At 59.5% G+C, this 57,671-nt stretch carries 54 protein-coding genes and 1 pseudogene (2 of these 55 running past the window's edge); 39 read left to right on the top strand and 16 right to left on the bottom strand.

What is annotated here, in order from left to right; genetic code table 11:
- The 5 genes from Q1A89_RS16215 to Q1A89_RS16195 form a co-directional block, all read left to right on the top strand.
- Positions 1-787, top strand: partial view of a hypothetical protein gene (locus Q1A89_RS16215; RefSeq protein ID WP_299730536.1) — the 3' portion only. 557 nt of this gene lie to the left of the window's left edge; only the last 787 of its 1,344 coding nucleotides appear in the window; its start codon lies off the left edge, out of view; the stop codon is at positions 785-787.
- A 335-nt stretch (positions 788-1,122) separates the two neighbouring features.
- On the top strand, positions 1,123-3,060 hold the full coding sequence (locus Q1A89_RS16210) for a RelA/SpoT domain-containing protein (RefSeq protein ID WP_299730532.1): 1,938 nt from the start codon (positions 1,123-1,125) through the stop codon (positions 3,058-3,060).
- A gap of 292 nt (positions 3,061-3,352) precedes the next feature.
- Positions 3,353-6,043, top strand: coding sequence for a type IV secretory system conjugative DNA transfer family protein (locus Q1A89_RS16205; protein ID WP_299730529.1), 2,691 nt, complete (start codon positions 3,353-3,355; stop codon positions 6,041-6,043).
- Between the two features lie 6 nt (positions 6,044-6,049).
- Positions 6,050-6,337, top strand: coding sequence for a hypothetical protein (locus Q1A89_RS16200; RefSeq protein ID WP_299730526.1), 288 nt, complete (start codon positions 6,050-6,052; stop codon positions 6,335-6,337).
- A 281-nt stretch (positions 6,338-6,618) separates the two neighbouring features.
- Positions 6,619-6,891, top strand: coding sequence for a hypothetical protein (locus tag Q1A89_RS16195; protein ID WP_299730523.1), 273 nt, complete (start codon positions 6,619-6,621; stop codon positions 6,889-6,891).
- 7 nt (positions 6,892-6,898) lie between these two features.
- On the opposite strand, the gene Q1A89_RS16190 is transcribed toward Q1A89_RS16195, so the two are convergent.
- The 3 genes from Q1A89_RS16190 to Q1A89_RS16180 all read right to left on the bottom strand — a co-directional run bounded on the left by Q1A89_RS16190 (position 6,899) and on the right by Q1A89_RS16180 (position 9,964).
- Entirely contained in the window at positions 6,899-8,218 is a 1,320-nt protein-coding gene (locus Q1A89_RS16190) for a relaxase (RefSeq protein WP_299730521.1), read from the bottom strand.
- Positions 8,218-8,652 carry a hypothetical protein gene (locus Q1A89_RS16185; protein ID WP_299730519.1) on the bottom strand — a complete coding sequence of 145 codons (435 nt, stop codon included), beginning with the start codon at positions 8,650-8,652 and terminating at the stop codon, positions 8,218-8,220. Before Q1A89_RS16185 ends, Q1A89_RS16190 begins: the two co-directional genes overlap by 1 nt.
- A 238-nt stretch (positions 8,653-8,890) precedes the next feature.
- Entirely contained in the window at positions 8,891-9,964 is a 1,074-nt protein-coding gene (locus Q1A89_RS16180) for a pyridoxal phosphate-dependent aminotransferase (protein ID WP_299730517.1), read from the bottom strand.
- A 101-nt stretch (positions 9,965-10,065) separates the two neighbouring features.
- On the opposite strand from Q1A89_RS16180, the gene Q1A89_RS16175 reads away from it, so the two are divergent.
- Positions 10,066-11,019, top strand: coding sequence for an ornithine cyclodeaminase family protein (locus tag Q1A89_RS16175; RefSeq protein ID WP_299730515.1), 954 nt, complete (start codon positions 10,066-10,068; stop codon positions 11,017-11,019).
- A 9-nt stretch (positions 11,020-11,028) separates the two neighbouring features.
- Here the strand turns inward: Q1A89_RS16175 and Q1A89_RS16170 are convergent, their stop codons facing one another.
- The 6 genes from Q1A89_RS16170 to Q1A89_RS16145 form a co-directional block, all read right to left on the bottom strand.
- Positions 11,029-11,796 carry a cytochrome b561 domain-containing protein gene (locus Q1A89_RS16170; protein WP_299730512.1) on the bottom strand — a complete coding sequence of 256 codons (768 nt, stop codon included), beginning with the start codon at positions 11,794-11,796 and terminating at the stop codon, positions 11,029-11,031.
- 1 nt (position 11,797) lies between these two features.
- Positions 11,798-12,625, bottom strand: a complete 828-nt coding sequence (locus Q1A89_RS16165; RefSeq protein ID WP_299730509.1) for a carbohydrate ABC transporter permease — start codon at positions 12,623-12,625, stop codon at positions 11,798-11,800.
- A gap of 1 nt (position 12,626) precedes the next feature.
- Positions 12,627-13,574 (bottom strand): sugar ABC transporter permease, encoded by a 948-nt coding sequence (locus tag Q1A89_RS16160; protein ID WP_299730506.1) that lies wholly within the window; start codon positions 13,572-13,574, stop codon positions 12,627-12,629.
- An 80-nt stretch (positions 13,575-13,654) separates the two neighbouring features.
- Positions 13,655-14,974, bottom strand: coding sequence for an extracellular solute-binding protein (locus Q1A89_RS16155; RefSeq protein ID WP_299730503.1), 1,320 nt, complete (start codon positions 14,972-14,974; stop codon positions 13,655-13,657).
- A gap of 63 nt (positions 14,975-15,037) precedes the next feature.
- Entirely contained in the window at positions 15,038-16,126 is a 1,089-nt protein-coding gene (gene ugpC / locus Q1A89_RS16150) for a sn-glycerol-3-phosphate ABC transporter ATP-binding protein UgpC (protein WP_299730500.1), read from the bottom strand.
- 15 nt (positions 16,127-16,141) lie between these two features.
- Entirely contained in the window at positions 16,142-17,368 is a 1,227-nt protein-coding gene (locus Q1A89_RS16145; protein WP_299730497.1) for an FAD-dependent monooxygenase, read from the bottom strand.
- Positions 17,369-17,455: 87 nt separating this feature from the next.
- Here Q1A89_RS16145 and Q1A89_RS23520 point away from each other — a divergent pair.
- Positions 17,456-17,602: pseudogene (locus Q1A89_RS23520) on the top strand (LacI family DNA-binding transcriptional regulator); the annotation flags it as partial.
- A gap of 27 nt (positions 17,603-17,629) precedes the next feature.
- On the top strand, positions 17,630-18,457 hold the full coding sequence (locus tag Q1A89_RS16140) for a substrate-binding domain-containing protein (protein ID WP_299730494.1): 828 nt from the start codon (positions 17,630-17,632) through the stop codon (positions 18,455-18,457).
- Positions 18,458-18,473: 16 nt separating this feature from the next.
- Here the strand turns inward: Q1A89_RS16140 and Q1A89_RS16135 are convergent, their stop codons facing one another.
- Complete coding sequence (locus Q1A89_RS16135; protein ID WP_299730491.1) at positions 18,474-20,009, bottom strand: hydantoinase/oxoprolinase family protein; 1,536 nt, start codon at positions 20,007-20,009, stop codon at positions 18,474-18,476.
- Positions 20,006-21,130 carry a DUF917 domain-containing protein gene (locus Q1A89_RS16130; protein WP_299730488.1) on the bottom strand — a complete coding sequence of 375 codons (1,125 nt, stop codon included), beginning with the start codon at positions 21,128-21,130 and terminating at the stop codon, positions 20,006-20,008. The genes Q1A89_RS16135 and Q1A89_RS16130 overlap by 4 nt, the downstream gene beginning before the upstream one ends.
- A 268-nt stretch (positions 21,131-21,398) precedes the next feature.
- Between Q1A89_RS16130 and Q1A89_RS16125 the strand changes: the two genes are divergently transcribed.
- From Q1A89_RS16125 to Q1A89_RS16095, 7 genes are all read left to right on the top strand, one after another.
- Positions 21,399-23,000, top strand: a complete 1,602-nt coding sequence (locus Q1A89_RS16125; RefSeq protein ID WP_299730485.1) for an ABC transporter substrate-binding protein — start codon at positions 21,399-21,401, stop codon at positions 22,998-23,000.
- Positions 23,001-23,073: 73 nt separating this feature from the next.
- A complete protein-coding gene (locus Q1A89_RS16120; protein WP_299730482.1) occupies positions 23,074-23,586 on the top strand; it encodes an ABC transporter permease in 513 nt (170 codons plus the stop codon).
- Positions 23,583-24,083: an ABC transporter permease gene (locus tag Q1A89_RS16115; protein WP_299730479.1), complete on the top strand. Its 501-nt coding sequence runs from the start codon at positions 23,583-23,585 to the stop codon at positions 24,081-24,083. The genes Q1A89_RS16120 and Q1A89_RS16115 overlap by 4 nt, the downstream gene beginning before the upstream one ends.
- Positions 24,080-24,970: an ABC transporter permease gene (locus tag Q1A89_RS16110; RefSeq protein ID WP_299730476.1), complete on the top strand. Its 891-nt coding sequence runs from the start codon at positions 24,080-24,082 to the stop codon at positions 24,968-24,970. The genes Q1A89_RS16115 and Q1A89_RS16110 overlap by 4 nt, the downstream gene beginning before the upstream one ends.
- Positions 24,970-25,950, top strand: a complete 981-nt coding sequence (locus Q1A89_RS16105; protein WP_299730473.1) for an ABC transporter ATP-binding protein — start codon at positions 24,970-24,972, stop codon at positions 25,948-25,950. The genes Q1A89_RS16110 and Q1A89_RS16105 overlap by 1 nt, the downstream gene beginning before the upstream one ends.
- Positions 25,943-26,902, top strand: coding sequence for an ABC transporter ATP-binding protein (locus tag Q1A89_RS16100; protein WP_299730470.1), 960 nt, complete (start codon positions 25,943-25,945; stop codon positions 26,900-26,902). Before Q1A89_RS16105 ends, Q1A89_RS16100 begins: the two co-directional genes overlap by 8 nt.
- Entirely contained in the window at positions 26,899-27,828 is a 930-nt protein-coding gene (locus Q1A89_RS16095; protein ID WP_299730467.1) for a LysR family transcriptional regulator, read from the top strand. The genes Q1A89_RS16100 and Q1A89_RS16095 overlap by 4 nt, the downstream gene beginning before the upstream one ends.
- 45 nt (positions 27,829-27,873) lie before the next feature.
- Here Q1A89_RS16095 and Q1A89_RS16090 read toward each other — a convergent pair whose 3' ends face one another.
- Together Q1A89_RS16090 and Q1A89_RS16085 are read right to left on the bottom strand one after the other, a co-directional pair.
- The gene (locus Q1A89_RS16090; RefSeq protein ID WP_299730465.1) at positions 27,874-29,250 is read right to left on the bottom strand and encodes a sensor histidine kinase; all 1,377 of its coding nucleotides are present in this window, start codon (positions 29,248-29,250) and stop codon (positions 27,874-27,876) included.
- The gene (locus tag Q1A89_RS16085) at positions 29,247-29,921 is read right to left on the bottom strand and encodes a response regulator transcription factor (protein ID WP_299730462.1); all 675 of its coding nucleotides are present in this window, start codon (positions 29,919-29,921) and stop codon (positions 29,247-29,249) included. The genes Q1A89_RS16090 and Q1A89_RS16085 overlap by 4 nt, the downstream gene beginning before the upstream one ends.
- A 131-nt stretch (positions 29,922-30,052) precedes the next feature.
- Here Q1A89_RS16085 and Q1A89_RS16080 point away from each other — a divergent pair, with 131 nt between their 5' ends.
- The 8 genes from Q1A89_RS16080 (at position 30,053) to Q1A89_RS16045 (ending at position 39,155) form a co-directional block, all read left to right on the top strand.
- Positions 30,053-31,165, top strand: a complete 1,113-nt coding sequence (locus Q1A89_RS16080) for a tricarboxylate transporter (protein WP_299730459.1) — start codon at positions 30,053-30,055, stop codon at positions 31,163-31,165.
- 76 nt (positions 31,166-31,241) lie between these two features.
- Positions 31,242-33,269, top strand: a complete 2,028-nt coding sequence (locus tag Q1A89_RS16075) for a tripartite tricarboxylate transporter permease (protein WP_299730457.1) — start codon at positions 31,242-31,244, stop codon at positions 33,267-33,269.
- Positions 33,266-34,351, top strand: a complete 1,086-nt coding sequence (locus Q1A89_RS16070) for a 4-oxalomesaconate tautomerase (protein ID WP_299730454.1) — start codon at positions 33,266-33,268, stop codon at positions 34,349-34,351. Before Q1A89_RS16075 ends, Q1A89_RS16070 begins: the two co-directional genes overlap by 4 nt.
- A 50-nt stretch (positions 34,352-34,401) precedes the next feature.
- Complete coding sequence (locus Q1A89_RS16065; protein ID WP_299730452.1) at positions 34,402-34,641, top strand: hypothetical protein; 240 nt, start codon at positions 34,402-34,404, stop codon at positions 34,639-34,641.
- Complete coding sequence (locus tag Q1A89_RS16060; RefSeq protein ID WP_299730449.1) at positions 34,638-35,612, top strand: D-2-hydroxyacid dehydrogenase family protein; 975 nt, start codon at positions 34,638-34,640, stop codon at positions 35,610-35,612. Before Q1A89_RS16065 ends, Q1A89_RS16060 begins: the two co-directional genes overlap by 4 nt.
- A complete protein-coding gene (tcuA, locus tag Q1A89_RS16055; RefSeq protein ID WP_299730446.1) occupies positions 35,609-37,084 on the top strand; it encodes an FAD-dependent tricarballylate dehydrogenase TcuA in 1,476 nt (491 codons plus the stop codon). Before Q1A89_RS16060 ends, tcuA begins: the two co-directional genes overlap by 4 nt.
- A 223-nt stretch (positions 37,085-37,307) precedes the next feature.
- Entirely contained in the window at positions 37,308-38,354 is a 1,047-nt protein-coding gene (locus Q1A89_RS16050; RefSeq protein ID WP_299730444.1) for a hypothetical protein, read from the top strand.
- Between the two features lie 3 nt (positions 38,355-38,357).
- Positions 38,358-39,155 (top strand): hypothetical protein, encoded by a 798-nt coding sequence (locus tag Q1A89_RS16045; RefSeq protein WP_299730442.1) that lies wholly within the window; start codon positions 38,358-38,360, stop codon positions 39,153-39,155.
- On the opposite strand, the gene Q1A89_RS16040 is transcribed toward Q1A89_RS16045, so the two are convergent.
- Positions 39,152-40,804, bottom strand: coding sequence for a sulfatase-like hydrolase/transferase (locus Q1A89_RS16040; protein WP_299730440.1), 1,653 nt, complete (start codon positions 40,802-40,804; stop codon positions 39,152-39,154). The two genes, Q1A89_RS16045 and Q1A89_RS16040, sit on opposite strands and share 4 nt — an antisense overlap.
- A gap of 235 nt (positions 40,805-41,039) precedes the next feature.
- On the opposite strand from Q1A89_RS16040, the gene Q1A89_RS16035 reads away from it, so the two are divergent.
- On the top strand, positions 41,040-42,281 hold the full coding sequence (locus tag Q1A89_RS16035) for a Tm-1-like ATP-binding domain-containing protein (RefSeq protein WP_299730437.1): 1,242 nt from the start codon (positions 41,040-41,042) through the stop codon (positions 42,279-42,281).
- A 31-nt stretch (positions 42,282-42,312) separates the two neighbouring features.
- Positions 42,313-42,516: a hypothetical protein gene (locus Q1A89_RS16030; protein WP_299730435.1), complete on the top strand. Its 204-nt coding sequence runs from the start codon at positions 42,313-42,315 to the stop codon at positions 42,514-42,516.
- A gap of 7 nt (positions 42,517-42,523) precedes the next feature.
- Here the strand turns inward: Q1A89_RS16030 and Q1A89_RS16025 are convergent, their stop codons facing one another.
- Positions 42,524-43,447, bottom strand: a complete 924-nt coding sequence (locus Q1A89_RS16025; protein WP_299730433.1) for a hypothetical protein — start codon at positions 43,445-43,447, stop codon at positions 42,524-42,526.
- Between the two features lie 216 nt (positions 43,448-43,663).
- On the opposite strand from Q1A89_RS16025, the gene Q1A89_RS16020 reads away from it, so the two are divergent.
- Complete coding sequence (locus Q1A89_RS16020; protein WP_299730430.1) at positions 43,664-44,509, top strand: phytanoyl-CoA dioxygenase family protein; 846 nt, start codon at positions 43,664-43,666, stop codon at positions 44,507-44,509.
- An 18-nt stretch (positions 44,510-44,527) separates the two neighbouring features.
- Here Q1A89_RS16020 and Q1A89_RS16015 read toward each other — a convergent pair whose 3' ends face one another.
- The gene (locus Q1A89_RS16015) at positions 44,528-45,880 is read right to left on the bottom strand and encodes a radical SAM protein (protein WP_299730427.1); all 1,353 of its coding nucleotides are present in this window, start codon (positions 45,878-45,880) and stop codon (positions 44,528-44,530) included.
- Positions 45,881-45,939: 59 nt separating this feature from the next.
- On the opposite strand from Q1A89_RS16015, the gene fnrL reads away from it, so the two are divergent.
- From fnrL to Q1A89_RS15950, 13 genes are all read left to right on the top strand, one after another.
- Entirely contained in the window at positions 45,940-46,680 is a 741-nt protein-coding gene (gene fnrL, locus Q1A89_RS16010) for a transcriptional regulator FnrL (RefSeq protein ID WP_299730425.1), read from the top strand.
- A gap of 88 nt (positions 46,681-46,768) precedes the next feature.
- A complete protein-coding gene (locus tag Q1A89_RS16005) occupies positions 46,769-47,176 on the top strand; it encodes a universal stress protein (protein ID WP_299730422.1) in 408 nt (135 codons plus the stop codon).
- Positions 47,177-47,392: 216 nt separating this feature from the next.
- Positions 47,393-48,991 (top strand): cytochrome-c oxidase, cbb3-type subunit I, encoded by a 1,599-nt coding sequence (gene ccoN, locus Q1A89_RS16000; RefSeq protein WP_299730419.1) that lies wholly within the window; start codon positions 47,393-47,395, stop codon positions 48,989-48,991.
- 99 nt (positions 48,992-49,090) lie between these two features.
- Positions 49,091-49,792 carry a cytochrome-c oxidase, cbb3-type subunit II gene (gene ccoO, locus Q1A89_RS15995; RefSeq protein WP_299730584.1) on the top strand — a complete coding sequence of 234 codons (702 nt, stop codon included), beginning with the start codon at positions 49,091-49,093 and terminating at the stop codon, positions 49,790-49,792.
- Positions 49,793-49,806: 14 nt separating this feature from the next.
- Positions 49,807-49,998: a cbb3-type cytochrome c oxidase subunit 3 gene (locus Q1A89_RS15990; protein ID WP_299730416.1), complete on the top strand. Its 192-nt coding sequence runs from the start codon at positions 49,807-49,809 to the stop codon at positions 49,996-49,998.
- Positions 49,998-50,864 (top strand): cytochrome-c oxidase, cbb3-type subunit III, encoded by an 867-nt coding sequence (gene ccoP, locus Q1A89_RS15985; protein WP_299730413.1) that lies wholly within the window; start codon positions 49,998-50,000, stop codon positions 50,862-50,864. Before Q1A89_RS15990 ends, ccoP begins: the two co-directional genes overlap by 1 nt.
- A 186-nt stretch (positions 50,865-51,050) precedes the next feature.
- Positions 51,051-52,484 (top strand): cytochrome c oxidase accessory protein CcoG, encoded by a 1,434-nt coding sequence (gene ccoG, locus Q1A89_RS15980; protein WP_299730410.1) that lies wholly within the window; start codon positions 51,051-51,053, stop codon positions 52,482-52,484.
- Positions 52,485-52,487: 3 nt separating this feature from the next.
- Positions 52,488-52,946, top strand: coding sequence for a FixH family protein (locus Q1A89_RS15975; RefSeq protein ID WP_299730407.1), 459 nt, complete (start codon positions 52,488-52,490; stop codon positions 52,944-52,946).
- Positions 52,947-52,984: 38 nt separating this feature from the next.
- Entirely contained in the window at positions 52,985-55,075 is a 2,091-nt protein-coding gene (locus tag Q1A89_RS15970; protein ID WP_299730404.1) for a heavy metal translocating P-type ATPase, read from the top strand.
- Complete coding sequence (gene ccoS / locus Q1A89_RS15965) at positions 55,072-55,224, top strand: cbb3-type cytochrome oxidase assembly protein CcoS (protein WP_299730401.1); 153 nt, start codon at positions 55,072-55,074, stop codon at positions 55,222-55,224. The genes Q1A89_RS15970 and ccoS overlap by 4 nt, the downstream gene beginning before the upstream one ends.
- A 75-nt stretch (positions 55,225-55,299) precedes the next feature.
- Entirely contained in the window at positions 55,300-56,640 is a 1,341-nt protein-coding gene (locus Q1A89_RS15960) for an MmgE/PrpD family protein (protein WP_299730398.1), read from the top strand.
- Positions 56,641-56,697: 57 nt separating this feature from the next.
- Positions 56,698-57,075: a VOC family protein gene (locus Q1A89_RS15955; RefSeq protein WP_299730395.1), complete on the top strand. Its 378-nt coding sequence runs from the start codon at positions 56,698-56,700 to the stop codon at positions 57,073-57,075.
- Between the two features lie 122 nt (positions 57,076-57,197).
- Positions 57,198-57,671: the 5' end (the start) of a Fe(3+) ABC transporter substrate-binding protein gene (locus Q1A89_RS15950; protein WP_299730392.1), read on the top strand. The gene runs 558 nt beyond the window's last position; only the first 474 of its 1,032 coding nucleotides appear in the window; its start codon is at positions 57,198-57,200; its stop codon lies beyond the right edge, outside the window.

Below are 57,671 nucleotides of genomic sequence, written 5' to 3'. Positions count from 1 at the left end.
AGGAAAGAAAAACTCTCCAGGCGCTTGGCTCGGCATTTACTCACCGAACCACCAACATGCGCTTAAGCTTCGCTCATCTATTTTGGGGGCTATGGCCTTATCCATTCTCCCTCAGTACCGCTACACGTTCTCGATGCGTAAGGTGTTCGGAGGTACTTTTACTATCAAGCATGATAGCGTCAGCTACAACTTTGATAAACGACATACCCCTCCCTGTGCATATGAAGTTCAAATCGAAGAAACGGACCAGGGCTGGGTTGATCTTGTGTCCGAAATGCTGGTGTCCAACGAGAAGTCCGCGAGTAGAGGACTCAAGGCGCTAGAGTATTTTTTTCGTGCGTGGCCGCAGCGACCTGAAGAGAGGTTTCCAATTCATTGTATGGCACTCGATGCTCTCTTCGGGCACGTGAGTAATGCTACTGGCAGCGTGATTGATGGAGTTCTCTCAGTTACGGGAGAGACTGTAGACTCCAAGAGACTACGTGAGATTTTGCAGCTACGGGCGGCTGTCATTCATGGTGGAGCGCCGGACGTGTATGATTCAAGCAAGTATCCAAAGTACTATCGAAAATACGGGGCCGATCCGATTTCCGACCTGGAAAGCGTTTTGAGCCTCTCGATCAAAGAGCTAGTGTTTAAAGGGCAAATCCCGCGCAAATCGGACCCAAACGCAAAAATCATTGAGCAAGCCAAATCCCGAGGACTAATCCCGCCGAGGATACCCGACCATTCGATACTGCGCGGCTACTACGAAGCAAAGTCTGAGGAAGTGAAATTTGATCAGTGACCCAATCGTACCGTTGCCAATTATCCCAGACCGAAATCTGTATGTGAGTTGCAGCAAGTCCCCAAACGCTATGCGCAAGGTGTGCGGGGTACGACCCCGCCTTTGTGCTGTGGGCGGCTAAGCCGTCCTCGGCAAGGGGGCAACGCCCCCGTTGCATCCCCCAAGCATTTGGCACGCAAATCGTCACCACCAATTCAGTCACATCTCAACCAATTTTTGTCGCGGAGTTCGCCCGCACAACGTAAAAAGACTTGCTTACTAGTCTACTCCTGATAACCATTCCATCCGGGGAATGTTTGTTTGAACATCATAGACTAGATTAACAGCGGGTTGGAATGGACGAATTTGAAAGTGAACGGCGTCGTTTGATGAGAGACGCGAACAAAATGCTTGTTGGCGCCGACAAGATGTTGCGATTGATAAACAACGCGTTGGAATTTGGCTCTAATAGCATTCTTGATCAATCTTACAGCGTCAAATCTCGTATCAAAACAGCCGGAAGTTTGGTCGAAAAAGTATTGACCAAGAGGGCAGAGGGAGACGTCGACTATACCTTAGAATGTGTAACTGACATCGTAGGCTTCCGCTTTCTAGTGTTGTTCAAGCAGGATCTCACATCTCTAGTTAGTAGCTTCGTAGATTTCCTTAATAAGTTCCATTCGGAGCCGACATCAATCTTGGCTGGAGAATCTTTGGTCGAAGGGGTCAAAGAGATCATAGTCTACAAAACCAACGTTTCGGAGGAAAGCTACCTCGCAATTTTTTCACAGCTAAAATCATTTTTTAAACATCACGGGTTTCCTGATGGTTTTGTAAAGCTGGATAGCAAAGATACTAAGTACTCCTCTGTTCACATTGTAGTAAACGGCCTAGTCTACGTTGGTGGGCAAGCCAAAACAATACCTGTTGAATTTCAACTTCGGACCGTTTTCGAGGATATTTGGGGCGAGGTTGAGCACAGATTGATATATAAGAACCGGCGATTGCAAGATATGGAAGATAGCTCAATTCGGCAACGGATGGGGCAAATCTTGTTGGGTAACCTCAAAGATCAACTGGATGTTGGTTCCGAAGCAGCGGATCGGGCTTATTTCGAGTTGTTGTTCGAACATTCGGTGGAAACGGCAAAAGGTTCAGCTTCCTCGCGAGCGCTCCTTGTTCTTGACAAGATACAGGATATTTTGCCTGAAAATGCGGCTAGCGCAATCTCTACTCTTCGGGAAGAGATTGTGTCGACATACAGCGTTCTCTCTAACTTGTCGGACGAGCAAAGTGTTGAAGCAGCGGCGAGCGGCTTTCGCCAAATGTGCACATCAATTGAGGACTTTGACAAAGCATGGAGCGATAGCTGTGTTCAAAACGAGGAAAGCGTTAGTAAATTTCGGTATATGGTTGATATGGAAATTGCCGCAGGTTATTATTGGCAAGGCCAACTGGCCAGTCAGCAAATTGGAGGCGCTTCTTATAGGTTTGAAGACAGCACAAGCAAAGAAGCAAGAAAGTACTTTGAGAAAGCGCGTAGGATTTATTTCGACATTGCGTCAATGTCTGCGTATGCAAATGACCCCATTCTGAATCTTAGGCTCGGAGAGATTTTTCGAAATACTCATCAACTACGCGCAGCTCAAGTCTATTTTGAGACAGCGCACACCGCCATGGATAGAAGTGATTGGGTCGGAAAAGGCTCAATTTTTGAGTCAATAATACCGCGCCAACTAGGTTATCTATACTGGTTGCAATCGATGGAACTTAGTCAAGCTTACTCTGATTTTTCCGAACAGGAAAGCGGGCCTGTCAACCACGCATCTCAAGCAGTCACGGATCAAATTTTGACTAAGCTAGCAAATGCGTTCTCGGCAACATACGGCCTTGACCAATTGACAATAACGACGGCTGACAAAGAGCGGGGCAACCCCGAACGAGAAAAGGCGGTGGCCTACAACAATGCAATGTCGTACGCGCTCGAGTTCATCGAAAGGGGTGGGAGTCGTCAAAGGTTGAATGAAATATCGGAAAATGGTTTCGATCTTGATTTCTACAAGCGCTTTTATACTTACTATGCCCCCGACGGACCAATGGAAATTGACATTAGAATGGTCGAAACCGGCCTGAATTCTGCCTTGTTGTTCGATGATATAGATCATGGGCTTGCATGGCTCAAGCGAGCGCACGCATGGTTGCAGAAGCGGCCTGATGATGTCCTGCAAGACGTGTTGCTCAGAAGAGTAAAAAGGGCAGTCGCCAAAGCTGAAAACGCTTGGAACACAGATTGATGGTCAATGTGCAAGCTGCTGGCGACACGCAGAGATTCGCTTGAGTTCCTCAGTAAGTTGGTATACTATATCCAGAATGAAAGGTTTTATATGTCCAGTTTTTTCAACGCGGCTTCACTTCTTTACGGTCAAAGCGGCCGTGGATTGATTGTTGGAAGCTATCCCGTTCCTTACCCCATTCCATAACGGCTTGATCGCAGTGCGAAAGTTGTCATTGGACTTCAAGCGAAGCCACACTTGTCGCGTATACTTTCACACGGGCCGATGGTTGGGTACGGTAGACGTCTAAAAGATGACATTCTCCACTGGTGGTATTTTTCGCGGAGCGCTTGCGCTTTTCCTTGCCAGCGGTTCTTTGACCATTCCAATTGTCGGTGATGCAGGTGCATTTTTCGGCGGTGGTGTTGTCGGTGCGGCGCTCAGCTTTCTTGTAACCTTTCTGTTCTACTGGGTCATTGTTAGCAAAATATGGGAGTTCCTTGTTTTCGCCTTTGGTGGGGGTGTCGGTCGCTACAACCCAACTAAGCTTTACAGGCGAGTTCAGTGGTTGACGTTTGCCATTGCTATGTCGCTCCCCGTCTTCGCGGGTGGGGTATCCTTTATGGCTGCATCGCCAGCAGGTGAGCGCTCTGAAACCTACCAAAACGCGGTTGATCGGGTTCAAGCGCAAAGGATGCGGGAAGCGCGAGTACGCCAGAGCAATCGGTTCGACGCAGAGGTCACCCGCCGTAGAGAGAGAATAGCGAATGCACAGTCTGACAGGCGCTATCGCATCGCGGCGGCAGAGCAAGAACGGCGTGTACGCATTGAGACTGAGCGGAAGCGACTGGAAAATGTACTCAATGAGGAACGTGATGAAGTTCTGATGGGCTTGGATGCTCGTGAACGTCAGAACGAAGCAATATTTCAAGCGTTCTTCACGGCGAACCCATTGGCGCATAATGGTAATGAAGTATTCCGGCGTGAAATTGGCCTTTTTGCGGACGCTTTGCAGCGGCAGTTTGGTGTTCAACTGAATGCAGTCAAACGTCGCCAACTTGCTTCGATCATTAGCGATGAACTAGATGCATTTGAGCGCGTTCACGTCAATTCTGATTGTGTTGACCTGGCGCGCGCAGGCAACATCGATGAACTTAAGCGCCTCAGGATTTTTGACCTATGCATCGCGTTTGTCGTTTGGTTGAACTTTGAAGCAAACGATCTTCGTGATGCGTCCGGGGGACTACTTGTTGTCCCTTCCATTGTGAGCTTATCGCGTCAACTGCGAACGCTTCCTCCTCTCTTTGATGAGAAGAACGAAATCAAGGCGCGGCGCGACGGTGTAACGCGTGCTTTTGCTGCGCAAGTGAACGCTATCGACTACACAGAACCGCCCGTTGATATGTCAGCGTTTCCACCGGTTGATCCAGCGTTCTATCCTGAAGTCACACTGGATAGGATCCCTTTGTTTGTGCCCGAAGAGCCCATCATTGTTGACTCGCCCGATCCCTACGGCGAACGAGTTACAGCAACATTTCTAGCGCATTGGTGGTGGCTGGCAATTCTATCCCTTGCCGCCTGGCTCGCCATCCAATTTTCAGGGCAAACACAAATTGCCTATGTCTATGGGCGCATCATTCGATTTCTGGATGAAGGGCGCTTCGGCTTTGGCGGTTCAGCACGCTTTACCAGCATGTTCGAGGAGTGGGGAAAACCCTACGGGAAGAGAAAGCTCTACATGGGCCGCTCTATGTACAACCCGTTTGACGAAGTCGGTTTGGGTGGCGAAGCCCATATGATCACCGTGGCCGGATCGCGCGGTGGTAAGGGGGCATCGGCAATTATTCCCAATTTGCTTCTCTGGGAAGGCTCGTGCGTTGTTGTTGACCCTAAAGGCACCAATGCTCGTGTGACAGCGGAAGCCCGTCGCAAGATGGGTCATAAAGTCTATCTCATCGACCCGTTTGGCTATGTGACCAAAGATGGTGACAGTTTCGATCCCTTCGCCGATCTTGATCCCAGCCGCGATACGATCCGTGAGCGCATAGGAAGCATCGCCGACGCACTTGTGATCCGTGATGAAAACACCAGAGAACCACATTGGGACGATGGCGCGCGCACGATCATTGCGGGCCTCATCTCTCATGTCGTGAGCGGCCATTCCGGAGGTGAGAAGAAGCTGCACGCGGTGCGCGATCTCATCAAACGCTTGCCAGAAGAACAGGATCGCATGTGGGCGGAGATGGCCTTCAATGAAGAGGCTGGCGGCTACGCAAAGGATGCGGCAATGCGCTATATTCGCGGCTCGGAAACAAATGAAATGCTGGGCATCATGTCCAACGCGGATAAGCACACAGAATGGCTCTCCAGTGACGTTATGCGCAAGGTTACGTCCAACGCTTCTTTCAAGCTCTCTGATTTGAAGAATGAGCCCACCACAGTTTATTTGATCATCCCACCGCGCCAACTCACGCGGCAAAACAGGATCATCCGCCTCTTTATCAATCTTATGCTGGATGCAATGGAAGATGGCGGCAGAGCCGATGTGCCTGTACTGATGATGATCGATGAGTTTTTGGCGCTGGACTACATGCCGGAAATCCCGACAGCCTTTGCGACCATGGCATCGTATAATTTGGTTCTGTGGCTCTTTATCCAGGACTTGAAAGGCTTGCAGGAGAAATACAAAAACGACTTCAATGCCTTCATTGCCAACTCGCGCGCGATGCAGGTTTTCTCGACAACTGATGACGTGACCAAAGACTATGTTTCCAAACGCCTCGGTAACCGACCTATGAGTGGCCTGGCCAGCATCACTCGATCCAGCGAAACCATACCTCTGCGTTCAGCGGATGATGTTGAAAAAGATCTCAAGGCGAGCGAGCTGCGCCAATATGTGATAGAGGCAGGCAACCCTGCAATGCTCCTTGAACGCGTTCCTTACTTCAAGCCAAACACGCGTTTCGCCGGAAAATACGATCCTGACCCTGATTTTGAGAGGTGACCCCCTTTGATCGACGATGATAAGGACGCCCGCTCGAGTGCAACGTCGCAGGCATTCGAAAAGGCCAGCATGCCTACGCCTGCATCTGAATTGGAACGCCAACAACTCTTAGATTCCATGGCGAAGCCCAAAAAAGCCATCGAGTTGACGCCAAATGGAACAACCGAGAAGGAGGTCAATCAACAAGTAGACGAAGCAAAACTGGCCCGCATAAAGGAAATCGAAACAAGACTGCGGAATGCGCGTGAGGTGAAGTCTATTCAGCGAAGCTTCGATCAGAAGCGCTCGCGATAGCAATTTAGAACCCAAAACGCCTAAAACCCTCCTTACTAGCTTACATCAAACCCAGGGACGCCTCTGGCCGTGGGTCAATGCTCTTGCCGCCGCTTCGCGGTCTCCCGAGAAGAGCATTGACCCATCCCTGGCCTTTGATCGAGCCGTCCCAGCCGCGCAACTTTGCGCGGCTTTTTTGTGGGACGCTCGCCGCTTGGCAAGGGTTCAAAGCGAAACGGGGTAGATGGCAGCTGTTGCCAAATTTGCTCTGAAGGCACGATTTATGAGAAAGTGGTAAACATATGTATTTTTTGACTGAAAAGGAAATTGAGGCCGAACTGACCATCGAAGTGAGGGACTTGCCCGATACAAAAGGCGCTATGCGTCACATACGTGGATATCGCTTCATGTGGCGCGAGTTCGACCGCATCGTCAACACGACGGAGGTCGATCCTTTTGACATCATCGAAATTGCGGAAGTCTATGTCGCCGAATATGGTGACCCATGGGGCGAAGCGTTCCAAGACGTCGTGCTGTACCACAGAGATAAATACGTTCTCGGGATTGACGTTTAGAGCGGTTTCAACGCTCTAAACTTGGCCCGTCTCGGTTACGCGTTCTTTCCCGTCTTCGGTTGCGATTTTGAGCCAATCTCTTCTGCGTAGCCCTAATCTGTGCCTCATTGTCCTTTGGTTCTAAGCGCTTCACATCATGCTGAAGCTCATTTTGCACAGACGCAAATTGCTCTTTGATGGATTGTGATTTTTGCTGAGCTTGCACCCGTGCAGAGGATTGCCGAGATTGAAGCCCTTGACGTTGTTTTTCATCGCGTTCTTGCGCCAGTTTAGCTGCAAGGTCGTTTTCTTGAAGCATACGTCTTCGTTGACCGGTGATACGATCCAGCAGCCCCCAAAAGCCTTTGCGCAAACGATCTTCTCGGGCCTGAGATTCCGCGACTTGCTTTTCATGTTGCTTCGCCAGTATTCGCGCTTTGACTGTGTCTTGCATCTGTTTTTGCCGATCTTGGGCCGCCACCAATCGATCCAGTCGCAAGCGCTCTTCTTGATCTTTTTCAGCTTGAATCTCTTTCAGGCGGTCTGTGACGCGTGTAGCGGCTTTCTCATGCGCCTGATCGACTGTTGGTAGTTTGTCTGCCTCTCCAAGCTTCTGACGCACTTCCTTGGCGCGTTTCTTTGTCCATTTGGATACCGCATAGACTTCGCCCTCATGATCCACCGCGACAAATCCACGCCGTCCTTTAGCAAGCACATATCCATGCTCGTCCAAAGCATGTGAAAAGCTGGCCGCATTGTCAGAAACCGACCAACAATCTTGGAATATGCCGATCAGCTTTTCAGGGTCTTTGCCTGCCCGTTTCGCTTGTTGCCACTGTTCCAAAGAGAATTTTCGCGGATCACGATCAGGCTTGTGCAACATGCCATCCGGCATCCGCCAATCTCGTTCGAGGTAAATCTCACGGCTCAACTTCATTAGCTTGTCTTTAGTGAAGGAGAGCTGGACAGCTTTCATCTCGTCCGTCTTGATCCGGCAATATACCGCGTGCGCGTGCCTGCGAACTTCGCCATCGCGGCCCTGTTTTTCGTGAAAAACGATGGCGCGAGGCTGACCCGATAGTCCCAGTGTCCGCTCAGCTCGGGCTATGGTGTCCTCAAAGTCTTTATCGCTGACGTTTTCTGTTGGGGGCGGGTTGATGGACAAGGAGAATAGATGCTGTTTACACTTTGTGGCGCGACTGACGGCGAAACTTTCTTTGAAGGCTGCTTCCAAATCATTCGAGGAAAAACCTCGTATGTCATGCACTTCGACGCGTTCATTATCGTCTTTCATCAAATGCAGCGCCAAGTCACGCCCGCCGCCGCGTTGGTTGCCTACAAAGAGCATCAGTCGGCCTTCAATCCCAGAGCGCGGATCAAATCCGCGCGCATAGATGAGATGCACGCGCAGGCTGCGAGGACCGTTCGGACATGCTCGTCTGACAGGTTAAGGTTCCCAGCTTCGGCTTGAATAATCAGCGTGTTCAAATTTCGGAAGACGTCGCTTCGGCCCAAGGTACCGAGCACTTGTGCCAAGGCCTCGTAGTCTTTGACGACATTTGCTTGACGGGATTTGCGGGGCTTTTTGCCCTCAAACAGACAAGCCTTCACATACGTGCCGATGGGTGTGCGGCCAGCCATATCCTGAAGCTGCACCCGTTCATCGTCCGTCACACGGAAAGAGATCGGCGAAGGCCGTTTCTTTCGTGTTTTCTTCGGGGCCAAAGGCGCGCCGGCGTTCCTGAATTTTGAAGTGAGCGTCGCGACATATGGGTGCTTCATGGCTGCGGCTCCTCCGGGGATGCGAAGTTATCCACGCCAAAGTCATCAGGTTCGAAACCAGAAGCCTTGAGATGCGCTTCCCATTCCCCCAAAATATCAAGAACGGCGTTCGAACTCTCTACAGAGGTGTCCGCCACCCACCATTTTCATTCAATTCTGTTGGCGCTCATTCAACCCCTTATGGAGCTGTTTTCGTGGGCTTATCTGCAGGCGGACCTTTTCAGACCAGCCAATTGCATCACGTCGCGGGTCTGTTTTGCATCAGGTGTGCATCGAGTGCGGCGAGCCCTTCGTCCAGCCCCGTGCGGCCAAAGCCGAGGCGGAAGCGGTCTTGCGGGGTTGGGCCGAGGTCTGAGGAATAGATGGTGCTGGGCAGGAACAGGACGCCACTGTCTTCGACCAGGGACTGGCAAAAGGCTTCGACCCCGTCGGCCCCTTTGTAACGCGGGAAGGCCATGCAGGACCCGGCGGGCCGTGTCCATTCGAAGAGGTCGGGATAGCGGGCAAAGAAGGCGTCCCATTTGGGCAGGTTTTCGTCCACGATGGCGCAGTTGCGCGCGAAGATGCGGTCCTTGTTGCGCAGGGCGATCATCGTCAGACGCTCGCTTGGGCCCGAATTGCAAATCGAAAGGTAGTGTTTCAGCCGCTCCATTTTCGACAGGATTTCACTGTCCTGACAGGCGATCCAGCCGACGCGCAGACCGGGCAGGCCGTAGGATTTCGACATGACGTTCAGGGACAGACCGCGCTCGTAGATGTCGGCAATGTAGGGCAGGTGCTGTGCGCTGGTTTCGCCGAGGCCGTTGAAAATTTCGTCATGCAGGATGTAGATGCCGTGCTTGCGGCACAGCTCGACCAGTGCGTGATAGCGATCGAGCGGCAGGATGGTTCCGGTCGGGTTGTGGGGGAAGTTGATCGTGACCAGCCGCGTGTTGGGTCGGATCGCATCGGCGACGCGGTCGATGTCGAGCGACCAGTTGTCCTCTGGATCAAGCGGCACGCCCGTGGCCTCGCCTATGGCGATCGGCAGGGTTTCGTGGGACTGGTAGTTTGGCGTGACCATGATCGCATGACTGTCTTTCTCGAGGATCACGTTGTTGGCGGCAAAGATGCCTTCGGATGCGCCTGCGAAACACAGGATGTCTGATGCCTTTTGCCGCTGGTAGGTGCCCGCGATCCGTTCGCGCAGGTCCGGCGCACCAAAGGTTTCGGTATAGCCCAGCCACATGCCTTCGAACGCTGCCCGTTCTTCGGGCGTGGCCATGGCCAGCAGATCCTGCATCGACATCGATTCAGCGTCAGAGGCGGTCATGTGGTAACGCGCCTTGAATTCCCACTTTGAGAAATGCGTTTCCAGTCGAAAATCCGGCAATGTTGGCATAGGGTTAGGGCACCTGTGTGGGGAGTTTGCAGATGATTAGCCTAAGCCGCGCCGAAATCGAAGCGCTTATCGATCTGCCGGTGGCGGCCCGGGCCATTGAGGCTGCGTATCGCGCGACAAGTCGGGGCGATGTGACTCTGCCCCCGGTGGGCCACATTACCTTTCCCGAGCACGATGCGGATTGTCACATCAAGTATGGGCATATGGCGGATGATCCGACCTTCGTGATCAAAGTTGCGACCGGGTTTCCCGGCAATGGTTCGATTGGGCTGCCCACGGGCAATGGTCTGGTCCTTGTGCTGTCGGCTGAAACCGGCGCGGTTGAGGCCATGCTGCATGATGAAATGATGCTGACGGATATCCGGACGGGCCTGGGCGGCGCGATCGCCAGCCGCACGCTGGCGCGCCCTGACAGTCGGCGCGCGCTGGTCATTGGCACAGGCCCGCAGGCCCGCCGACAGATCGAGGCGCATGCCGCGTTGATGTCGCGGCTGTCCTTTCAGGTTTGGGGGCGGGATGCGCGCAAGGTCGCTGAGCTGGTGGCGGAGATGGCCCCGGTCTGTGATGTCACGGGCGTGGATGATCTGGAGGCTGCGGTGCGGCAGCCGGATGTGATCATCACCGCAACCGGGTCCACTGCGCCCCTTTTGCGCTCGGACTGGGTGCTGCCGGGCACGCATATCACCGCCGTTGGTGCGGATGCGCCGGGCAAACAGGAGTTGGACGTCGCATTGGTGGCGCGCGCCGATGTTCTGGCCGTGGATCTGGTGGCGCAATGTGTGGATCATGGTGAGGTATCCCATGCCGCCGCGGCCGGGTTGATCCAACCGGGTGAGTTGCACGAGATCGGGGCGCTATTGGAACACCCGGAGCGTGGCCGGAAGGATGCTGCGCAAGTCACCATAGCCGACCTTACCGGGATTGCCGCGCAGGACATCGCGATGGCAAATGCCATCCTTGCGGCATGGCGGGAGCAGTCGGGCTAGTCGCGGTTGCTATTTCGGGGCAGTGTGTTGGCCGTCGGGCATCAGGTTGTCGACATCTGCACCGGTGCCACTAAGCAAGTTGGCGGGCCGCTGTACACCCCAGCCGGGGGCGGGCAGGCGATTGCCGGGATGGGACGGGTCGGGGCCCCAAATGGCCTGATAAGTGTCCACGGCCATGCCCCGCTTTTGCAAGGCGGAGTAGAGCCCGACCAGAAAGCACCACCAGATGCCCAGAACGCCCCACATCCATAGCGGCGCGTTTGCCTTCCAAAGCCCCAGCGCGATAACGGCGACGGAAAGGGCCAGTAGCGCGTATCCCAGAGACTTGTGCAGCCATTCGAACATGCGCCGCCAACCCGTCATGTCATAGTGATGGCCGCGCATGCTGCCTTGCTTGCGCAACTCGGTGGGGCCGCCCTTGTTGCCGCGAAAAATGCCAAGCATCACCTGCGCGACCAAGCCCAGCAGCAAAAGATACCCCAGCGCGGTGTGCGTGCTCAGCGCCTGAAAATCGGGGGGCAGGACGAGGGCAAAGCCGACGATCGACAGCACAAACACAGCCGATTGCCCGATCCAGTGGCATCGCCACCAAAACGGGTGATCCAGCTCGACCGGCCAGTTCTGGCGCGGCATGATCTTGAAAAACCGGGCGAAGATGACCGCCAATGGGGCCAGAACGCCCCAGGCCAGCACCATCATGCGCGCATGCCAGGACACCAGCAGACCCACCTCATGGGCGCGTGCGGGGTCAATTGGTGCGCTCAGCCACTCCCACATGTCAGCCCTTTACGGCGCCTGCCGTCATACCGGCGATGATCTGGCGCGCGGCGAAGAAGGTGAACAGAAGCGGCGGGATTACGATCAGCGTGCCCATGGCCATGATCCGCCCCCATTCAACGCCGGTGTCTGTGATAAAGCCCGAGGCCGCCACAGGCAGCGTGCGCGTGGTGCGCCCGGTGAGCAGCAGGGCGAGGATGAATTCGTTCCACGCAATGCGGAAGGTAAAGATGCCCGCGACCGCATAGCCTGACTTCATCAGCGGCAACAGCACCCGGAAGAACACCTGCAAGGGCGATGCACCATCGACGACCGCCGCCTCTTCCAGCTCGACCGGGATTTGTTTGTAAAACCCGAAAAGCAGCCAGATCGCAAAAGGCAGGTTCAGCGCGGTGTATAGAAAGGTCAGCACCGCAAGGTCGTTGTCCACGCCCGAGATCATCACGAATGCAAAGGCAGGCACCGCCAGCACCGCCGGGGGCACCATGCGCACCATCAGCGTCGAATTCGCCATCAGCGTGCGCCCTTTGAAATCAAGCCGCGCCAGCGCGTAGGCGCAAAACCCACCCAACAACAACGTCATCACGGTTGAGGCGCAACCGACGATGATCGAGTTGGTGAGATAGCGGTCAAACTTGCCCCGCGTCATGATGTATTCGTAATTTTCCAGCGTGGGCACAAAAAACAGCCACAGCGGTTCAGCAGATTGCACGTCGATGTCGTTCTTGAAAGACGTGGCCAGCATCACCCAGATCGGGGCCAGCGCCATGAAGGCCAGAACGACCAGAGCGGAATAGTGGTACAGCTGACGCGAGAAAGTGTCATTCATCTCAGACGTCCGATCTTGATTTCATGGGATTGGCCATCGTCAGGATCAGGGTCGAGATCGCGAACACTATGACAATCAAAAGTACGGAAATGGCCGACGCGTAGCCTAGTTGCTGGGTCTCAAAGGCACGGTTGTAGATGTGCAGGGACAACAGCTCGGTACTTCGGCCCGGGCCACCGCCGGTCATGATCAGCATGACCTCCATCCCGCGGAACACGTCGATGAGACGCATCAACAGGGCAATCACGAGGATCGATTTGATCATCGGCAGCTTGACCAGAAAGACCTGCTGCCACCAGTTGGCCCCGTCGATGGTCGAGGCTTCGACCACTTCGGACGGCAGGGCCTGCAGGCCTGCAATCACGATGATGAAGATGAACGGCGTCCACTGCCAGATGTCGGTGAACACGATGGCAAAGAAGGCCAGTTGCGCATCCCCGAGCCAAATCTGCGGTTCGATCCCGAACCACGCGCCGAGATAGTAGTTGATCCAGCCCACCCGCGCATCGAACAGGTAGCGCCAGATCAGGCCGACAACCACCGGAGAGACCATGAGCGGCAGGATAAAGATCGTGCGAAACACCGACGCGCCGCGGATCGGTTTTTCCAGCAGCAGGGCAAGGGCGACGCCGAGGGTCATTTCGATGGTGATGGTCCAGAAGCCAAAGCGCATGGTGACCCAGAGCACTTCCCAGACTTGCGGGTCAGTCAGCATGCGCGAGAAATTTGTCAGCCCGACAAAGGGCGCGTCTTCGAGGTCAAGGCCGATCTGCCAGTCATATAACGACAGATACATCGCCATGAAAACGGGGTAGAGCAGTCCGCCCAGCATCACCAGCAGGGCTGGAAAGATAAAGGCGTAGGGCGTGATAAAGCCTGCTTGAAATCGCGGCTGTGGCATCGGCTCGGGCAGGTCCAAGCGTTGCGTATCCATGTCAGCATGAGCCATTCTGTTCCGCCGCGTCCCGAATTGTGTGGAAAGGAAAGGTGGCGAGGCCCCGCACGAGGGCCCCGCCGGGGTTTTTCAGATTACTGCCAGACGTAGTAGCCTTCGCGCTCCATGATGGCGCGGGCTTTTTCGTTGGCGGCATCCATTATCGGCTGGATCGGATCATCTGTTGTGATGACCTGCGTCAGGGCCTGGCCCAGCACGTCGATGTTCAGCTCGTTCCACTCGGGGATCAGAGGACGCCAGTCGGGGTCGGCGCAGGGCAGCTGCTCGGCCACGACGGGATATTCGTCAAAGCCTTCGGTGTTGTTTTGCAGCGTGGAAATCCGGACCGGATCGCCGCCCAGTTCAACCATGCGCTGGTCGCCTGCCTTGGAGGTGATGTATTGCAGGAACAGGAAGGCCGCCTCTTTGTTCTGGCTGTTGGCCGGGATGCCGGCGGCAAAGCCACCCGTTTCCGACCCGCAACGCGACCCGACGGGGTGCAGCGCATATCCGACCTTGCCGTCGATCTTGGACAGCTTGGGATCGCGCGACATCGCAGCGATCTTGAGTGTATCAAGGTGCATCGCGGCCTCGCCTTGCAGGAAGGCAGCCGCCGCTTCGCCAAAGCCGAAGGTGGGGATGCCTGCAGGGCCCGTCTTGACGACTTCGCGCATTACCTGTGCTGCTTCAACCGCCTCGGGTGAGTTGATCACAGGGTTCCAGTTGTCATCAAAGATCTTGCCGCCCAGAGGTGCGAGATGCAAAAGCCAACCCGCCGTGACCTGGTGGCCTGTCTTGCCGCGCGAGGTCAGTGCCGGGATGCCAGCGGCGTGCAGTTTCGCCATCACGTCGCGCAATTCGTCATAGGTTTCGGGAACCTCAAGGCCCTGCTCTTCGAAGATGTCCTTGCGATAGGCGAGGATGGAAGTCTCTGCCCCGAACGGCACACCATACATGGCGCCCGATTTTCCCGGCATATAGCCTTTGTGACCACCGACAATGCCGCCATTCTGCAGGTAGGCATCGGCGATGTCGTTGATGTCATAGTTGGGATCGACAAGGCTGCCATTGGTGTAGAACTGGCTCAGCGGGGTCAGCAGACCCTTGGAGACATATTCGCCTTTCCACATCACGACCCAGGACACGACGTCATATTCGCCTTCATCCTTGGACATCTCCAGCAGTTGCCGGTCGCGCAGTTTGAGGTATTGCAGCGCGTCCACCTCGACCTCGATGCCGGTTTCCTCGGTGAATTCCTCGATCAGCTCTTCGGCCTTGATGAAGTGGCTGAGCGCGGGCCATGACACGACAATCGTCGTGCCTTCGTATTTCTCATACGGATTGGCAAACGCCAGCGTCGTGCTCATGGTCAGTGCGGCCAGTGCACCGACCCCTTTCTTGAATAGTCCAGTCATCTTTATCCTCCCGTTAGATTTTGACTTTGGTTGATATGCAAAACGTTGCATGCGGTTGGGGTGCTAGAGGGCCTCCCCGGAATTGCTGTCGAACAGGTAAAGCCGTGACGTGTCGAAAAAGTACTGCCCGTCCGACATGCGGTCGGCTTCGGGGCCGACTTCGACGGCGGCGGTGATGTCCTGCCCGCCCATATCCGCCGCCAGAAACTGGCTGGAGCCGATGTATTCGGCGACTTTCACCTTGAGATCGATGGGGGCAAAGGCGTCGCTGCGGGCTTCGGCGGCAAAATGTTCAGGGCGCAAGCCCAGCGTGACCTGCCGTCCGGTGGCGCGATTGGCGGTGTCTTTCAGTCGATCCGGCACCGGCAGTTTGAAACCTGCACCCTGCACATGCAGTTGCCCGTTGTCCTCGCTGAGTTCTGCAGGCACCAGCGTCATCGACGGAGAGCCGATGAAGGTCGCCACAAAGGTGTTCACCGGCGCGTTGTAGACATCCTTGGGCGTGCCGACTTGTTGGATCAGGCCGTCTTTCATGATCACGATCCGGTCGGCCATGGTCATGGCCTCGATCTGGTCGTGGGTCACGTAAATCATTGTGCGGTCGAGCTTTTTATGCAGCAACGCCAGTTCCGTGCGCATGGTCGAGCGCAGTTTGGCGTCGAGATTGGACAGCGGTTCGTCAAACAGGAACACATAGGCGTCGCGCACGATCGAACGTCCCATCGCAACCCGCTGGCGTTGCCCGCCCGACAGGTCCTTGGGTTTGCGATCAAGATACGGCGTCAGTTCCAGCATGTCGGCGGCGATGCGCACGCGTTCCTCGATCTCGGCCTTGGGGCGCCGGTCAAGGCGCAGGGCAAAGGACATGTTTTGCGCCACGTTCATATGCGGGTAAAGCGCGTAGGACTGGAACACCATCGCGATGTCGCGTTCCTTGGGCTTGGCCCATGTCACGTCCCTGCCCGAAATGACGATCTGACCGGAACTGACCTTTTCCAGCCCGGCGATCATCCGCAGGGTTGTCGATTTTCCGCAGCCCGAGGGGCCTACAAATACGACAAACTCACCCTCTTCGATGTCCAGCGACAAATCGGGAATGACGGTCACATTCCCATAGGACTTGGACACGTTTCGAAGGACGACACCGGCCATCAAAGGGTTCTTTTCTTAGGCAGCAAAATAGGAAAACTCCTTGGCGATGTTGATTGATTTATCAAACCATGCCGCGCAGTCCTGTGGGCTGTGCGTGGCAAGGTCGATGGTGTTCCAGATGAATGCGTCTTCCATGTCCAGACCCATGTTGAGCATGGACACGGCAACTTTGGTTTGTTGCGCGGACCAGTCGCTGAGGATGTCGTCAAGTGGTGCGTCCGTCGCCAGCCCACGGGTCAGATCGCGCGCATTGGTGAACCCCTTGAACACGCCCGCGCCCGTCAGTGGCGGCACCATGATGCCCGCATCTCCCATCAGGCACATCCGCCCCTTGCGATAGGCCGGGAGGTCAGAGGTATAGATCTGCTGGATCTGGTTGTCGGTCGAACTGCAGACAATGTCGGCGTAATACTTCGGCAGGTTGTCGCGGATCATCGATTTAAGCGCATCATCCTGTTCGGCGCGCATGTAGCCTGCCGGAATTGTTCCGACCCGCGACACGCCGTCCTTGTCGACCATGAAATCCGCCAACTCGCTTTGCGCCAGCGGGAAATAGCATGCCCAGTTGAACAGCCGGTCCCCGACCTGCTCTGATCCCTCGCGGCTGGGGATCATGTAGGAAATAAAGCTGCCCTTTTGATTTCTGAGCGAAAACCTAGGGTGCACGGCCAGCTGATCGACCTGTTCGATCTGAGATTCGGGCACCACGCCGCGCCAGACGGTATAGCCGCGATATTCCAGATCAACCTCGGGGAACATGATCCGTCGCCCGAGCGAGTGATAGCCGTCGGCAAACAGGACGATATCCGCGTGGCGCGCGTCGCTGTCGGCGAATGTCATCCTGACGCTGTCGCCGTCATGATCTGCGGTGAGCAATTGCATGTCGTTGTGATAAATGTCGTCGGGCAGGCGTCGCCGCATGTTTTCCCACATCCCCGACCAGTGCACGCAGCGCATGTCCAGCGGCACGCTGAGCGGGCAGTGACCGAATTGTTGGGTGGCATCCGTGACCTTGGACAGTTGCAGTTCGGAATAGGGCATCGACGGGAAATTCTCGTCGAGGATATCGGCGGCCTTCATTTCATTGAGCACCCGGCGCGAGGTTGTGACCCCGCCGCCGCGACCCACAAGACCCTTGCGCGACCGCTCAAAGACGTCGACCGAATGACCGGCGCGCGACAGTAGGATTGCCGCCATCGTCCCGGCAATTGATCCACCAATGATCGCAATTTTCTGACCCATGATCCCCCCTCTGACCCTTTACGATACGCAAAGACGGGGACTAATCTACTGTTAGATTGTCAGCCGCTAACTATTAGGTCAGCTTTTATGCCGCAGAAACGACGAATGACCCTGAGCGACGTTGCCGAGGTTGCCCAAGTGTCTGAAATGACGGTGTCGCGTGTCTTGCGCGACAAGGGGGTTGTTTCAAAAAGGACCCAACAAAAAGTTCAGGAAGTAATTGAAAGAATTGGATATGTTCAAAACAAGCTGGCCGGATCGTTGGCTGAAAACCGATCCAATCAGGTCGCCGTCATCATCCCGTCGCTGACCAACAATATCTTCACCGAGGTGATGACCGGCATCACTTCTGAACTGGAACGGGTGGAGTATCATGCCGTTGTGGGCGTCAGTGACTACGATCTGAACAAGGAAGAATCCCTGATCGTGTCGATGATGTCCTGGCGTCCGGCGGCCATAATTGTGTCAAACGCGGTCCATACCGAGCGTGCCACCAACATCCTGCGCAACACCGATATCCCTGTGGTGGAGATCATGAGCCTGAGTGCGGCCCCCATCGACATCAACATCGGGATCAACCATCGCAAGGCGGCGCATGATCTGGCGCAATATGTGATTTCGAAAGGCTACCGACGCTTTGGATTTCTGGGCTGGAACGAGCGCGATATCGCCGCTGCCGAACGGTTCAGCGAAATTCAGTCCGTCATCCACCAACATGGGCATGAATTTCTGCCCCCTGACCCTTATGACAGCCCGCCGAACTTTCTGCGCGGCAAGGAAGGGCTAAAGGGCATGCTGCAGGACAATCCGAAACTGGATGCCGTGTTTTTTCCCAATGACACGACGGCCATCGGCGGAATGATCCATTGCATCGAAAGCGGCATAGATATTCCGGGGGACGTGGCAATTGCCGGGTTCAGTGGCCTTGCGGTGGGCCAGAACATGCCGTTGAGATTGACCACCATCCAGACAAAACGCTTTGAAACCGGGCAGTTGGCCGCTTCTGAGATCATCCGACGCCTGAACGGGCGCAGCGGCATTGCCTGTCACGACATGGGCTATGTGCTGCTGGGCGGTCAGACGACATGAGCGCGCAGGCGGGCCGTCAGGATGCGGCCTCACCCACGACGCGGACGCGGGCACGCAATGCCTGACCGGGCAGGTAGCTGAGCGGCAGGTCCTCGACTTCGATCACCTTGATGGTGTCTTCCTGAGCGCCGGCCTTGATCGCCTGGGCGATGGCGGCGGTCTTGGCGTTCTCGATGGCCTCTTCGCGGCTGACATCGCGGTAGATACGGTCCGTTTCACCTGAAATCTGCGCGATGGCTGCGCCCACGGCATTTGCGACCGCCTCGTGTTCCACATGGACGACTTCGTTGATCCCGGGCATCGTTTCGGGGATCAGCATTGCGCCACCGCCAACCGCCAGCAGCGGCACCGGGGTTGCATCGGTCTTCATCCGGTCGACGGCCTCAGAGATACGCTCGTGAACAGTGGCAAGGGCGCGGGTGATCAAACCCTTGTCCAGATGCTTGACCAGCGCGGGATCCCCCACATCGGCAAGCCCGGCGGCGACGGCAATGTCGGTACAGGTCAGAGTTTGACCGCCAAAGACAAGCGCCTGCGTCCCCAACCTGTAGCCTACGCTGTGCGGGCCGATCTCGTGCGCGTCGCTGGACACTTTGGTGCCGCCACCGATGGCAATCGACAGCAGGTCTGGCATCCGGAACAAGGTGCGCACGCCGCCCACTTCGACCACGTTGTTGGCCTCGCGCGGGAAGCCGTTGATCAGGCAACCCACATCGGCCGTGGTCCCGCCCACATCACAGACCATTGCGTTCTTGCGCCCGGTCAACAGGGCGGCGCCGCGCATCGAATTGGTGGGCCCGGAGGCAAAGGAAAAGACCGGGAAGTCGCGCGCGGCATCGGCATGGGCCACGGTCCCGTCGTTTTGCGTGATATAGAGACGCGCGTTCAGACCGCTTGCGGCCACGGCATCGCTGAAGGCTTGCGTGATGTCCGAGGCAAGCCCGATCAGCGAGGCATTCATCAGCGCGACATTCTCACGCTCCAGCAGGCCGATGCGCCCCAGCGACGAGCTGAGCGTGATATGGGCGTCGGGGTGTTCCTGGCGCACGATGTCTGCGGCGTGTTCCTCGCAGGCGGCGGTCAGGGGCGAGAAGCTGGCCGAAATAGCCACCCGGTTCACGCCATCCTTGCGGATTTTGCGGGCGACTTCGGCGATTTCCATGTCCTGCATCGGCACCATGTCGCGCCCGTCATATTCATGCCCGCCATGCACCAGATAGGCCCCGTGGTTGACCTGTTCGGCCAGATCCTCGGGCCAGTCGCAAAACGGGGGCAGGCTGGCCGAGGCGGGCAGCGAGACGCGAATGCCCGCAACCCGGTCCAACTGTCGGCGCTGAACCACAGCGTTGGTGTAGTGGGTGGTGCCGATCATCACCGCCTCGACCGCATCGGCAGCAGGCCCGGCGGCCTCGACCACCTCCTTGAGGGCGACGCGCACACCGGTGGTCACGTCCTGCGTGGTGAACGTTTTGATCGCGGCGATCACCTGGTCATTGTCAATCAGCACGGCATCCGTATTGGTGCCGCCAACGTCGATCCCGATCCGCTTCATCTTACGACCTCGTCTCCGAATACTGAGGTGAAGGGGATGTCGAACCCGAAGGCCACGGGCCCCACGGCCTCAAGGCCCTTGTCCGACAGGAAACACTCGGGCCCCGGCAGGGCCAGAACCGAAATCCTCTGGCCAAAGCGGATGATGTCGGTGCCGATTCCTTCGCCCGATACGCTGTCGAGCAGGCAGATCAGATCGGGTGTCATCACCACCGGCTCACCGTCCAGAAAGGCCACCGAGAATTCGTTCTGGAAATGCACGATCATCTCGCGGCCAAGGTCGCCGTCCTGCCCTTCGAGCGTGGCCTTGCCGCGCAGAAAGCCTTCGGTTGCGATGCGGTCCACGTCGATCACCTTGCCAGTGAACATGCGCTTGCCATGCGAGGCCGTCAGCACCGCGTCGATTGGATTGGAATGGGTGCGCTTGGCCTCGAGCACCGTTTCGCCCAGCCGGATCGCCTTGGAGGTGGTGTATAGAATGCCGTGCTGCTTGACTTCGGCGCCGGAGCGCGGTGCCTTGCAGGTCGCCGCAGAGGCCCCCATTTCGGTGCAGACCTTACGGCTGATCCGCTCCATCCAGCGCCAGGATGCGGCGCGTGGGATCACCACTTCGTTGTCGCGGATATCGGCCATCGCAAACGGGTAGCATTTCAGTTCCGCCACAGCGACTGAGGTCATCTGCGCCTCGGGATAGGCGCGCCCCATCGTGTCGGCATCCACCACCGGCAGGCCGGTCAGCGCCGAGATCAGCAAAGGCTGCAACCCGTTGCCGCCGCCAATCTCCAGCGCCATGATCGCGTCAAACTTTTCGCCCAGATATTGTTCCATCATGCGCACGGGACGGGCGGAAAATTCGGGGTCGGCCAGACGTTCCTGCCCGACGATTGGTGCGCCCATGTTGGACACCACCGCGACGCGCGCATCGTCGGCCAGCGCCATTGGATCGACCAGCGTGATCTTGTGCCCGTCCTTGTAGAGGCGGCGCAAATTGAGCAGCTTGTGATAGGGATCACCCCCGCCGCCGGTGCCCAGTATCCACGCCCCGATGGCCAGTGCCTCGACATCATCCGCACTAAGGACGCGCTGCAACTGATTTGGCGTGCGCAGGGCATGAGCTGTCATCGGGCGGTCTCCTGTCGGGAGGTTTCAACTTTGTTCATTAAGCAATCACCTAAGCATGAATGCATAGCAAATAACCATCCGACATGAGCGCGATAGAGGGCACTTATGACGCGGCCCAAACCTGCGCGTGTCATAGGCCAAGCCAATGCCGCGCATTGATAATGATTAGTTTTCAATGTCGCGTGGGCCTGTTCTGATGCAGGTGTCAGGGGTTGGCGCGTTTGGAAATGCGCGGCCTTGCCCCGCTAATCCTGAACAGGGGGTAATAATGAAAATTCACAGCAGAGTAGCAAATCTGTTTGTCGCGGGGGCTGTGGCCGTCGCAATGAACGTGATGCCTGCGGCTGTCTCGCCAGCCCGCGCGGCAGAGCTTGTGGACGACAAGCTGTACATGGTCATCGCCGGACGCCAGGAAGTGTCCCACCTTGATCCCGCCCAGAAATACGATCTTGCCATCCGCATGATGATGCAGGCCCTTTATGACGGGCTGGTCAAATACGAAGGCAACCCCGCCGAGGTCAAGCCGTGGCTGGCGGACAGCTGGGAGACGTCCGAGGACGGGCTGACATGGACGTTCAATCTGAACCCGGATGCCAAGTTCCATGATGGCAGCCCGGTGAATGCGGATGCGGTTGTCTATTCTTTCCAGCGCACGATGGAAATCAACGAAGGCCCCGCATGGATGCTCGAAGGGTTCCTGACCCCCGACAACGTCAAGGCGGTGGATGCCACCACGGTCGAATTCAAGCTGGAAAAGCCCTATTCGGCGTTCCTGTCCTTCTTGCCGTGGTGGTATGTGGTGAACCCGGCGGTGGTCGAGGCCAACAAGGGTGACGATTTCGGCAAATCCTACTTGCTGGAAAACGCAGCCGGATCAGGCCCCTACATCCTGGATCGTTTCGAGGCAGGCAGCTCGTACGTGCTCAAGCGCAATGACGATTACTGGAAGGGTTTCACTTATGACAACGACCGCATGGGCGGCGTCATCTACCGTCTTGTACGCGAAAGCTCGGCACAACGCGCGGCGTTGATCAAGGGCGAGGCGGACCTCGTCACCGGTCTGGGTGTCGAAGAGCGTCAGGCGCTGGCGGACAATGGTGATGTGTCGGTGTCGACCATCCCGTCGCTGACCTCCTTCGGTCTGAAGATGAATACCCAGCAGGGCATTACGGCTGACGTGAACATCCGCAAGGCGCTGGCCTATGCCTACAACTACGACTCTTTCCTGCAAATCCTGAACGGCGAGGGCAAGCTGCAAACCAGCCCCTTCACGGATGCCATTCAGGGCTATGTGCCAATTGCGGATATGCCGCGCCGCGATATCGCCAAGGCCAAGGAATATCTCGCCAAGACCGAGTATCCTGATGGCGGGTTCGAGGTCGAGTTTGTCTATGTCGAAGGGTTCGAGCTGCAACGCCAGATGGCGCTGTCCATGATCGACGCCTTCCGGGACATCAATGTCGAGGTCAAGCTGACGCCACTCACATGGCCCAACATGGTGGCCCGTGGGTCGTCGCCTGACACATCGCCCAACATCATGGCGATCTTCACCACGCCAGTCTCGACCGACCCGGACGCGGTGGCGATCCAGTACCACCCGGCATCCAACGGCAAATATTATGGATCGCACTTTCTGGAAGACGCCGAGCTGATCGAGATGATCGAAACCGCGCGTGCCGAAACCGATTGGGAAAAACGCGCCCCGATATATGCCGAAATCCAGCAAAAGATCGTTGATCTGCAGCCGGAAATCTTTGGCATGATGCGCAACCGGGGCACGGTGCATCGCACATGGGTCAAGGGCTATGCCGACAGTCCGATCCGCATGGAAGGCGAGATCGACTTCTACTCAACGTATCTGGAGCCGTAAATCCGGCATCATATGCTAAGCTTCGGGGCGGCCAGTTTGGGTCGCCCTGTTTTCTGATCAAAGGAAACCTGTCTTGCGTCGTCTGATCTTCCGTCGTCTTGTGACCATGGTTTTCATGCTGTTCGGGCTGATGGCGATTGTGTTTGTCATTGCCAACATCGCGCCCGGTGATCCGGCCCGACTGGCCGCAGGCCCCGATGCAAGCAACGAAATGGTTGAGGCGATCCGCGCGGATCGTGGCCTGGACCAGCCGCTGGTGATCCGGTTCGGCTATTACATCGCCAACCTTGCCACCGGTGATCTGGGCACTTCGCTGTTGACCCGCCGCCCTGTGCTTGAGGACATCGCGCGCTTCTTTCCGGCCACACTTGAACTGGTTCTCGTGTCCATCGGGTTTGCCGTTCTTTTGGGTGTGCCGCTGGGCATGTTGGGCGCGGTTTATCACAACAAGCTGCCGGACCAGACGATCCGCCTTTTGGCCATTTCAGGTGTGGCGCTGCCGATGTTCTGGCTTGGCCTGATGCTGCAATGGTATCTGTCGCTCGAGCTTGATCTGTTTCCGCTAGGGGGCGCCTTGGCATCATGACGCCGCGCCCGGACGTGGTGACAGGGCTGATGACGGTGGATGCGCTGCTGGCCGGGCGTCCGGACGTGGCGCGCGAGGCGTTGTGGCACATGGTGCTGCCTGCCATCGCGCTCAGCCTGCCCGCACTTGCCTCGATCATCCGCGTGAATCGGGCCGAGATGATCGAATCGCTGGACAAGGATTATATCCTCAATGCGCGCGCCCAAGGGGTCGGGTCCTTGCGCATTGTTGCGGCCTACGCGCTGAAAAACGCGATCCTGCCGACGCTGGCCATGATCGGGTTACGCTTTGGCTGGATGTTGGGGGGCACAGTGCTGGTCGAGGGCGTGTTCGATTATCCCGGCCTTGGCCTTTACGCGACCAACGCGGCTGTCTCGTCTGACTTTGATCCGATTATCGCGGTGACGCTGGTGCTTGGGGCCTGTTTCATGATCGTGAACCTGCTGATTGATCTGGCCTACGCCGCGCTTGATCCACGGGTGAGGGCGCAGATATGAGCGTGATCGAAGACATTGCACGCCCCGATGCACCGGATCGCTGGCGCGAATATCGCCGGATGTGGGCAACGTTCCGCAGGTCACATTCCGCGATTCTCGGGCTGATCATCGTGTCCGCCTTTCTGATCCTTGCCGCCATTGGCCCGTGGATTGTCCCCTTTCCGGATGATGCCTATGGTGCTGTGCATTTTGAGCGCAAGTTGCAGGCGCCCAATGCCACGCACTGGTTTGGCACGGACGAGGTTGGCCTCGACATCTATACCCGCGTCATCATTGGCGCACGCACCACACTTTGGATTGGCCTGACCGTGACTGGCATTGCCGTGCTGATCGGCGTGCCGCTTGGCCTTTTGGCGGGAATGTCCGACGGGGTGCTGCGCGAGGTCATCATGCGGGTGACGGATGTGTTCCTGTCGATCCCCGGCCTGATCCTTGCCATCGCCATCGTGGGCGCGCTTGGGCCGGGTATTCTGAATGCGATGTTCGCGCTCGCCCTTGTCTGGTGGCCAGGCTATGTGCGGCTGGTGCAGGCCAAGGTTCTGTCGGTGCGCAACGAGACCTATGTCGAGGCCGCCCGCTCCATCGGGGCCTCGCGGGCTCGGATCATATTTTTGCATGTGCTGCCCAATTGCACCTCGCCGATCATCGTCAAGGCGTCGATGGATATGGGCCTTGCGATCCTTGGTGCGGCCTCGCTTGGGTTTCTCGGCCTTGGGGCGCAGCCGCCCTATCCCGAATGGGGGGCGATGATCTCGATCGGCAAGAACTATTTGCCCGACTGGTGGTGGTATTCGCTGTTTCCCGGGCTTGCGATCTATCTGACCGTGCTGGGTTTCAACCTTTTGGGGGACGGCTTGCGCGACATGCTTGATCCGAAACAACGCTGATGTCGGTGCTGTCCATCAAAGACCTGTCGCTGGAATTCCGCACCTTTGACGGGGTCTACAAGGCCATCGACCGGGTCTCGATCGAACTGGCGCAGGGCGAGGCCCTCGGGATCGTGGGCGAGACAGGCTGCGGCAAATCGGTGCTGACCCGCGCCGCCTTTGGCCTCGTGCCCACGCCCCCGGCCCGGATCACGGGTGGGACTGTGTCCTTCCTTGATCGCGACATCCTTGGACTGCCGCAAAACGAATTGCGTGCCATGCGGGGGCGGGATGTGGCGATGATCTTTCAGGACCCGATGACCTTCATCAACCCGGTGTTCAAGATCGGAACTCAACTGATCGACTCGATCCGTGCACAGCGCCACGTGGGGCGGCGCGAGGCGCGCGAGATCGCGTTGGACATGCTCGACAAGGTGCAACTGCCCAACCCGGCGCGGCAGATGGACAGCTATCCGCACCAGCTTTCGGGTGGCATGCGCCAGCGCATCCTGATCGCCATGGCGTTGGCGGCTGAGCCCAAACTGTTGATCGCGGATGAGCCGACGACGGCCCTTGATGTGACCATTCAGGCGCAAATCCTCGATCTGATCGCGGCTTTGGTCGAAGATATGGGGATTTCGCTGATCATGATCTCGCATGATCTGGGCGTGGTGGCGCAGGTCTGTGACCGGATTGCGGTGATGTATGCCGGCCAGATTGTCGAGGACGCACCAGTCTCGCGCATCTTTGATCATCCGGCCCATCCCTACACCAAGGGGTTGCTGGCGGCCGTGCCGCACCCGTTCAGCCCGGCAGATACGCTCAGCGGCATCGCGGGTGCGCTGCCCAACCTTTACGAGCCACCGCAGGGGTGCCGTTTCGCGGCCCGCTGTGCGCATGCATCCGCACAGTGCCGGGCAGCGGATATCGGGTTCCGTCACATCGCGTCGGGCCACGCCGTGGCCTGCACGCTGTTTGAGGACGAGGCTGCGCATGTCTGAGGCGATGCTGACCCTTCAGGATCTCGAGGTCCATTTCCCGACCAAAGGCGGTGTGGTGCGCGCAGTCGATGGAGTCAGCCTGTCCCTGCGACAAGGCGAGATTTTGGGGCTGGTCGGCGAAAGCGGTTCGGGCAAATCCACCGTGGGCAAGGCCGCCTTGCGCCTGATCGATCCGACAGGTGGTCAAGTGCTGATTGACGGCACCGACATCACCACCGCGCGCCTGCGCGACCTCAAGCCCGTGCGCACCAAGGCGCAACTGATCTTTCAGGATCCGCACTCGTCCATGAACCCGCGCATGACAATCAAGCGCATCGTGGGCGAGCCGCTGATCATCCACACGGCGATCCGAGGGGCTGAGCTGGACCAGACCGTCGCGCGGCTGCTGGAACGGGTGGGGTTGCCTGCGCAGTTTTTGCACCGCTTTCCCCATGAACTCTCTGGCGGCCAAAAGCAGCGCGTGGCGATTGCGCGGGCCTTGGCCGTGGATCCTGACCTGCTGATCCTGGATGAACCGACCAGCGCGCTGGATGTGTCCGTGCAGGCCCAGATCCTCGAATTTCTCAAGGAATTGCACGCCGAGCGACCCCGCATGACCTCGCTGTTCATCTCGCACAATCTGGCCGTGGTGCGGTTCTTGTGCCACCGTGTTGCGGTGATGTATCTTGGCAAAATCGTCGAAGAAGGTCCCGTGGCGCAGGTGTTTTCCAACCCGCAGCATCCCTATACCAAGGCGCTGCTCAGTGCGGTTCCGCTGCCGGAAGCGACACGTGGGGCGGGCCGCATCCAGCTTGAGGGCGACCTGCCAAGCCCGGTGGACCGCGCGCAGGGCTGCGCCTTTCACCCACGCTGCCCGGTTGCGCGCAAGGGCCTGTGCGACACCAAGGCACCGCCGCGCGTGGACACCGGCGAGACCTGGGCGCGCTGCCATTTGATTGGTGAAACGCCATGAGTTTCGAGCTGAACCGCCTTGCCAACCAGCTCGACTGGAACCTGCTCCGCACCTTCATGGTGATTGTGCAGGAACGTTCGATCACGCGCGCTTCGCAGCGGCTTAATGTCACTCAGCCTTCGGTCAGTGCCGCCTTGCGCCGCCTTGAAGAACGCCTTGAGGTGCAGTTGATCGAACGCGGGTCGGGCCGTGCCTTTGTCATCACCAGTTCCGGCGAAAAGGTCTATCGCGAGGCGTTGGAGATTTATGGCGGCGTGGTACGCCTGAACGAGTTGGGCAACCAGAACGAACAGGCGCTGTCGGGCAATATCGTCATCTATCGCTCCAGCCATCTCGATCTGAGCTTTCTGAGTGCCGAAATTGACCGATTTCGCAGCGAACATCCGGCAGTGACCTTTTCGATCATCACGTCGCAATGCGCCGACGTGGTCCGCTCGGTCCGTCAACGGGTGGCCTCAATTGGTTTTTGCACCCGCCCCGACATGGCCCCGCAGGTCCGGCGCCACCAGCTTGCCTCGCAGGAGTTTGGCTATTTCTGCGGCCCCCTGCATCCGCTGTTCCAGCAGGAGGCCTATGATCCATCCATCCTTGCTGCATCTGATGTGGTCAGCTTTGAAGGCGAGGCCCTTGCCGGGCCGCTGTCGCAGATCGCGCGCCACCGGGCGAGGCACGACATTGGCGATGCGACCACGGCCAGCACCAGCAGCATCGTCGATCTGATCAACCTGATCCGCAGTTCCAAGTCGATTGGCTGCATGACGACCGCACACGCGGGCCAATTCGCTCCGGACCTGTGGCAGATCCCGATGGACTGTGACCCGCCGCTTGTCGATATCTTTGGCCTTCTGGACATCGAGCGGCCCTTTACCCCGGCCGAGCGAAGCTTTGTCAACACACTGGCAACGCTGGATATTTTGTCAGTGTGAGACTGGCTGTATGTCCCTTTCAGGTTGTCTTTGAGGGATGCACACTCAGCCCGTGCGCTGCGTAAGCCGGGGCAGGGTGATCACGATCTGCGCCCCGTCTGGCTTGTCACCGATGCGCAGCGAACCACCGTGATTGTCGATGACGCTTGCGGCGATGGGCAGGCCCAGCCCGCTGCCCGCGCCTGCGTCAGCCTGGGCAAAGCGGCCCAGAACAAGCTCGCGCTCGTCCGGGTTGATGCCCTTGCCATTGTCCTCGATCCGCAACTCATTCTGCGCGTTTGCGGGGGCCAGCGACACGACAATCCGCGACAGGTCCGGGCCGCCATGCACCACGGCATTGGTGAGCAGGTTCAGGAGGGCCTCCTGAAGCATGACCTCATCGCCCCACACGAGGACGGGTTGGGTTGGCAAGTCTGCGGTGACGTCGGTGGATGCAGCAATTTCAAGGTCGTGAAAACGGGTGATCACACCCGACACAAGGGCGCAGAGGTCGATCTGCGCCCCGGTCTGCGCCACGTCCGCGCCTCTGGCCCGTTCAAAGGACAGCATCTGGTTGGTCAGATGGGTTGCCGCGCGCGCGGCCTTGACCAGTTCCGCGCTGCGGGACTTGGCCGCCTTGGGGGAGGGGGCACTTTCCACAGCCTCGGCCAGCGCCAGCACCCCTGCAATCGGATTGCGCAACTGGTGTGCGGCGTTCGAGATAAACTCGTCCTTGGAGCTGATGCGCCGGGATATCCGCTCCAGCAGCGCATTCAGGGTCGACACGATGCCACGCGCCTCAAGCGGCACATCGCGTCGGATCGGAGTGAGGTCGTTGGGCGTGCGTTTGGCGATGGCGTCTTGCAGGTCCAGCAAGGGGCGCAGGCCCAGCCCAACCCCGAACCACACGATAAGCGCGAGCGACACCAAAAGGGCCGCAATCACAGACACCGCCCGCGTGGCGACATCGCGCACAAAGGCGCCGCGGACCTGCAGGTTTTGCCAGACGGTGATTGTGAACAGGCCTGACACGCCGTCGATGGTGGTGGCGTCGCGAAACCGCAGCACCCGCACGTCGCTGCCCTGGTAGATGGCTTCGTAATATTGCGGATCGGGGCTGTCCGAGGCGACGCTGTCCGGCGGTGGGGGCGGTGTGGCGTAGCCTGTCACAAACACGCCGTCCGGGGCATAGACGTGATAGAACAACTCGCCGCCCGAGGTGTCGCTGATCAACCGGCGGGTTGGAGGGCTGAGTGCGTCGCCGCCCGACAGGGCCACGTCCCGCGATATGGCAAGGGCGGCGGACAGCAGATCGCGGTCAAAGATTTCTTCGGCCCGGTGGGTGGCATTGCGGAACTGCCACGAGGCGGCAAGGACCGAGAGCAGCAATAGCGGTGTCAGGATGATGACGATCAGCCGCGTGCGCAGCGATTGGGCCTTCATCCGTCGCCCTCGCTTTGCAGCTGATAGCCCAACCCCCGCTGGGATTTGATCGCCACACCATGAGATTTCAACCGTGCGCGCAGCCGCGAGACATAGACCTCGATCACCTTTTCATCCACATCCGCGCCGACCCCATAGGCGTAATCCAACAACGCCGCCTTGGACACAAGACGCCCTTCGGCAGAGAGCAGCGCCTCAAGAACGGACAACTCGCGCCGGGGCACATCGACGGCGGCCTCACCGATCAGCAATTGCCGCGCCGCAGAGTCAAAGCGCAGCGGGCCGATCTCGAGCATCTGGCGCTGCGGCGTCGTGCGCCTGCGGGCGAGCGCACGCACCCGCGCCTCAAGCTCGGCCATCTCAAAGGGTTTGATCAAGTAGTCATCCGCCCCCGCATCCAGCCCGATGACGCGATCCTCGGTCTCGGCCCGGGCGGTGAGCAGGATCACGGGGCGCTGGTCATCGCGGGCGCGTAACGCCTTGAGCACGCTCAGCCCGTCCTGACCGGGCAGGTTGATGTCCAGAATGATCAGATCGGACGCGTCATCTTTGAGGAACGTCTCGGCCTCATTGCCATTGTGCAGCATGTCCACCGCGTGGCCTGCGTCCTGCAGCCGGTATGCGATCCCCTTGGCGAGGCCGACATTGTCTTCGACGAGCGTGATCCGCATCTTTTCTGGCATCCGAAAGTTTCATGCAAGGTTCGCAGGTCACAGTGCAGACATCAACCGGGCGGGACAGCTCGGTGATTCTTGTATTCAGCCGCTTCTGGGAGGGAGTGGCGCATCCTAGGGAGGAACCTATGTCCATTTTCCAAGCCACACGTCGTGTGGCCTATAGCTTCGTGGCCGCAGCCGCCGCGACATTTGCAACCCAGGCGCAGGCGGGCGGTCACGGCATCGACCTGACCGGCAAGACCGTCGAGTGGATCATTCCATTCTCGGAAACCGGTGGATCAGCCAAGTGGGCAAACTTCTACGCCCCTCTGCTTTCCGAGGCGCTGCCAGGTCAGCCCACCGTTGTGGTGAAATTCATGCCGGGTGCGGGTTCGACCAAGGGCGCGAACTTTTTCCAGAACGAAAAGTATGAAGACAGCGAAGGCACCCTGATCTTTGGCTCTTCCGGCTCGACGCAATTCCCGTTCCTGCTGGGCGATCCACGGGTGAAATACAACTATGGCGACTGGAATGTCGTGCTGGCTTCGGGCACCGGTGGGGTCGCCTATCTGCCGCCTGAGCTGGCTGCCAAGATGGACGGTATGAACGCCGCGCCCTTGCAGGGTGAGGATTTCATCTATGGCAACCAGGGCGCAACCCGCCTTGACCTTGTCCCGACACTGGCATGGGAGATGCTGGGCCTGAACGTCGAAAGCGTCATGGGCATCAAGGGGCGCGGTGACGGCCGTCTGATGTTCGAGCGCGGCGAAGCCAATATCGACTACCAGACCTCGTCGTCCTTCCTGTCCGGCGTCACGCCTTTGGTCGAAGCAGGCACTGCCGTGCCGATGATGACCTGGGGTGCGCTGGATGATGCGGGCAATATCGTGCGCGATCCGACCTTCCCCGACATTCCGACCTTCAAGGAAGTCTGCGAAGCGACCGACGGGTGCGAAACCTCGGGCGAGGCGTGGGATGCGTGGAAAGCCTTCTTCATCGCCGGTTTCCCGGCCCAGAAGATGGTGTTCCTGCCAAATGGCGCATCTGCCGATGCAATCGCGACCTACACCGCAGCTTTTGAGGCGGTGAAAGCCCGCGCCGATTTCGCGGAAATCTCGGGCAAGCGCCTTGGCAAATATCCGCAAATGACCGGTGAAGCGGCGCAGAACGCGCTGGAAAGCGGCACCAATGTCAGCCCTGAGGCCAAGGCCTTTGTGGTGAACTGGCTGCAGGAAAAATACGGCGTGTCGCTGAACTAGACCCCCGTTTTGCTTTGCGGGCACCCCGAACCGATTTTCGGGGTGCCTATCAAAGCAAAAAGGCGAGGGATGCATCATGGATGTCATTATGGAGGCGTTGCCCGCACTGGGCGATGCATGGGCTCTGATCCTGCAGCCCGTGGTCCTTGGCTATCTGGTGCTTGGCGTTGTCATGGGCCTGTGCATCGGTGTGTTTCCCGGCCTTGGCGGGATTGCGGGCCTGTCGCTGCTGTTGCCTTTCATGTTCGGCATGGACCCCATCCTTGGCCTTGCGCTGATGGTTGGCATGGTGGCGGTGGTGCCGACATCTGACACGTTTGCCTCGGTTCTGATGGGGATACCGGGATCTTCGGCGAGTCAGGCCACGGTGCTGGACGGCTTTCCCATGGCCAAGCGCGGGCAGGCCGCGCGGGCGCTGTCGGCGGCCTTTGCCTCGTCCCTGTTCGGGGGGCTGGTTGGGGCGGCATTCCTGACCGTCTTTATCCTGATTGCCCGACCCATCGTGCTGGAATTCCGCACGCCCGAATTGCTGATGATCACGATTTTCGGCCTGTCCATGGTGGGCATTCTCGCCGGGCGCGTCGCGATCAAGGGGATCGTGGCTGCCGGCTTGGGCATGTTGATCGGGACAATCGGCGAGGGCGCATCCTCGGGTGATTTGCGCATGTCCTCTTATGACTATCCATACCTCACGGACGGGTTGAAACTGGTGATTGTCGGCCTTGGCATCTTTGCCATCCCCGAGATCATTTCGCTGCTGCGTCAGGACCGCGCCATCGCAAAAGAGCAACCTTTGGGCGGTGGCTGGCTTGACGGGGTCAAGGACTGGTTCGCGAATATCTGGCTGTCGGTGCGCTGTTCGATCATCGGTGTTGTCGTCGGGGTCATTCCCGGCCTTGGCGGTTCGGTCGTGGACTGGATCGCCTATGGCCACGCCATCCAGACCACCAAGGACACGTCGAAATTCGGCAGCGGTGAAGTGCGTGGCGTGATCGGGCCGGAAAGCTCGAACAACGCCAAAGAGGGTGGGGGCCTTGTGCCGACCCTGCTGTTTGGCATTCCGGGCTCAGGGTCGATGGCGATCTTTATCGGGGCCATCGCGCTGCTGGGGTCCGGCCAGATCGAGGTTGGACCAGCGATGCTGCAAAACAACCTCGACATCACCTATTCCATCGTCTGGCTGCTGGCGCTTGCCAACGTGGTCGGCACCCTGATCTGCATCGCCTCATCCGGCGGCATTGCCAAGCTGACGTCGATCCGTTTTGCGCTGCTGGCGCCGTTCCTGTTGATGATTATCAGCTTTGCGGCCTTCCAGTCCGGGCAGAACCTGATGGATCTGGTGGCGCTGTTTGCCATTGGCTTCCTTGGCATCCTCATGCGCCGCTTTGACTGGTCGCGTCCGGCCTTTTTGATCGGGTTTGTGCTGTCCAACCCGGCCGAGACCTATGCCAACCAAGCCCTGCAGATCGCGCAATCGCGGTTCCGCAAAGGGTTTGACGAAGGGCTCGACTATATCTTCTCGCCCATCGTCATTGTGCTGCTGATTGTCACCGTCGTCTCCGTTGTTCTGGGGCTGCGGCAGGCCAAGAAGATCATGGCCGAAGGGGCAGTGCCATCGGGGCGCAAACGGGCACCGCTGATCTTTCTGCTCGTGGTGACAGCCTATATCGTGCTGGCCTATGTCAACGCCGCCGCGATCCCTGATTTCAGCCGCGACCGCGTCTTTCCGATGTTTGTTGCGGGCGTGTGCATCGTCGGTTGCGTGATATTGATTGTGCAGATGATGCTGAAACCCGAGGGTCACACGATCTTCGCCGATCGCGAATCCAGCGGCGAAGACGCCGAGGCCACCTTTGGGCTGTGGCCGACACTGGCGTGGTTTGCAGGGCTGTTGATCCTGACCTCGCTCCTGGGCTTTATTCTGGCGCTTGCAGTGTTCTTGTTCTTCTTTCTCAAGATCAGGGCAGGGACCAGCACCAGCTTTGCAGCGATCTACACGGGGGCCGGGATCCTGTTCATGTGCACCATGGCGTGGCTGTTGAACCGCGATTTCCCGCCCGGACTGTTGCAGGGCTATGTCGATCTGCCGTGGCCACTCACATGACGCAGACCGCCATTCCATTCCTGCTGATGCGTGGCGGGACGTCTCGAGGCCCCTACATCAACCGTGCCGACCTGCCCGAGGACCTCGATACGCTGGCCGAGGTTCTGATCGCCATGATCGGTTCAGGCCATGCGCTCAACATTGACGGGATTGGCGGTGGTGCGGCCGTAACAACCAAGGTGGCAATGTTGTCCCATTCGGACGATCCTTGGGCCGATGTCGATTATTTCTTTGCCCAGGTCAGTGTCGAGGACGGGCTGGTCGACTTCAAACCCACCTGCGGCAACATCCTGTCGGGCGTTGGGCCTGCGGCGATTGAAATGGGTCTGGTCCCTGCGCAAGAGGGTGAAACATCCATCAACATTCGCGCCGTCAACACAGAGGCCAAGGTCACCGCCCTTGTGCAGACCCCCGACAAACAGGTCAGTTATGCCGGTGATGCGGCCATTGACGGCGTACCCGGAACCGCGGCGCCGGTGGCCCTGCAGTTCATGGAAACCGTTGGCGGCGCAACCGGGGCATTTTTACCCACTGGAAATCTGGTGGACGAGGTGGATGGCATCCCCGTCACCTGCATGGATGTCGCCATGCCCATGGTGATCGCGCGGGCCGGCAGCTTTGGGCTGACGGGTTACGAAAGTGCGGCTGAGCTCGACGAAAACACCGCGTTCTTTGCCCGGATGGAGGCTGTGCGTATCAAGGCGGGTGCGCTGATGGGGCTAGGGGATGTGTCGTCCTCGGTTGTCCCGAAATTCGGCCTTGTCGCCGCCCCGCGCGACGGAGGCACGGTGGCTGCGCGGTATTTCATGCCGTGGAAAACCCACCCCACCATGGCCGTGACAGGCGCGCAGTGCCTCGCCTCTTGTGTATTGGCGCCCGGAACGGTGGCCGATATTGCGATCCCGAACGAAGTGCCCGCGCGGATCGTTCTGGAACATGCCTCCGGCCAAATCGAGGTGTTGGTCGACTACGCGGCCTCGGCGACCGGGTTTGTCATCAACTCGGCTGGTCTGGTGCGCACAGCCCGGAAACTGGCCGCCGGAGAGGTCTTTGTTCCGCAGTCGGTCTGGGGTGGGAATTGACAGATTGCCAGAATTGTATACAACGGTATACAATTGAAGAGAGGTATGTCATGACTGATCGTTTCGAAGACTGTATCCTTGCCGCGCGCGCCGAGCTCAAGGTGGCGCGCCAGTTGCTGCAGGATGAAATCAGCAGCTATCCGGCGCCGATTGCGGGCTGTGATGCCCAGTTCAACCACCTGCTCGCCGAGCGCCAGAAAGTGCTGGCGGCCTTGAGTGATCTCGACGAGATCGTCTTTGTCCCCACACCGCGCTCACCCACACCGCAAGCGGGTGTCGAGAGCCGATGAAGGTTCACATTCTGGACGACTGGTTCGACACGCTGCGCCAATTGCCCTGCTACGAAAAACTTGCTGGTCACGAGGTCACCGTGTGGACGGATCACGAACCTGATCCAGCTGCGCTGGCGACTCGACTCGTCGGGGCCGAGGCGGTCGTCCTGTTTCGCGAGCGCACGAAGATCACCGCTGATCTGCTGGACCGACTTCCCGATCTCAAGCTCATCTCGCAGCGCAGCGTCTATCCCCATATCGATGTTGAGGCCTGTACGTGCAACGCGGTGCTGCTGTGTTCGAACATGCATTCGGGCACCCCGTCTTATGCCGCCGCCGAACACACGCTTGCGCTGATCCTTGCCAGCTACCGGCAACTTCCTGAGCAGATTTCATCCCTGAAATCAGGTGCTTGGCAGTCCGGGGTCGGAAGAACTTTGCGCGGGCGGACCCTTGGGCTTTATGGCTATGGGCGGATTGCGGGTGCCGTGTCGCATTATGCAAAAGCGCTCGGGATGCATGTGCAGTTTTGGTCGTCCGAAGCAGGGCGCGCGCGGGCCATCGCGGATGGGGAGAGCGTGGCCGCGTCGCGCGAGGCCTTCTTTGCAACCTCTGACATCGTCACCCTGCATGTACGCCTGAAACCGGCTACACGCGGGATCATCACGGCTGCCGACCTTGCGGCGATGCAGCCGCGCAGCCTTTTTGTGAACACCTCGCGCGCGGGTCTTGTCGCACCTGGCGCGCTGGAGGCCGAGATCGCGCGGGGGCGAATATTTGCGGCTGTCGATGTCTTTGATGACGAACCCATGCAAGACACGTCCCATCCGCTGCTGACATCGCCAAATGTGCTGGCTACGCCGCATATCGGCTATGTCACCGAAGACGAGTTCGATCTGCAGTTTTCAGACATTTTTGACCAGATCAACGCCTACTCCGAAGGCGCGCCGATCCACATGATCAATCCCGAGGTTTGGAGCCAAGAATGACCAAGGTAATTATCGCAGGCTCCGGCAATGCGGCCTTGTGCGCTGGTATCGCTGCCCTCGAACAGGGGGCCGAAGTGCTGATCCTTGAAAAGGCCGATGGCGCACTGGCCGGGGGCAACACCAAGTACACAGCAGGCGCGATGCGCTTTGCCTACCGCTCGGGCTCGGACCTGATGCCGCTGCTCAAGACCCCGGACGATCCGCGCCTGCCCGACACCGATTTCGGCAGCTACACGCAGGAAAAATTCGCCGCCGATCTGCTCGGCTTCAATGATGGACGGCCCCTGAGTGTCGAGCAGCAGGCCCTGATTGCGCAAAGCTATGACATCATGGTCTGGCTTGGTTCGCACGACGTCAAATTCGAGCCGATCTATTCTCGCCAAAGCTTTGAAAAGGACGGGCGTCACGTGTTTTGGGGCGGGCTGACTTTGGCCGCGGACAACGAGGGCGTCGGGCTGTTCGATCAGGAACTTGCCGCCTTTGAACGGCTGGGCGGTACGATCCGCTACGAGACTGCGGTGACCGATCTGGTCACAAAAGACGGGCGCGTGTGCGGTGTCACAACCAGCACTGATGAGACGATCGCGGCAGACGCCGTGATCCTCGCCTGCGGAGGGTTCGAGGCAAGTGCTGCTTTGCGCCAGCAGCATATCGGCCCCAATTGGGACAAGGCCAAGGTGCGCGGCACGCCGCATAACACCGGCGACGGGCTGGTGATGGCAGACCGTCTGGGTGCTGCGGCCTATGGACTGTTCGGGGGCTGTCATGCGACGCCCATGGACCTGCACATGGCCGATTTCGGCAACCTCGACCTGCCCCCGGGTGAGCGCAAGAATTATCGTAAAATCTGCTATTTCCTCGGCGTGATGCTGAATGCAGACGGGCGGCGCTTTGTCGATGAAGGCATCAATTTCCGCAATTACACCTATGCCCAATTTGGTGCGGCGATCATGGATCAGCCTGGCCATTTCGCCTGGCAAGTCTTTGATTCAAAGGTGTTTGATCTGCTCTATGGCGAATACCATTTCCATGACGCGCATTATGTCGAGGCGGATACACTCGATGCGTTGGTGGAGATGTTGGAAGGCGTGGACAAGGACGCAGCGCGCGCAACCCTTGCGGCTTACAATGAGGCGGTTGACCGGGAGACGGCATTTGATCCGACCATTCTGGATCAAAAGGGCACGTCCGGTCTGTCCCCGGCAAAGTCAAACTGGGCGCAGACGATCGACCAAGGGCCATTCCGCGCCTATCCGGTGACAGGCGGCATCACATTCACCTATGGCGGGTTGAAAGTGGACGATCAGGGGGCTGTGCAGTCCCAAAGTGGTGGTCCGATCCCGGGGCTTTTTGCCTGCGGTGAACTGGTGGGTGGTGTGTTTTTCAACGGCTACCCGGGCGGGTCAGGTCTGACTTCCGGAGCCGTGTTTGGATATCGCGCAGGGCGGGGGGCTGCGGCCTTTCGGGCGTAAGAATAGATGCATTGCCGTACGGGGTCGCTAACAACCACCGGCGCATCTTTGCTATGAACGAACTCGACGCTCTGTTGGACAACCGGTCCTCACCGCTAAGTGGTTTGCCCAATGAAACAAGTTGCGCTTTCATTCGCGTTGTTCTTAGGTTCTCGGATTGAATTGTCGCATATTGCGTTTGGAGAGATTTTTGCCCCAACTTTCGGAAAGGCAAACCGAGTTTTTGAAGGTGCATTTGGGCTGTTGTCCGCCGGTAAGTGCTGCGGAAAACGAAGCGCTGGCCAAGTTGACGCCGCAGGAATTGGCCAAGGTCGATCTGACCAAAACCGATGTCACTGCCCTGTTCAGTACCGACAATATGGATGCGCTGCGGGATGCCGAATTCAAGGGCGAGGGCACGCCCGACCTCAGGAAGCTGATGGACCAGATCGTCAACGGCTTTCCCAGCCAGACCCGTGATGAGGTGATGCTGGGCCTTGAAAAGGTCGTCGGCACGCCCCCGGATGTCAAAAAGCTGAACCTCGATTACGACCGCTTTGTGATCGTTCGCAAGCAGCAAGAGGCGATCGGCGAGGAAAAGGCCACAGAACTCGATGACGAAATGCATCCCGATTTCATGGGGTCGCGTGGGCAGTTGATGTGCGGCAAGATGCTTGGCGATGCGTTTGGTATTCACGAGGTGTTTGGCGCGCTTTTGAACCCCACGGGTGGCCTTGTCGGGCCGGGCAACCACCTAATCCATCCGATGATCCCGATCGAGGCCGGGCATCTTGATCCAGACAATCCGATTGCGCTGCACGGGATCGTGCATGACGCCGCCGGGTATATGAACAATTTTCACGATCAGGGGCCGGGCTATCACTATCTCGATCCAGATCTGAAGATTTTCGGCACCGACAATCCGCTCGCCGGGCAATATGATGGTATCAAGTACTGGATTTCCGAGGCTGGCGATGAATACATCGCAACCCGCGTCGATGCCGCTGTGGTCGCCGTGGAAAAGGCGCTCAAATCGGTACGCGATGCGGTGGCTTCGACCATCGACAACATGCTGGACGTGTTCCGCAGCAAAAAGGATCAGGCCATCGACACCGCCAAGGAAACAGACGAGGACGCGCTGGACACCGCGCAAGCCATCGAGGATGCGGTCAGCAAGGCCGCCGACGCCGCCACGCAGGCCCATGATACTGCAAGCACCACCCTTGGCCCCGACGTGCCGGATGCGGCAAAGACCAAGCTCGACGCGATGTCGGGCTTCATTTGGAAGTAGATCATGGTCGCAATCGACATTCACCCCTCGGAACTGGCCTATGCCTTTGCCTATGCCAAAATCCAGAGCGTCATCGGTTGGGGCGATGCACCATTTCTGCCCGAAGACGAGGCCGCCCTTGCCGGGTGGGGTGCCGAGGGCGAGGAGCGCCTGCGTGCTGCGGGTCATCTGATTGGCGAGCCGGAAACGGGCCTGAACTTCACCGACGAGATGACATCCGCCATCATGGCGCTGATCAATCCGTCCATCGTGGTGCTGGCCGAACGCAAGGCGGGTGACCAGGCGCAGTGCCTGTCCGTGCATGTGGCCGGGGCCGAATTGATTGGATTGGTGCGCCGTCCGGACGGCATGTTCGAGATGACCCGCTACACGGATTTCACGGCTGCCGCCGGGGCATGCGCGGGCTTTGTCGGCGCAACCCTCGACCGGCTTGAACATGAGGCCCGGATCGAGACGGATCACAAGACGCTCGCTACGCTACATGGCGCTGCCGGGAACCGCCCCAAGGACGTCATCGCGGCCCTTGTCGGGCTGGGCCTGAGCGAGGTGGATGCCGCCTCCGCTACCCGCACCTTTGCGGAGCCTGCGGCGGCGGGTGTGCTGAGCGTGTCTTATTGCGCGGGCAATGTGGTGCAGGATGTCGAGCCGATCACCGCCATGACCAGTGCTGATGGTGAGACGTGGATCATCTTTCCTCCCGCCAGCATGGAGGGGCCCATGGTGCTTGAGCGCAGCTCGGTCGGGGCGTTGACCGCCCGCGTGGCAGTCACAACCGCCGCGCGCGTCGAAGCGGCGTCTTAGGCGGTCGGTCGCCCTACGGGAACGAGGCTGGAAAACGGCTTGCCTGCCGCGGCCTCGTAGTCGTCAGCATCCCAGAACCCGATCAATATGCCCGTATCGGTCGCTGTGGTTTGGCTCGCCAGCACCTCTGGTGTCGCCGTGACCCGTGTGTGGTGGCGCAGTGCCCACGCACTCAGCGCATCCTTCATCCGCGCACGCACCGCGATATGTTCGGGACTGTCCGAACGGCCATGATCCACAACCTCGTCCGGGTCGGTTTCCAGATCAAACAGAATGGGATCGAACCCCTCGCAGTGGATGTATTTCCAGCGCCCGTCAAAGATCATCTTGGTGAACGCATCTTGCTGAGGGATGCCAAGGGCGCCGGCCATCTCGAAACTGGAATAGTCGTGTTCGCTGATCGCGTAGCGGCGGTAAAACCCTTCGCGTTTGTGCAAAAGCGGGGTCAGGTCACGCCCTTCGACCACATGCGGTTTGGGCGGGCAGCCCATCGCAGTCATGAAGGTCGGCGCGAGGTCGATCATCTCGGTCAGTGCCGCCATTTCCGTACCGCGCGTACGGTCAGCCTCGGGGCGCGGGTCGGCTATGATCAGCGGCACCTTGGCCGCACAGTCGTGATAGAAATCCTTATCCCCCAGCCAGTGATCGCCCATGTAATCGCCGTGATCTGAGGTGAAGGCGATGATTGTGTTCTCGCTCAGGCCTTTTTCGTCCATCCAGCGAAACAACCGCCCCAGATTGTCGTCCAGTTGCTTGATCAGCCCCATATAGGCGGGGATGACGTGTTGGCGGACCTCATCGCGGGCAAAGGTGCGCGCCACTCGCGCGTTCATGTAGGCGGCGTGCAGCGGATGATCTGTGTCTCGTTCAGGCTGCGAACGGACCGGGTCGATCACGTGTTCGGGGCCATACATGTCGTGATAGGGCGCGGGCACGATATAGGGCCAGTGGGGCTTGATATAGCTGAGATGGCACAGCCAGGGGGCCTCGTCCTCCATCGCGCATTGCATGAAATCCATGGCGCGGTTGGTCATATAGGCCGTTTCGGAATGCTCTTCGGGGATGTTGGCGGGCAGGCGCGAATTTTCCAGCAGCCAGCCTGAAGCGAGGTTGCCGTCCTTGTCATAGCCCGAGTTGGCGAAATGCTCCCACGGGTTGTCGGATTTGAACCCTTGCACGACCAGGTAGTCGTCATAGGCCGACCAGTTCTGGCGCGGGCTGCTGGGGTGCAACCCGTCGTCGCGTTCGAAGGCTTCAAAGCCGCATTGGGCGATGCGTAGGCCGACCGCGCTGGCCGGGTCGATGCCAAGCCGATCCATGCCCGCGCGATCCGCGACCATATGGGTCTTGCCCACCAGAACCGCGCGCGCACCTGCGCTGTGCAGATGGTCCCCCAGCGTCGGATCGCCCACCCGTAGTGGCATGCCGTTCCAGGTCGAGCCGTGGCTGCGCACGTACCGGCCCGTATAGGCGGACATGCGCGACGGTCCGCAGACCGGGGATTGCACATAGGTGTTGGTGAATTTCACGCCTCGCGCGGCCAGCGCGTCGATGTTGGGCGTATGCAGGTGCGGATGCCCATAGCAGCTCAGATAATCGAACCGCAGCTGGTCGGCCATGATCCACAGGACATTGGGGGGCTTGGTCATCTTGTCAGCTCGAGCACAGTTGTTTTTTGTTCTTGGTGGTTGACCCACACTAGACACGGGACGCATGGGTGGGACAAGCCGTCTATGTGTGACAGCCCATCTCTGGGCCTCTCGCTTCACAGCGACTCCGTTGACAGGGGCGACGCGAGCAAGGCAAAATTCTCGCACCAGTGGTTCGAATAATGAACCGATTGAGGGGGTATCCAGACATGATCTCACCATTAGGGTGGCCGCAATGAGTGATCAAAAAACCATCCTCGTGATCGGCACCTATGACACCAAGGACGAGGAATTGTCCTATGTCGCCGATCGAATCCGTGACCAAGGCGGCGCCGTGCTGAGCATGGATGTGAGCGTACTTGGCGATCCATCCAAGCCCACCGACATCTCCAAACACGAGGTGGCGGCGGCCGGTGGGGCCACCATTCAGGACGCCATCGACAGCGATGATGAAAACACCGCCATGCAGATCATGGCACGGGGCGCGTCCCTGCTGTGTTCGCAATTGCATGGGGCGGGCCGGATCGATGGGATGATTGCCCTGGGCGGCACGATGGGTACGGATCTGGCGCTGGATTGCGCGCAGGCGCTGCCGATGGGGGTGCCGAAATATATCGTCTCGACAGTGTCCTTCTCTCCGCTGATCCCGCCGGACCGGCTGTCACCAGACATCCAGATGATCCTCTGGGCCGGGGGACTTTATGGGCTGAATTCGGTGTGCAAATCCTCGCTGTCACAGGCGGCAGGGGCCGTGCTGGGGGCGGCGCGCGCGGTGGAACCACCCCGTGCGGCGCGGCCCGTGATCGGTATGACCAGCCTTGGGTCGTCGTGCCTGTCCTACATGAAACTGCTGCGTGACCCCTTGAACGCGCGTGGGTTCGAGGTCGCGGTGTTTCACGCCACAGGCATGGGCGGCATGGCGTTCGAGGCGTTGGCGCGGCAGGGCTATTTCGCGGCCGTGATGGACTTTGCCCTGCCCGAACTCAGCAACCTGATGGTGGGGTCTGTGGTCAATTCCGGCCCTGACCGGCTGACCGGGGCAGGGGCCATGGCCATCCCGCAGATCGTGGCGCCGGGCTGTGCCGACCTGATCGACTTTGCGGGCTGGCAAGACATTCCCGACGCTTATGCGGACCGCCCGTTTCACGCCCACAACCGGCTGATCAAGTCCTCGGGGCTCAGCGGCGATGAGCGGCGCGCTCTGGTGCGTGACGTGGTGGGCCGCCTTGAGGGGGCCAAAGGGCCGGTGCATGTGCTGATGCCGCGTCACGGGGTCGAGGCCTGGGATGTGGAGGGCGGCGCGGCCTACGATCCCGACGCCCTGGCTGCGATGGTGGACGAGATGGGCCGCGTTGTGCGTGACCCGTTCAAGCTGACGATGCTTGACTGTCACATCAACGATGCGGCCTTTGCCGAGGCCGCATTAAGCGTGCTGGATGGCTGGATTGCGGATGGGACCGTTGTGCCCGGTGTTTGACAACAAAGCAGACGGGAAGGGCGCAGAAACCATGCGTCGGCTGATCGACCTTGATCACGCGTTCTTTGCCCAAGCCTGGCGGCGCCATCTGACGCTAGGTGCGTGTTTCGGGTGGGGCCTGTTCGAGGTGCTGTTGGGCAACCTGATCTGGGCGCTGATCTTTCTCGGGCTTGGGGCGGTTGCGCTTTGGCAGTTCCGCCAGATCGACTGGTCGAAATATGACGGCGGCCATTAGGGCCGCATTACTCGATCGCAATCACTTCGATGCTGGTCAATTCAGGTTCGCCGCCGCGCGCGCCGCTGCCTGCGGCGATCCATAACTTGCCATCATGCACGCAACAATTGGTACCGTGCCGCGCCCGGTTCAGGGGCGCGCCCATGTGCCAGTGCCCGGCAGCGGGGTCAAAGATCTGCATCTCGGTAAAGGCCTCCTGCCGGCCCGCCTCGCCCCCGACATAGTGGATTTTGCCACTCAGCACGCCCGTGCCCCCGGCGGCGGTCTGGATCGGCAAGGGTTCGGGGTGCACTGACCACGTTTGTGTTGTGAAATTGAACACGTCCACATCGCCGATGGTGTCATAGAAAAATTTGTCATAGTCGGTGCCGTTGTGCCGCCCCGTCTCGCGCCCGCCAAAGAAATACAGATTGTCGCCGACGATGGCGCAGGGCGCATGGTCACGCTTGTTCGGGGCTTCTGGCAGAATTTCCCAATCACCTGTTTCGGGATGGATGCGGTCAAACCACGCTTGCGTGTCGGCATGGTGTCCGTCGACGATGCCGCCCACCACGTAAATCCAGCCATCACTGTGCAGCGCGCAGCCCGATGCGCCGCGCCGCCGTGCGGGCGGAATGCTTGGCCCTTCCAGCCAACGGTCGGCGTCCGGTTCGTAGATAAAGACCGTCTCAAGCGGCGTTTCACGCGGAAAAACACCCGTCATCGTGCCAATCAGCCAGATTTGGCGCCCGACGATCACCGGTTGGAAATGGTGGATTTCGAGCGGTGGCGGCGCGCCATGGGTCCAGGTGTTGGTCGCTGGATCAAAGATGTCCACGGGCTGGATGCGCCGCCCGCCAAACAGGTAGAATGTGCCATCAAGGCAAGCAAAGCCATTCTCATGACGGCAATGCGGTGATCCGTTGCAATCCAGTGTGATCCATTCCGGCATTTTGCCCTCCCCCGTTCCGGCCACGCGCAATAAGCGCGAAATTTGTCGCAAGGGCAATCGGTTATCTGTTTCGAGGTACTTCCAACCGTCACCGTATGGCGGCGATTGTGCGAGCCTGAAACTCCATTGCAATGGCTTCCAGCCTTGTTATCGTGTCCACGAAAAGCGCGGGGTGGTTCGCCTCCGATCCCGTCTCCAAAACAGGAGCACCTGAACATGCTGACCTTTGACGCTGATCATGCCGACCCGGTTGCCATCTGCGATGAGCTGCTGAATGGCGGCGGGGCGGTCAAGATCAAGGGACTGTTCACCCCAGACCAGATTGCCGATGCGCGCGCCATCATCATGGCCCATTCCGACAATGAGGGCGAAAAGGTTACGCATTTTCAAGGCGCTGCGATGGAAGAGGGCCGCGCCAACCTGCAGCGCCGGGTCTGGAACCTGCTGGCCAAAGGCGCTGTGTTTTCCGATATGGCCTGTCATCCGGTGATCATGGCCGCGCTCAGCCGATGGTTGGGGAGCGAGTTCATCATGGGCTCAATCGCGGCCAACCGCATCCTGCCCGGCGGGCCGGGGCAGGAACCGCATATCGACTTTCCCTATTGGGATTTTCACGGGGTCGAAACGCATCCCATGGGGCTGAATGCCTCATTCCCGATGAACGCACAGATCACCGTCGTGCTGGACCCGTTTACCGACGAAAGCGGTGCCACCGCCTATCTGCCGGGCACCCAGAAAGAGCTGCGTTATCCCACTCCGGACGATCACGCGCATTTCTATAACAACTGCGCGCGCATGACTGGCGAGCCGGGCGATACGGTGCTATTTTTCGGGGCGGCGTGGCATTGCGCGATGCCGAACAACGCAGATCACGACCGCAATGCGGTGCTGATCAACTACATCCCCAAGTGGGTCAAACCGCTGGAGGATATGCCCGGCGCCCTGCCTGCGTCCTTTATCGAAAACGCAAGCCCCGAGATGCGCCAGCTGTTGGGTCTTAACTATCCCTATCCCGAGGTGCTGGATCAGGCCGATGCGGTGAACGCCGAAGGGATTGCCTGAGGGCGATCCCGCGTCGCGTCAGATCGCGGCGCTATAGGTCCGCTCGCCCGCCGTTATGTCTGTCGGTGTGACCAGTTGCACCGCGATCAGACGCACCAGCGGATGCGCCCAGCGGTCAATGACCAGCCGCTGCCCATCCCATGTCAGCGCACCGGCAAAGCCTGCGGCCACCCGGTCGATATCGTCCATCAGATCCGCGTCCGCGCGCTGGGCATCGCTCAGGTCAGCGGCGTGATAGCACATCAATTGTTCAACCAGATCGGCCTTGCGCATCTCAGCCGCACTCAGGACATAACCGCGCCACGTGGCGGGCTGACCTGCGTCGATCCGGTCGGCATATTGCCCGGTCACCGGGATATTCTGGGCAAAGCCCTGCGGGTAGGTCGAAATCGCCGAGGCGCCAAGGCCGATGAGGTAGGGCGCGCGGTCGTCGGTGTATCCTTGGAACGAGCGCTTCAGCCGCTTGTCGAAACCGGCCTGTGCAAGGGAATCGTGGGGCAGGGCGAAATGATCGATCCCGATCTGGACATAGCCCTGGCCCAGCAACGTGCGGCGGGCCTGATCGAACAGGGCCAGTCGGGTCTTGGGATCGGGCAGGGCGTCGCTGGGGATCAGCACCTGCCGTTTGGACATCCACGGCACGTGGGCATAGCCAAAAAGCGCAATCCGGCTGGGCCGCATCGACAGGGCCGCCTCAAGCGTGGCCGCCAATGTGCGTGCCGTCTGAAAGGGCAGGCCATACAGCAGATCAAAGTTCAGCGCCTCAATGCCACGGGCGCGCAGATCGTCCACCACCCCTTGGGTCAGCTCACGCGACTGGCTGCGCCCGATGGCGTCCTGCACCTGTGGGTCAAAGTCCTGAATGCCAAGGCTTGCGCGGCTGAGGCCATGGGCCTTGAGCACGTCGAGACGGGCGGGACCGACATCGGTGGGGTCAACCTCGACCGAGAACTCTTCGAGCGCATCAAGGCCCCAGATACCATTCAATCCGCTCAACAAAGTGTCGAGCAGCGATGCGGGCAAGATGGTCGGTGTACCGCCGCCAAGGTGCAGCCGCTGCGGGGTCACGCCGTTCACAAATTGTGCGCGCACGGCCCGTGCCTCGGCCAGAACCCGGTCAACATAAGGGGCAAGGGGGGCGTCATTGCGTATGCCTTGCGTACGGCAGGCACAGAACCAGCACAGTCTGCGGCAAAACGGGATGTGGACATAAAGTGAAATCTCTGCTTGCCTAGGTGCAGAAGATTGCCATGCGCGCGCGCAGTCCCCATCCACGCTGTCACTGAACCAGTTGGCGGGCGGATAGCTTGTAAATCGCGGTACTTTGGCGTCAAATAGCCCAAAGCGGGACAGGTCGGACACATGTTTCATGACGCCAGACTGGACGCGGTTTCAGGACCGTGCATTGACCCAGATCAAGGGATTGCCTGATGGCGGGCGAACTTGTTGCCACGCAGGATTGTTCCTCTTGCCCGATCCGGCATCGCGCGGTCTGCGCGCGCTGTGACGAGGACGAGCTATCCAAACTCAATGCCATCAAGTTTTACAAGACCTATCCTGCCGGTCAGACCATCGCGATGCGCGGCGATGCCCTGAATATCGTGGCCTCGGTTGTGGCCGGTACAGCAACGCTCGAACGGGTGATCGAGGATGGGCGCACGCAAATGGTCGGCCTTTTGCTGCCTTCCGACTTTATCGGGCGACCGGGTCGCGCGACGCTGCAATATGATGTGACGGCGGTGTCGGACGTGACCTTGTGCTGTTTTCAGCGCAAACCGTTCGAGGCACTGCTTGTCGATGTACCCCACCTGCAGCAGCGGCTGCTGGAAATGGCGCTGGACGAATTGGATGCGGCCCGTGATTGGATGCTGCTTTTGGGGCGCAAGACGGCGCGGGAAAAGATCGCAAGCCTGCTCATGCTGATCGCCAAGCGCACCGTACATCCCGACGGAAAGGTGATGGGCGACACCACCCGGCTGGAACTGCCGATCAGCCGCGAGACCATGGCGAATTTCCTTGGCCTCACCATCGAAACTGTCAGCCGCCAGTTCACAGGCCTGCGCAAGGATGGTGTGATCGAACTGGACGGCAACCGCATCGTGCGCATCCCCGATCTTGAGGGGTTGCTGGTCGAGACTGGCGATGACAGCGACGGCGGCACTCTTTTCTAGGCCTGACCCACCTGCTTGATCCACATCAACGCGTGGCCTGCGCGAAACCTCTATCCCTTTGTGTCGAAGCAATGAACGGAGGGACGTCATGTATAGCAACATTCTGATTCCAGTGGCATTTGACTCGGAAAAGGACTTGTCCGGAGCGATCGACATCGCCAAACGGATCGCGGCTGATGGCGCATCCATCACCTTTTTGCACGTGATGGAGCAGGTGCCGGTCTACGTCACCGACTACATCCCCGACAACGTGCTGGCCGAAACCCGCGAAGCCGCGCGGGCCAAGCTGAACGAACTGGTTGGAGATGTCGACAATAGCCGCGCCGTGGTGATCGACGGGCCCACCGGGCGCAGCATCACCAACTGGTCCGAGCAAACTGAGGTTGATTGCATCGTGATTCCATCGCACCAGCCGGTCATATCGGACATCCTGCTGGGTTCGACCGCGGCCTGGGTTGTACGCCATGCCCACTGCGCGGTGCATGTGATCCGCTAACTTCCACGCATTTTCGACCGACACCCGATCGGATCTGAAGTCAATGATTTCAGCGGGTTGGGTGTTGCGTGATGCAGGGATGATTCGCGGACCGGCCCGAAATTGCGCGGGCTTGATCCAGATCAACGCAAGGGCCGCCAGCCCGCCTTATCACCGAAAATTGCGAACAGGTGCGCGGCCCGTATTGGGGCAACGCAAAAAGACAAAGGAAAAGCGATGTTGGATTATGTGAAACTGATGGCCCTTGGGCTTGTCGCCATTCTTGCTGCGATTGCAGCGGATTGGGGATATGACCTCGCCTATCAGGTGCACGCCGCGCTGATCATGGTGATCGCGGGCGTAATGTTCATCTGGCAAGTGCGCCAGATCGGGAACTCCCCCGTCCTTGCGGATACAAGCGGTTACTTGGACAGCGTGGTTCGGGCCGGGGTGATCGCCACAGGGTTCTGGGGCGTTGTCGGCTTTCTTGCCGGTGTGTTCATTGCCTTTCAACTCGCCTTTCCGGGCCTCAATTTCGAGTGGGGGCAACCGTTTACCAATTTCGGACGGCTGCGCCCGCTGCACACATCGGCGGTGATTTTTGCCTTTGGCGGCAACGCGCTGATCATGTCGTCGTTCTATATTGTGCAGCGGACCTGCGGTGCGCGCCTTTGGGGCGGCAACCTCGCGTGGTTCGTGTTCTGGGGCTACCAGCTATTCATCGTGCTGGCCGCCACAGGATACCTGCTCGGTGCCACACAATCCAAAGAATATGCCGAGCCTGAATGGTATGTGGACATCTGGCTGACCGTCGTCTGGGTCGCCTTTCTCGCCGTCTACCTTGGCACCATCTTCAAGCGGCGGGAAAAGCACATCTATGTGGCCAACTGGTTCCTGCTGTCCTTCATCATCACCGTGGCGATGCTGCACATCGTCAACAACCTGAGCATCCCGGTCTCGATCCTGGGGTCCAAGTCGGTGCAGGTCTTTTCGGGCGTGCAGGATGCGATGACGCAATGGTGGTACGGCCACAACGCGGTTGGCTTTTTCCTGACCGCCGGGTTCCTGGGCATGATGTACTACTTCGTGCCGAAACAGGCTGAACGCCCTGTGTTCAGCTACAAACTGTCGATCATCCACTTCTGGGCGCTGATCTTTCTCTATATCTGGGCCGGTCCGCACCACTTGCACTACACCGCTCTGCCGGACTGGGCCTCAACCCTTGGCATGGTGTTCTCGATCATCCTGTGGATGCCCTCATGGGGCGGCATGATCAACGGCCTGATGACGTTGCAGGGCGCGTGGGACAAGTTGCGCACCGATCCGATCATCCGGATGATGGTGATCTCTCTGGCGTTTTACGGCATGTCCACTTTTGAGGGTCCGATGATGTCGATCCGCGCAGTGAACTCGCTGTCGCACTACACAGACTGGACCATCGGCCACGTGCATTCCGGCGCGCTTGGCTGGAACGGCATGATCACCTTCGGGGCGCTCTATTTCCTCACGCCACGTCTGTGGGGGCGCAAGCAGATGTATTCCATGTCGGCCATCGACTGGCACTTCTGGCTCGCGACCATTGGCATCGTTCTTTACGCCGCCTCGATGTGGGTGACCGGCATCATGGAAGGCCTGATGTGGCGCGAAGTCGACGCACAAGGGTTCCTCGTGAACTCGTTCGCCGACACCGTGAGTGCGAAATTTCCGATGTACGTGGTGCGCGGCCTGGGCGGGGTTCTCTACCTCGCGGGCGGTCTCATCATGGTCTGGAACATGTGGATGACCATCCGTGGCGCGGCTCCCAAGCACGCCATGGTCGGCGTCCCTGCTGAATAAGGAGCCACGGATATGGCTGACACCCCGAACATCACCGATCCTGATCAGGATCCAAACGCAAACGCGGGCCCCCAAAAAGGTTTTCTCGCCCGGCACGCGATGCTGGAACGCAGCCCGACGCTGTTGTTCATCTTTTCGCTTCTGGTTGTGACCATTGGCGGCGTCGTGGAAATCGCGCCGCTTTTCTACCTCGAAAATACCATCGAAGAGGTGGACGGCATGCGCCCCTACAGCCCGCTCGAGCTGGCGGGTCGCGATGTCTACATCCGCGAGGGCTGCTATGTTTGCCACAGCCAGATGATCCGGCCCATGCGGGACGAAGTCGAACGCTATGGCCACTACTCGCTGGCGGCAGAGTCGATGTATGACCACCCGCACCAGTGGGGGTCCAAGCGGACCGGGCCTGATCTGGCGCGCGTGGGTGGACGTTATTCGGATGCGTGGCATGTCGATCACCTGAACGATCCGCAATCGGTCGTGCCGGAATCAATCATGCCGCAATACGCCTTTCTCGGGCGCACCCCGATCGAGGGCGAGCATGTTGAGGCCCTGTTGCGCACCCACCGCATGGTGGGCGTCCCGTACACGGACGAGATGATCGAAAACGCAGTGCTGGATTTCAGGGCACAGGGTGATCCGGATTCCGATTGGGACGGGTTGGTCGAACGCTATCCGGGTGCCGTCGTTTCCAACTTTGACGGCCAGCCACAGTTGACCGAAATGGATGCGATGATCGCGTATCTGCAAATGCTGGGCACGTTGGTCGACTTTTCGACCTTCACCCCAGACGCAAGCCGCTAAGGAGGGTTTGAAACATGGATACCTATTCCTTTTTGCGCGAGCTGGCAGACAGCTGGGTGCTTGTGGCGATGATGGTCTTTTACGTCATCGCCTGCCTCTGGGCCTTTCGTCCCGGCGCGCGCGCCGCAAATGACGAGGCGGCCACGATCCCATTCCGCAACGACGGCACGCCTGATGTGCAATCCCAAGAAGTGGAGCCCAAGTGATGGCTGACAACAAAGACAGAGATGACGTCACCGGCATCGACACAACCGGCCACGAATGGGACGGCATCAAAGAGCTGAACAACCCTTTGCCGCGCTGGTGGCTGTGGTGCTTTTACGGCACCATCGTCTGGGGCATCGCCTACACCATCGCCTATCCGGCGTGGCCTTTGGTCAACGCGGCCACTTCCGGGGTGCTGGGCTATTCCACCCGCGCCGAGGTGGCCGAACAGATCGCGGCTGTGGATGCGCAGAATGCTGAGGTGTCGGCGCGTCTGGCCTCGGCTGATCTGGCGACCCTTGCACCTGATGATGACGCGCACCGCTACGGCGTGGCAGGCGGGGCGTCGGTCTTTCTGGCCCATTGTTCGCAATGTCACGGATCGGGCGCCGCAGGGGCCTTGGGCTATCCCAACCTGCTGGATGATGACTGGCTGTGGGGCGGAGAGCTTGATGCGATCGAATACACCGTCCGCCACGGCATCCGCAACGATGTAGACCCCGATGCACGCTGGTCCGAAATGCCGGCCTTTGGCGAAATCTTCGAAGATGAAGAAATCGCGGCAACGGTGGAATACGTGTTGTCGATCTCCGGTCAGGACCATGACGCCAGCCTCGCCGAACAGGGAGCCACGCTGTTTGAGGAACAGTGCACCGCCTGTCACGGTGACGCGGGTGAGGGCATGCGCGATCTGGGCGCACCTCGCCTTTCGGATGCCATCTGGCTTTATGGCGGGGATCGCGAGGCACTGACCGAGACGATCACCTATTCCCGCTTTGGCGTCATGCCCCCATGGGGCCAGCGTCTGGACGAAGCGGAGATCAAGGCGGTCACGCTCTACCTGCACCAGCTTGGCGGCGGCGAATAAGCCTGTCCGCCAACGTGCTGCGCGAGGAGTCCGGAGACGCACCGGATGGGAAACGCGCAGCACCCCGGCCCCTGTCCTGTTCGCAACAGCGGGGGCCGGGACGTCATTTGTGAGGGGCGTTGATCCAGATCAAGGCGGGCCAGCCCGACCTGGTCCAAGACAGGAGGGCGAACAGGACATCGATATATGACAAAATCACCGGACACACCGCCCGCACTCTATGTGGCGCGCGAACCGATCTTTCCCCGACGGGTCAAGGGCTCTTTCCGCACGCTCAAGTGGTGGATCATGGGCGTGACGCTGGCCATCTACTACCTCACCCCGTTTCTGCGCTGGGATCGCGGCCCGAACCTGCCTGATCAGGCCGTGCTGATCGACCTTGCGGGGCGGCGGTTTTACTTTTTCTGGATCGAGATCTGGCCCCATGAATTCTATTTCGTCGCTGGCCTTTTGATCATGGCAGGCTTGGGCCTGTTCCTCTTCACCTCCGCGCTGGGCCGGGTCTGGTGCGGCTATGCCTGCCCGCAGACCGTCTGGACCGACCTTTTTATCCTTGTAGAACGCTGGATCGAAGGGGATCGCAACGCCCGCGTGCGTCTGTGGAATGCCGACTGGTCGGCGCGCAAGCTGCGCCTGCGGGTCACCAAATGGATCATCTGGTTCCTGATTGCGCTGGCGACGGGCGGCGCGTGGGTGTTCTATTTTGCAGATGCGCCGACGCTGCTGGTCGATCTCATTACGCTCAACGCGCCGCTGATTGCCTATTCGACGGTCCTGATCCTTGCCGCGACTACCTTTGTGTTTGGCGGCTTCATGCGCGAGCAGGTCTGCAACTACATGTGCCCCTGGCCGCGGATTCAGGCGGCGATGATGGACAATGACACGCTGACGGTCGCCTATCGCCATTGGCGGGGCGAGCCGCGTGGCAAGCACCGCAAGGCGGCGGGGGCGGAAAACCTTGGCGACTGCATCGATTGCATGGCTTGCGTGAATGTGTGCCCCGCAGGCATCGACATCCGCGACGGGCAGCAGATGGAATGCATCACCTGCGCGCTGTGCATCGATGCCTGTGACGAGGTGATGGAAAAGATCGGCAAACCGCGCGGGCTGATCGACTATCTCGCGCTGGCGGATGAGGAACGCGAAACCGCAGGGGCGGTACCCCGCCCGATCCTGAGCCATGTGCTGCGCCCGCGCACGATCCTTTACACCGGCATGTGGTCGCTGATCGGGGTGGCGCTGATCTATGCATTGTTCATCCGCTCGGACATCGACCTAACGGTTGAACCTGTGCGCAACCCGCAATTTGTCACCCTCTCGGACGGGTCGGTGCGCAACACCTATACCGTGCGCATCCGCAATCTCGGGGCCGAGGACAAGACCTTTCGGATCATGCTGACCTCGGACGAGATCCTGCGCATCACTGTCGAAACCGAAGGGCCAAACGAAGGCCATGTGATCGTGCCTGCCAACGAAACTCTGGCTGCGCGCGTCTATGTGACCGCCCGCCCGCAGGACGCGGCAGCAAAGACCGAAAGCACCGATTTGCGCCTGTGGGTCGAGGACCTCGAAACCGATTCTCGCGCGGGCGTCGCCACCATTTTCAACGGAAAGGGCTGAACCATGCTGAATCGGGAAATCAACGGATGGCACGTGCTGGCCATTTTCGGCAGTGCATTTGCCGTCATCATCAGCGTCAACCTAACGCTCGCTTTTCAGGCGGTTGCCACTTTTCCGGGCCTTGAGACGCGCAATTCCTATGTGGTGAGCCAGGCCTTTGAAGCCGACCGTGCTGCGCAAGAGGCGCTGGGCTGGGCCGTGTCTGCGGACGTCACGGACGGCCAGCTGCACCTGCTGATCGACGATGCCATCGGTCCTGTCGTGGCACATATCAAAACGGCCACGCTGGGGCGCGCCACCCATGTGGGCGAGGATATCACACCGGTCTTCCGCCATGACGGCACCCGGTTTGTCGCCGATATTCCGGCCCTTGGTGCGGGCAACTGGAACCTGCGGCTGGTGGCGGCAGCGCCTGATGGCACCGCCTTTCGCCAGCGCGTGATTGTGCGGGTTGCGCCATGACCATGGCCAGCTGCCCCGGCTGCGTTGCGGCAGGCCCCATGGCTCGGGCAACCGCCGACCGGGGCGGCATACCCACACACGAGCTGATCCTGCCCACCATCCACTGTTCGGCCTGTATCCGCGCGGTCGAAGGGGTGCTGAACTCTCGCCCCGACATCGCCTCGGCCCGCGTGAATCTCTCGCGCAAGCGCGTCGCGATCAGCGCCGCACCGGACGCTGACCCGGCCCCTTGGGTCACCGCGCTGGCAGCCATCGGGTTCGAGGCGCATGAGGTCCGCAACGCCCAGACCCCAAGCGGCGATGACGGGCTGACCCTGCGCCTTGGCATCGCGGGCTTTGCGATGATGAACGTCATGCTGTTGTCGGTCGCCGTCTGGTCCGGGGCCACAGACAGCACCCGCGACTTTCTACACTGGATTGCCGCCACTATCGCACTGCCAGCGGCCCTGTTCTGCGCCCAACCATTCTTTACCAGCGCTTGGGGCGCGTTGCGGACGGCGCGGCTCAACATGGATGTGCCGATTTCACTGGCGATCCTGCTGGCCTGTGGCCTGTCGCTGTACGAGACGATGGTCGGGGGTGAGCATGCCTATTTTGATGCGGCGCTGTCGCTGACATTCTTTCTGCTGGGAGGGCGGGTGCTGGAAACCCGGATGCGCCGGGCGGCGCGCTCCGCAGCGGCGGATCTGGCCGCTTTGGAGCCCAACCGCGTGACCCGTCTGACCGGTGACACACGCGTCAGCCTGCCCGTGGACGAGGTAAAAATAGGCGATACGCTCTGGCTGGCTGCGGGCAGCCGCGTGCCGGTGGACGGCGTACTGCTGGACCTGTCGGCACAGGTCGACCGCAGCGCCCTCAGCGGTGAAAGCGATCCAATTTCAGTGGCCGAGGGCGACACTCTGACCGCAGGCGAAGTCATGCTGAGCGGCCCTGTCACGTTACGCACCACGGTCGATGCCAGCGGGTCAACTCTGCGTCGTCTGATCCAGCTTGCCTCTGTCGCCGAAGGCGCGCGCAGCCGATATACCAGCCTCGCCACCCGGGCCGCTGGCGTCTATGCCCCGCTCGTGCACGGGCTGTCCTTTGCAGCCTTTCTGGGCTGGTCCTTTGCGACCGGCGACATTTATCACGCTCTTACCATCGCAATTGCGACCCTGATCATCACTTGTCCCTGCGCTTTGGGCCTTGCGGTGCCTGCGGTGTCCACCGTCGCCACGGGCCGGTTGTTCCGCGCCGGGGTGCTGGTCAAATCCGAAACCGCGCTGGAACGGCTGGCCGAGATCGACACGGTGGTCTTTGACAAGACCGGCACGCTCAGCGACAGCGCGCTGGTGCCGGGTGCGGAGATACCGGAAGAAGCCCGCGCCGTCCTCAAAGCGCTGGCCGGGGCGTCCAATCACCCGCTCAGCCGCTCGGTTCTGCCCGGGCTTGCCGATGTCGCTGCGGTGGACCTCACGGCCATCCGCGAGGAACGAGGCGCGGGGATCAAAGCCGTGTGGGCGGGCAAGCCCGTGGCCCTGGGCGATGGCGCCTGGATCGGGCAGGGGCAGGGCACCGTGCTGCGGGTGGGTGCGCAGGTCTGGCCGATGGCACGCCGCGAACGGGCAGTGCCCGAAGCTGGCGAAACGCTGCGCAAGCTGCGCGCCATGGGCCTTGGCGTACACATGCTGACGGGCGACAGTCAGGCCAACGCGGATCGCATGGCCGCCACGCTTGGTGTTGATCACGTCCATGCCAGCGTCTCGCCCGAGATGAAACAGAACCTGATCCACGAGTTGCAAGCCGAGGGGCGCAAGGTGCTGATGGTGGGTGACGGGCTCAATGACACGCTGGCATTGACGCAGGCCTGGGCCTCCATCGCGCCGGGCACAGCGCTTGAGGCCAGCCAGAACGCGGCCGATGTGGTGCTGCTGGGCCAGCAACTCTCCGGCATTGTGATGGTGGTACAGATCGCACGCAGCGCCCGCGCGCGCATCCTCGAAAACTTTGCCCTCGCGGCCCTTTACAATATGATCGCCATCCCGCTTGCACTGGCCGGATTTGCCACGCCGCTGATGGCGGCACTGGCCATGTCGACCAGTTCGATCACCGTGACCCTCAACGCCCTCAGAACGCGAGCCACCCCATGAATATCCTTGTGATCCTTGTGCCCTGTTCGCTCATCCTCGGGCTCGGCGCCCTTGTCGCCTTTGTCTGGACCTTGCGCCACGATCAGTATGACGACCCTGCAGGTGATGCGGCGCGCATTCTGTTCGAGGATGACATTCCGCCAGAATGAGCCGCGTCGCGAACGGACCGCGCCGATGTCGGGATGGGAACAGCGCCGCCCTCGGCTGCAGGCGACGCTGGGGTCATGAGATTTGAAGATATCGCCGCGTTTGCCCTCGAACCACTCGATGTGCCCGAGGATGCGATGGACATGGCCGCCACGCTGTTGATCGACACATTGGGGGTCGGGGCCGGGGCGGTGGGGCTACACTCCGGGCGCATCGCGCGCGATCACGCCGTACGCTTCATGGCCGCAGGGACCGAGGCGGACGCGGCCACGATGCTCTTTGACGGGCGGCGGGCCTCGGTGCCGGGGGCGGCCTTTGCGCTCGCCACGCAGATCGACAATCTGGATGCCCATGACGGCTACAACCCGACCAAGGGCCATATCGGCTGCGCGGTGGTGCCCGCACTTTGCGCCTTTGGCGAAGCGATGCCGGACTTGAGCGCGCGCGACGCGTTGGCCGCACTTGTCATGTCCTATGAACTCTCGGCCCGCGCGGCCCTCTCGCTGCATGCGACGGTCAGTGACTATCACACCTCCGGGGCGTGGAATGCGCTTGGGGTGGCCGCACTGGGCGCACGCTTGCGCGGGATGGACGCGGGGGCCCTGCGCCACGCGCTTGGCATTGCCGAATACCATGGTCCCCGCAGCCAGATGATGCGCGAGATTGCCAATCCCACGATGCTGCATGACGGATCGGGCATGGGCGCGCTGGTCGGGGCCATGGCCGTTCTCTTGGCCGAAGACGGGTTCGAAGGTGCCCCCGCCATCACCGTCGAAGCGCCCGAAGTAGCAGAGCATTGGGCCGATCTGGGCGACAGCTGGATTGTCACGCAGAACTATATCAAGCCCTATCCGATCTGCCGATGGGCCCATGCGGCCATCGACGCACTTGGCGGGTTAATGGATACGCATGGGCTGGCGGTCGACGACATCGCACGCATCGACGTGAACACCTTTGCGCAGGCTGCATCGCTGTTCGCAGGCGTTCCCGACACCACCTCGCAGGCCCAGTATTCGCTGGCCTTCGCCCTTGCGGTGCGCAGCGTGCACGGGTGGATCGGCCCGGGCCATGTGTCGGGCGCGGGGCTGCGAGACGCGGCTGTGGCAGACGTTCTGCCGAGGATCACCATCACCGAAGACGCGCGCCACTCTTCCCGGTTTCCCCTTGGACGCTGGTCGGATGTGACGCTGCATCTGCGGGATGGGCGCACTCTGGCCTCGGGCGATGTGCATGCGCGCGGCGGACCCGAAGCGCCGATGTCTCTGGAAGAGGTCGAAGCCAAGTTTCACGCCATCTCCGGACCGCTCCCGAAAGCGCGCAGGGATGCAATATGGGACATGCGGGCGCAGATGCTACGGCCCGGCACCCGCTTTGCCGATCTGCTGGCCCAGCTGCACGATCCGATTTCCGACACGTGATTGACCCTTTTCGACGTGCCTGAAATGATGGGCCGTCAGCACAAGGGAACATAAGACATGCCGATCACCAGACTGGACCACGTCAACCTGCGTACATCGCAGCTTGAGGCAATGATTGCATGGTATGAGGACGTGCTGGGCCTTGAAAACGGCGCGCGCCCCGACTTTGGGTTTCCCGGTGCATGGCTCTATGCGGGTGAGTTTGCCATCGTTCATCTGGTCGATGCATCCGGGGATGCCGGTGCCGGTTCAGAGGCGGCGCTCAAGCTGGAACATTTTGCAATGCGCGCCACGGATGCCGCCGGATTCGAGGTGCGGCTGACGGCGCGGGGGGAGGATTACAAACGCTCGACGATCGACGCGCTCGGCCTTGTGGCCTTCAACATCTGGGACCCGGATGGCAACCATATTCATGTGGATTTCACGGACGGCTGATGCCTTGGGCGGAAACCGGCGCAGGGTGCGAAATTTATTCTGACTAATTTACTAAGGATACTTGCATGCGGCAAAAAAATAGTATCTGAGTATTTTTGTAAACCAATTGCTCTGGAGCTGTCATGTCCCGCCCTTCCTGCCTTTTGACCACTGCGATCACTGCCGCCACAGTGGCGCTTGGACCCATTGCCGCCGCCGCCGAAGGTCAGTTGAACCTTTATTCCTCGCGCCATTATGACACCGACGAACGCCTCTATTCCGACTTCACCGAGGCAACGGGTATCACCATCAACCGGATCGAGGGCAAGGCGGACGAGTTGATCGCGCGCATGCAGGCCGAAGGGGCGAATTCACCCGCTGACGTGCTGCTGACGGTCGACACCTCGCGCCTTGAACGGGCCAAGGGCGAGGGCGTGTTGCAAAGCGTGGACAGCGACACGCTGGAAACCCGCATCCCCGCCTACCTGCAGGACAGCGACAACCAGTGGTTCGGCTTTAGCCAGCGCGCGCGCATCATCTTTTACAACAAGGCCGAAGTGACCAACCCGCCACAGACCTATGCCGATCTTGCTGATCCGGCCTATGAGGGGATGGTC

The organism is uncultured Tateyamaria sp., from assembly GCF_947503045.1.
In the GTDB taxonomy this organism is placed as follows: Bacteria; Pseudomonadota; Alphaproteobacteria; order Rhodobacterales; family Rhodobacteraceae; genus Tateyamaria.
The sequence above is the reverse complement of the archived record's forward strand: the minus strand, read 5'-3'. Positions and strand labels throughout refer to the sequence as shown.

Coding starts and splice junctions, on each gene's coding strand:
- Q1A89_RS16210 (WP_299730532.1), top strand. CDS start 1,123: ATGGACGAATTTGAAAGTGAACGGCGTCGTTTGATGAGAGACGCGAAC.
- Q1A89_RS16205 (WP_299730529.1), top strand. CDS start 3,353: ATGACATTCTCCACTGGTGGTATTTTTCGCGGAGCGCTTGCGCTTTTC.
- Q1A89_RS16195 (WP_299730523.1), top strand. CDS start 6,619: ATGTATTTTTTGACTGAAAAGGAAATTGAGGCCGAACTGACCATCGAA.
- Q1A89_RS16190 (WP_299730521.1), bottom strand. CDS start 8,218: ATGCTCTTTGTAGGCAACCAACGCGGCGGCGGGCGTGACTTGGCGCTG.
- Q1A89_RS16185 (WP_299730519.1), bottom strand. CDS start 8,652: ATGAAGCACCCATATGTCGCGACGCTCACTTCAAAATTCAGGAACGCC.
- Q1A89_RS16180 (WP_299730517.1), bottom strand. CDS start 9,964: ATGACCGCCTCTGACGCTGAATCGATGTCGATGCAGGATCTGCTGGCC.
- Q1A89_RS16175 (WP_299730515.1), top strand. CDS start 10,066: ATGATTAGCCTAAGCCGCGCCGAAATCGAAGCGCTTATCGATCTGCCG.
- Q1A89_RS16170 (WP_299730512.1), bottom strand. CDS start 11,796: ATGTGGGAGTGGCTGAGCGCACCAATTGACCCCGCACGCGCCCATGAG.
- Q1A89_RS16165 (WP_299730509.1), bottom strand. CDS start 12,625: ATGAATGACACTTTCTCGCGTCAGCTGTACCACTATTCCGCTCTGGTC.
- Q1A89_RS16160 (WP_299730506.1), bottom strand. CDS start 13,574: ATGGCTCATGCTGACATGGATACGCAACGCTTGGACCTGCCCGAGCCG.
- Q1A89_RS16155 (WP_299730503.1), bottom strand. CDS start 14,974: ATGACTGGACTATTCAAGAAAGGGGTCGGTGCACTGGCCGCACTGACC.
- ugpC (WP_299730500.1), bottom strand. CDS start 16,126: ATGGCCGGTGTCGTCCTTCGAAACGTGTCCAAGTCCTATGGGAATGTG.
- Q1A89_RS16145 (WP_299730497.1), bottom strand. CDS start 17,368: ATGGGTCAGAAAATTGCGATCATTGGTGGATCAATTGCCGGGACGATG.
- Q1A89_RS16135 (WP_299730491.1), bottom strand. CDS start 20,009: ATGAAGCGGATCGGGATCGACGTTGGCGGCACCAATACGGATGCCGTG.
- Q1A89_RS16130 (WP_299730488.1), bottom strand. CDS start 21,130: ATGACAGCTCATGCCCTGCGCACGCCAAATCAGTTGCAGCGCGTCCTT.
- Q1A89_RS16125 (WP_299730485.1), top strand. CDS start 21,399: ATGAAAATTCACAGCAGAGTAGCAAATCTGTTTGTCGCGGGGGCTGTG.
- Q1A89_RS16115 (WP_299730479.1), top strand. CDS start 23,583: ATGACGCCGCGCCCGGACGTGGTGACAGGGCTGATGACGGTGGATGCG.
- Q1A89_RS16110 (WP_299730476.1), top strand. CDS start 24,080: ATGAGCGTGATCGAAGACATTGCACGCCCCGATGCACCGGATCGCTGG.
- Q1A89_RS16105 (WP_299730473.1), top strand. CDS start 24,970: ATGTCGGTGCTGTCCATCAAAGACCTGTCGCTGGAATTCCGCACCTTT.
- Q1A89_RS16100 (WP_299730470.1), top strand. CDS start 25,943: ATGTCTGAGGCGATGCTGACCCTTCAGGATCTCGAGGTCCATTTCCCG.
- Q1A89_RS16095 (WP_299730467.1), top strand. CDS start 26,899: ATGAGTTTCGAGCTGAACCGCCTTGCCAACCAGCTCGACTGGAACCTG.
- Q1A89_RS16090 (WP_299730465.1), bottom strand. CDS start 29,250: ATGAAGGCCCAATCGCTGCGCACGCGGCTGATCGTCATCATCCTGACA.
- Q1A89_RS16085 (WP_299730462.1), bottom strand. CDS start 29,921: ATGCGGATCACGCTCGTCGAAGACAATGTCGGCCTCGCCAAGGGGATC.
- Q1A89_RS16080 (WP_299730459.1), top strand. CDS start 30,053: ATGTCCATTTTCCAAGCCACACGTCGTGTGGCCTATAGCTTCGTGGCC.
- Q1A89_RS16075 (WP_299730457.1), top strand. CDS start 31,242: ATGGATGTCATTATGGAGGCGTTGCCCGCACTGGGCGATGCATGGGCT.
- Q1A89_RS16070 (WP_299730454.1), top strand. CDS start 33,266: ATGACGCAGACCGCCATTCCATTCCTGCTGATGCGTGGCGGGACGTCT.
- Q1A89_RS16065 (WP_299730452.1), top strand. CDS start 34,402: ATGACTGATCGTTTCGAAGACTGTATCCTTGCCGCGCGCGCCGAGCTC.
- Q1A89_RS16060 (WP_299730449.1), top strand. CDS start 34,638: ATGAAGGTTCACATTCTGGACGACTGGTTCGACACGCTGCGCCAATTG.
- tcuA (WP_299730446.1), top strand. CDS start 35,609: ATGACCAAGGTAATTATCGCAGGCTCCGGCAATGCGGCCTTGTGCGCT.
- Q1A89_RS16045 (WP_299730442.1), top strand. CDS start 38,358: ATGGTCGCAATCGACATTCACCCCTCGGAACTGGCCTATGCCTTTGCC.
- Q1A89_RS16040 (WP_299730440.1), bottom strand. CDS start 40,804: ATGACCAAGCCCCCCAATGTCCTGTGGATCATGGCCGACCAGCTGCGG.
- Q1A89_RS16035 (WP_299730437.1), top strand. CDS start 41,040: ATGAGTGATCAAAAAACCATCCTCGTGATCGGCACCTATGACACCAAG.
- Q1A89_RS16030 (WP_299730435.1), top strand. CDS start 42,313: ATGCGTCGGCTGATCGACCTTGATCACGCGTTCTTTGCCCAAGCCTGG.
- Q1A89_RS16025 (WP_299730433.1), bottom strand. CDS start 43,447: ATGCCGGAATGGATCACACTGGATTGCAACGGATCACCGCATTGCCGT.
- Q1A89_RS16020 (WP_299730430.1), top strand. CDS start 43,664: ATGCTGACCTTTGACGCTGATCATGCCGACCCGGTTGCCATCTGCGAT.
- Q1A89_RS16015 (WP_299730427.1), bottom strand. CDS start 45,880: ATGAAACATGTGTCCGACCTGTCCCGCTTTGGGCTATTTGACGCCAAA.
- fnrL (WP_299730425.1), top strand. CDS start 45,940: ATGGCGGGCGAACTTGTTGCCACGCAGGATTGTTCCTCTTGCCCGATC.
- Q1A89_RS16005 (WP_299730422.1), top strand. CDS start 46,769: ATGTATAGCAACATTCTGATTCCAGTGGCATTTGACTCGGAAAAGGAC.
- ccoN (WP_299730419.1), top strand. CDS start 47,393: ATGTTGGATTATGTGAAACTGATGGCCCTTGGGCTTGTCGCCATTCTT.
- ccoO (WP_299730584.1), top strand. CDS start 49,091: ATGCTGGAACGCAGCCCGACGCTGTTGTTCATCTTTTCGCTTCTGGTT.
- Q1A89_RS15990 (WP_299730416.1), top strand. CDS start 49,807: ATGGATACCTATTCCTTTTTGCGCGAGCTGGCAGACAGCTGGGTGCTT.
- ccoP (WP_299730413.1), top strand. CDS start 49,998: ATGGCTGACAACAAAGACAGAGATGACGTCACCGGCATCGACACAACC.
- ccoG (WP_299730410.1), top strand. CDS start 51,051: ATGACAAAATCACCGGACACACCGCCCGCACTCTATGTGGCGCGCGAA.
- Q1A89_RS15975 (WP_299730407.1), top strand. CDS start 52,488: ATGCTGAATCGGGAAATCAACGGATGGCACGTGCTGGCCATTTTCGGC.
- Q1A89_RS15970 (WP_299730404.1), top strand. CDS start 52,985: ATGGCTCGGGCAACCGCCGACCGGGGCGGCATACCCACACACGAGCTG.
- ccoS (WP_299730401.1), top strand. CDS start 55,072: ATGAATATCCTTGTGATCCTTGTGCCCTGTTCGCTCATCCTCGGGCTC.
- Q1A89_RS15960 (WP_299730398.1), top strand. CDS start 55,300: ATGAGATTTGAAGATATCGCCGCGTTTGCCCTCGAACCACTCGATGTG.
- Q1A89_RS15955 (WP_299730395.1), top strand. CDS start 56,698: ATGCCGATCACCAGACTGGACCACGTCAACCTGCGTACATCGCAGCTT.